Annotated in this window: 51 protein-coding genes, 1 tRNA gene and 1 pseudogene (1 of these 53 cut by a window edge); 25 read left to right on the forward strand and 28 right to left on the reverse strand. The window is 63.5% G+C overall.

What is annotated here, in order from left to right; genetic code table 11:
- Positions 1 to 188: 188 nt before the first annotated feature.
- The 4 genes from JQ641_RS27830 (at position 189) to JQ641_RS27845 (ending at position 3611) form a co-directional block, all read left to right on the forward strand.
- Positions 189 to 1433 (forward strand): MFS transporter, encoded by a 1245-nt coding sequence (locus JQ641_RS27830; RefSeq protein ID WP_211999073.1) that lies wholly within the window; start codon positions 189 to 191, stop codon positions 1431 to 1433.
- 42 nt (positions 1434 to 1475) lie between these two features.
- Positions 1476 to 2462: an acrylyl-CoA reductase (NADPH) gene (acuI, locus tag JQ641_RS27835; protein WP_211999074.1), complete on the forward strand. Its 987-nt coding sequence runs from the start codon at positions 1476 to 1478 to the stop codon at positions 2460 to 2462.
- Between the two features lie 189 nt (positions 2463 to 2651).
- Complete coding sequence (locus JQ641_RS27840; protein ID WP_192735200.1) at positions 2652 to 3239, forward strand: hypothetical protein; 588 nt, start codon at positions 2652 to 2654, stop codon at positions 3237 to 3239.
- 138 nt (positions 3240 to 3377) lie between these two features.
- Positions 3378 to 3611 (forward strand): DUF6894 family protein, encoded by a 234-nt coding sequence (locus JQ641_RS27845; RefSeq protein ID WP_211999075.1) that lies wholly within the window; start codon positions 3378 to 3380, stop codon positions 3609 to 3611.
- Positions 3612 to 3657: 46 nt separating this feature from the next.
- On the opposite strand, the gene JQ641_RS27850 is transcribed toward JQ641_RS27845, so the two are convergent.
- The 5 genes from JQ641_RS27850 to ygfZ form a co-directional block, all read right to left on the reverse strand.
- Entirely contained in the window at positions 3658 to 6375 is a 2718-nt protein-coding gene (locus tag JQ641_RS27850; protein ID WP_211999076.1) for a DUF2339 domain-containing protein, read from the reverse strand.
- A gap of 135 nt (positions 6376 to 6510) precedes the next feature.
- A complete protein-coding gene (locus JQ641_RS27855) occupies positions 6511 to 7017 on the reverse strand; it encodes a tyrosine phosphatase family protein (RefSeq protein WP_211999077.1) in 507 nt (168 codons plus the stop codon).
- Between the two features lie 947 nt (positions 7018 to 7964).
- Positions 7965 to 8588, reverse strand: coding sequence for a YfbR-like 5'-deoxynucleotidase (locus JQ641_RS27860; RefSeq protein WP_211999078.1), 624 nt, complete (start codon positions 8586 to 8588; stop codon positions 7965 to 7967).
- Entirely contained in the window at positions 8585 to 9211 is a 627-nt protein-coding gene (locus JQ641_RS27865) for a DNA-3-methyladenine glycosylase I (RefSeq protein WP_211999079.1), read from the reverse strand. The genes JQ641_RS27860 and JQ641_RS27865 overlap by 4 nt, the downstream gene beginning before the upstream one ends.
- A gap of 10 nt (positions 9212 to 9221) precedes the next feature.
- Positions 9222 to 10103, reverse strand: coding sequence for a CAF17-like 4Fe-4S cluster assembly/insertion protein YgfZ (gene ygfZ, locus JQ641_RS27870; protein ID WP_211999080.1), 882 nt, complete (start codon positions 10101 to 10103; stop codon positions 9222 to 9224).
- Between the two features lie 163 nt (positions 10104 to 10266).
- Between ygfZ and JQ641_RS27875 the strand changes: the two genes are divergently transcribed.
- Positions 10267 to 11601, forward strand: a complete 1335-nt coding sequence (locus tag JQ641_RS27875; protein WP_211999081.1) for a dihydroorotase — start codon at positions 10267 to 10269, stop codon at positions 11599 to 11601.
- Between the two features lie 195 nt (positions 11602 to 11796).
- Here the strand turns inward: JQ641_RS27875 and JQ641_RS27880 are convergent, their stop codons facing one another.
- The 5 genes from JQ641_RS27880 to JQ641_RS27900 all read right to left on the reverse strand — a co-directional run bounded on the left by JQ641_RS27880 (position 11797) and on the right by JQ641_RS27900 (position 14388).
- Positions 11797 to 12063 (reverse strand): hypothetical protein, encoded by a 267-nt coding sequence (locus JQ641_RS27880; RefSeq protein WP_192735255.1) that lies wholly within the window; start codon positions 12061 to 12063, stop codon positions 11797 to 11799.
- A gap of 152 nt (positions 12064 to 12215) precedes the next feature.
- Positions 12216 to 12872 (reverse strand): HAD family hydrolase, encoded by a 657-nt coding sequence (locus tag JQ641_RS27885; RefSeq protein WP_211999082.1) that lies wholly within the window; start codon positions 12870 to 12872, stop codon positions 12216 to 12218.
- Positions 12862 to 13239 (reverse strand): TIGR02301 family protein, encoded by a 378-nt coding sequence (locus JQ641_RS27890; protein WP_211999083.1) that lies wholly within the window; start codon positions 13237 to 13239, stop codon positions 12862 to 12864. Before JQ641_RS27890 ends, JQ641_RS27885 begins: the two co-directional genes overlap by 11 nt.
- 121 nt (positions 13240 to 13360) lie before the next feature.
- Positions 13361 to 13825, reverse strand: coding sequence for an NUDIX hydrolase (locus tag JQ641_RS27895; RefSeq protein ID WP_502755002.1), 465 nt, complete (start codon positions 13823 to 13825; stop codon positions 13361 to 13363).
- Between the two features lie 47 nt (positions 13826 to 13872).
- Complete coding sequence (locus tag JQ641_RS27900) at positions 13873 to 14388, reverse strand: hypothetical protein (protein WP_249119608.1); 516 nt, start codon at positions 14386 to 14388, stop codon at positions 13873 to 13875.
- A 62-nt stretch (positions 14389 to 14450) separates the two neighbouring features.
- On the opposite strand from JQ641_RS27900, the pseudogene JQ641_RS27905 reads away from it, so the two are divergent.
- Positions 14451 to 15208 (forward strand): annotated as a pseudogene (locus tag JQ641_RS27905) (SOS response-associated peptidase).
- A 148-nt stretch (positions 15209 to 15356) separates the two neighbouring features.
- On the opposite strand, the gene JQ641_RS27910 reads toward JQ641_RS27905, so the two are convergent.
- The 4 genes from JQ641_RS27910 to JQ641_RS27925 are packed head-to-tail and all read right to left on the reverse strand — an operon-like array spanning position 15357 to position 18858.
- On the reverse strand, positions 15357 to 15938 hold the full coding sequence (locus tag JQ641_RS27910; RefSeq protein ID WP_211999084.1) for an NUDIX hydrolase: 582 nt from the start codon (positions 15936 to 15938) through the stop codon (positions 15357 to 15359).
- 15 nt (positions 15939 to 15953) lie between these two features.
- Positions 15954 to 16403 carry a GNAT family acetyltransferase gene (locus tag JQ641_RS27915; protein WP_211999085.1) on the reverse strand — a complete coding sequence of 150 codons (450 nt, stop codon included), beginning with the start codon at positions 16401 to 16403 and terminating at the stop codon, positions 15954 to 15956.
- An 8-nt stretch (positions 16404 to 16411) separates the two neighbouring features.
- Positions 16412 to 17839 carry an FAD-binding oxidoreductase gene (locus tag JQ641_RS27920; RefSeq protein ID WP_211999086.1) on the reverse strand — a complete coding sequence of 476 codons (1428 nt, stop codon included), beginning with the start codon at positions 17837 to 17839 and terminating at the stop codon, positions 16412 to 16414.
- A 26-nt stretch (positions 17840 to 17865) separates the two neighbouring features.
- Complete coding sequence (locus JQ641_RS27925) at positions 17866 to 18858, reverse strand: L-threonylcarbamoyladenylate synthase (protein WP_211999087.1); 993 nt, start codon at positions 18856 to 18858, stop codon at positions 17866 to 17868.
- A 68-nt stretch (positions 18859 to 18926) separates the two neighbouring features.
- Between JQ641_RS27925 and JQ641_RS27930 the strand changes: the two genes are divergently transcribed.
- Positions 18927 to 19003, forward strand: a tRNA-Pro gene (locus JQ641_RS27930).
- Between the two features lie 144 nt (positions 19004 to 19147).
- Here the strand turns inward: JQ641_RS27930 and JQ641_RS38535 are convergent.
- Positions 19148 to 19270, reverse strand: a complete 123-nt coding sequence (locus tag JQ641_RS38535; protein ID WP_283815224.1) for a hypothetical protein — start codon at positions 19268 to 19270, stop codon at positions 19148 to 19150.
- Positions 19271 to 19490: 220 nt separating this feature from the next.
- Here JQ641_RS38535 and JQ641_RS27935 point away from each other — a divergent pair, with 220 nt between their 5' ends.
- Complete coding sequence (locus JQ641_RS27935) at positions 19491 to 20183, forward strand: DUF2270 domain-containing protein (RefSeq protein ID WP_211999088.1); 693 nt, start codon at positions 19491 to 19493, stop codon at positions 20181 to 20183.
- Positions 20184 to 20312: 129 nt separating this feature from the next.
- On the opposite strand, the gene JQ641_RS27940 is transcribed toward JQ641_RS27935, so the two are convergent.
- On the reverse strand, positions 20313 to 20984 hold the full coding sequence (locus JQ641_RS27940; RefSeq protein WP_249150764.1) for a PepSY domain-containing protein: 672 nt from the start codon (positions 20982 to 20984) through the stop codon (positions 20313 to 20315).
- Entirely contained in the window at positions 20984 to 22195 is a 1212-nt protein-coding gene (locus tag JQ641_RS27945) for a patatin-like phospholipase family protein (protein ID WP_211999089.1), read from the reverse strand. The genes JQ641_RS27940 and JQ641_RS27945 overlap by 1 nt, the downstream gene beginning before the upstream one ends.
- A 361-nt stretch (positions 22196 to 22556) precedes the next feature.
- Here JQ641_RS27945 and JQ641_RS27950 point away from each other — a divergent pair, with 361 nt between their 5' ends.
- From JQ641_RS27950 to dinB, 4 genes are all read left to right on the forward strand, one after another.
- A complete protein-coding gene (locus tag JQ641_RS27950; RefSeq protein ID WP_349628633.1) occupies positions 22557 to 23840 on the forward strand; it encodes a four-carbon acid sugar kinase family protein in 1284 nt (427 codons plus the stop codon).
- Positions 23837 to 24847: a 4-hydroxythreonine-4-phosphate dehydrogenase PdxA gene (gene pdxA / locus JQ641_RS27955; RefSeq protein WP_211999090.1), complete on the forward strand. Its 1011-nt coding sequence runs from the start codon at positions 23837 to 23839 to the stop codon at positions 24845 to 24847. Before JQ641_RS27950 ends, pdxA begins: the two co-directional genes overlap by 4 nt.
- Positions 24848 to 24972: 125 nt before the next feature.
- Entirely contained in the window at positions 24973 to 26172 is a 1200-nt protein-coding gene (locus tag JQ641_RS27960; RefSeq protein ID WP_211999091.1) for an adenylate/guanylate cyclase domain-containing protein, read from the forward strand.
- A 108-nt stretch (positions 26173 to 26280) separates the two neighbouring features.
- Positions 26281 to 27528, forward strand: coding sequence for a DNA polymerase IV (dinB, locus tag JQ641_RS27965; protein ID WP_211999092.1), 1248 nt, complete (start codon positions 26281 to 26283; stop codon positions 27526 to 27528).
- Positions 27529 to 27593: 65 nt separating this feature from the next.
- Here the strand turns inward: dinB and JQ641_RS27970 are convergent, their stop codons facing one another.
- Entirely contained in the window at positions 27594 to 27968 is a 375-nt protein-coding gene (locus JQ641_RS27970; RefSeq protein ID WP_211999093.1) for a winged helix-turn-helix transcriptional regulator, read from the reverse strand.
- A gap of 150 nt (positions 27969 to 28118) precedes the next feature.
- On the opposite strand from JQ641_RS27970, the gene JQ641_RS27975 reads away from it, so the two are divergent.
- The 4 genes from JQ641_RS27975 to JQ641_RS27990 all read left to right on the forward strand — a co-directional run bounded on the left by JQ641_RS27975 (position 28119) and on the right by JQ641_RS27990 (position 33063).
- A complete protein-coding gene (locus tag JQ641_RS27975; RefSeq protein ID WP_211999094.1) occupies positions 28119 to 29045 on the forward strand; it encodes a DMT family transporter in 927 nt (308 codons plus the stop codon).
- Positions 29046 to 29157: 112 nt separating this feature from the next.
- Positions 29158 to 31491: a xanthine dehydrogenase family protein molybdopterin-binding subunit gene (locus tag JQ641_RS27980; RefSeq protein ID WP_211999095.1), complete on the forward strand. Its 2334-nt coding sequence runs from the start codon at positions 29158 to 29160 to the stop codon at positions 31489 to 31491.
- Complete coding sequence (locus JQ641_RS27985) at positions 31488 to 32411, forward strand: 2-dehydro-3-deoxygalactonokinase (RefSeq protein ID WP_211999096.1); 924 nt, start codon at positions 31488 to 31490, stop codon at positions 32409 to 32411. The genes JQ641_RS27980 and JQ641_RS27985 overlap by 4 nt, the downstream gene beginning before the upstream one ends.
- Positions 32412 to 32424: 13 nt before the next feature.
- Positions 32425 to 33063 (forward strand): 2-dehydro-3-deoxy-6-phosphogalactonate aldolase, encoded by a 639-nt coding sequence (locus JQ641_RS27990; RefSeq protein WP_211999097.1) that lies wholly within the window; start codon positions 32425 to 32427, stop codon positions 33061 to 33063.
- Between the two features lie 32 nt (positions 33064 to 33095).
- Here the strand turns inward: JQ641_RS27990 and JQ641_RS27995 are convergent, their stop codons facing one another.
- Both JQ641_RS27995 and garD read right to left on the reverse strand, forming a co-directional pair.
- Positions 33096 to 35537, reverse strand: a complete 2442-nt coding sequence (locus JQ641_RS27995; protein ID WP_249150765.1) for a polyamine aminopropyltransferase — start codon at positions 35535 to 35537, stop codon at positions 33096 to 33098.
- A 267-nt stretch (positions 35538 to 35804) separates the two neighbouring features.
- The gene (gene garD, locus JQ641_RS28000; protein WP_211999098.1) at positions 35805 to 37349 is read right to left on the reverse strand and encodes a galactarate dehydratase; all 1545 of its coding nucleotides are present in this window, start codon (positions 37347 to 37349) and stop codon (positions 35805 to 35807) included.
- Positions 37350 to 37598: 249 nt separating this feature from the next.
- Between garD and JQ641_RS28005 the strand changes: the two genes are divergently transcribed.
- The 5 genes from JQ641_RS28005 (at position 37599) to JQ641_RS28025 (ending at position 42651) form a co-directional block, all read left to right on the forward strand.
- Positions 37599 to 38528, forward strand: coding sequence for a helix-turn-helix domain-containing protein (locus tag JQ641_RS28005; protein ID WP_211999099.1), 930 nt, complete (start codon positions 37599 to 37601; stop codon positions 38526 to 38528).
- A gap of 114 nt (positions 38529 to 38642) precedes the next feature.
- Positions 38643 to 39902: an acyl-CoA dehydrogenase family protein gene (locus JQ641_RS28010; RefSeq protein ID WP_249150766.1), complete on the forward strand. Its 1260-nt coding sequence runs from the start codon at positions 38643 to 38645 to the stop codon at positions 39900 to 39902.
- Between the two features lie 229 nt (positions 39903 to 40131).
- Positions 40132 to 41193 (forward strand): ketopantoate reductase family protein, encoded by a 1062-nt coding sequence (locus JQ641_RS28015; protein ID WP_211999100.1) that lies wholly within the window; start codon positions 40132 to 40134, stop codon positions 41191 to 41193.
- Between the two features lie 85 nt (positions 41194 to 41278).
- Complete coding sequence (locus JQ641_RS28020; protein ID WP_211999101.1) at positions 41279 to 41719, forward strand: SgcJ/EcaC family oxidoreductase; 441 nt, start codon at positions 41279 to 41281, stop codon at positions 41717 to 41719.
- A gap of 59 nt (positions 41720 to 41778) precedes the next feature.
- On the forward strand, positions 41779 to 42651 hold the full coding sequence (locus tag JQ641_RS28025) for an alpha/beta fold hydrolase (protein ID WP_211999102.1): 873 nt from the start codon (positions 41779 to 41781) through the stop codon (positions 42649 to 42651).
- Here the strand turns inward: JQ641_RS28025 and JQ641_RS28030 are convergent.
- A complete protein-coding gene (locus JQ641_RS28030; RefSeq protein WP_211999103.1) occupies positions 42638 to 44632 on the reverse strand; it encodes an AI-2E family transporter in 1995 nt (664 codons plus the stop codon). The two genes, JQ641_RS28025 and JQ641_RS28030, sit on opposite strands and share 14 nt — an antisense overlap.
- Before the next feature lie 267 nt (positions 44633 to 44899).
- Between JQ641_RS28030 and JQ641_RS28035 the strand changes: the two genes are divergently transcribed.
- On the forward strand, positions 44900 to 45172 hold the full coding sequence (locus JQ641_RS28035; protein ID WP_211999104.1) for a hypothetical protein: 273 nt from the start codon (positions 44900 to 44902) through the stop codon (positions 45170 to 45172).
- Between the two features lie 243 nt (positions 45173 to 45415).
- On the opposite strand, the gene JQ641_RS28040 is transcribed toward JQ641_RS28035, so the two are convergent.
- Positions 45416 to 45568, reverse strand: a complete 153-nt coding sequence (locus tag JQ641_RS28040; protein WP_211999105.1) for a hypothetical protein — start codon at positions 45566 to 45568, stop codon at positions 45416 to 45418.
- A 317-nt stretch (positions 45569 to 45885) separates the two neighbouring features.
- Between JQ641_RS28040 and JQ641_RS28045 the strand changes: the two genes are divergently transcribed.
- Positions 45886 to 46200, forward strand: coding sequence for a PAN domain-containing protein (locus JQ641_RS28045; protein WP_211999106.1), 315 nt, complete (start codon positions 45886 to 45888; stop codon positions 46198 to 46200).
- A 54-nt stretch (positions 46201 to 46254) separates the two neighbouring features.
- On the opposite strand, the gene JQ641_RS28050 is transcribed toward JQ641_RS28045, so the two are convergent.
- The gene (locus JQ641_RS28050; protein ID WP_349628635.1) at positions 46255 to 47505 is read right to left on the reverse strand and encodes a multidrug effflux MFS transporter; all 1251 of its coding nucleotides are present in this window, start codon (positions 47503 to 47505) and stop codon (positions 46255 to 46257) included.
- A 1004-nt stretch (positions 47506 to 48509) separates the two neighbouring features.
- On the opposite strand from JQ641_RS28050, the gene hemC reads away from it, so the two are divergent.
- A complete protein-coding gene (gene hemC / locus JQ641_RS28055) occupies positions 48510 to 49499 on the forward strand; it encodes a hydroxymethylbilane synthase (RefSeq protein WP_349628636.1) in 990 nt (329 codons plus the stop codon).
- Between the two features lie 13 nt (positions 49500 to 49512).
- On the opposite strand, the gene JQ641_RS28060 is transcribed toward hemC, so the two are convergent.
- The 5 genes from JQ641_RS28060 to JQ641_RS28080 form a co-directional block, all read right to left on the reverse strand.
- The gene (locus JQ641_RS28060; protein WP_211999107.1) at positions 49513 to 50472 is read right to left on the reverse strand and encodes a sugar ABC transporter substrate-binding protein; all 960 of its coding nucleotides are present in this window, start codon (positions 50470 to 50472) and stop codon (positions 49513 to 49515) included.
- A gap of 128 nt (positions 50473 to 50600) precedes the next feature.
- Positions 50601 to 53138 (reverse strand): branched-chain amino acid ABC transporter ATP-binding protein/permease, encoded by a 2538-nt coding sequence (locus JQ641_RS28065; RefSeq protein WP_211999108.1) that lies wholly within the window; start codon positions 53136 to 53138, stop codon positions 50601 to 50603.
- Positions 53135 to 54010 carry a branched-chain amino acid ABC transporter permease gene (locus JQ641_RS28070; protein WP_211999109.1) on the reverse strand — a complete coding sequence of 292 codons (876 nt, stop codon included), beginning with the start codon at positions 54008 to 54010 and terminating at the stop codon, positions 53135 to 53137. The genes JQ641_RS28065 and JQ641_RS28070 overlap by 4 nt, the downstream gene beginning before the upstream one ends.
- Positions 54011 to 54196: 186 nt before the next feature.
- Positions 54197 to 55441, reverse strand: coding sequence for an ABC transporter substrate-binding protein (locus tag JQ641_RS28075; RefSeq protein ID WP_211999110.1), 1245 nt, complete (start codon positions 55439 to 55441; stop codon positions 54197 to 54199).
- Positions 55442 to 55606: 165 nt separating this feature from the next.
- Entirely contained in the window at positions 55607 to 56500 is an 894-nt protein-coding gene (locus JQ641_RS28080) for an IclR family transcriptional regulator (protein WP_211999111.1), read from the reverse strand.
- A gap of 226 nt (positions 56501 to 56726) precedes the next feature.
- On the opposite strand from JQ641_RS28080, the gene JQ641_RS28085 reads away from it, so the two are divergent.
- Positions 56727 to 57376: the beginning of a thiamine pyrophosphate-binding protein gene (locus JQ641_RS28085; RefSeq protein ID WP_211999112.1), read on the forward strand. 1150 nt of this gene lie beyond the right edge of the window; the window shows 650 of its 1800 coding nt (coding positions 1-650); it begins with the start codon at positions 56727 to 56729; the stop codon falls past the right edge of the window.

Below are 57376 nucleotides of genomic sequence, written 5' to 3' on the forward strand. Positions count from 1 at the left end.
CGACCTCTCCCCGCAAGCGGGGCGAGGTAAAGCAGACCCCCAAAATTGCACTCGACGATTTTGCAGGGCTGCCCTGCAGCGGAAAAATTTTCTCCGCCGCTCTTGGGATTTTCATGCGAATGCATTAACTCCTCCCGGCGCACCCGGCCGGTCCCCTCCGGCCCGGGCGCCAAGCATCGAGGAAACGCATGGCTGTCACCGCAGACAATCTTCGCCCGGCCAAAGCCAGCTGGCGGACGCCGTTGGTGATCATCATCTGCGGATGCGCGATCGCGCTGCTCAGTTTCGGGCCGCGATCGAGCCTTGGTTTCTTCATCCAGCCCATGAGCAAGGAATTTACCTGGGGCCGCGACGTCTTCGGCCTCGCGCTGGCGCTGCAGAACCTGTTGTGGGGATTGGGCCAGCCGATCGCAGGCGCGATCGCCGACCGCTTCGGCATCCTGCGCGTGATGGTCATCGGCGCGCTGCTCTATGCCGGCGGGCTGCTGGTGATGCGCTACGCATCGACGCCTGGCTCGCTCGATCTTGGCGCGGGTGTTCTGATCGGTTTCGGACTTTCCGGCTGTTCGTTCAATCTGGTTCTGTCTGCCTTCAGCAAGCTGTTGCCGCCGGAGAAGCGCGGCCTGGCGCTCGGCGCCGGTACCGCCGCCGGCTCGTTCGGACAGTTCCTGTTCGCGCCGTTTGGCGTGGCGCTGATCGACAATTTCGGCTGGCAATCTGCGCTCACCGTGTTCGCGCTGCTGATGCTTCTGATCGTGCCGCTGTCGCTGGCGCTCGCAACGCCGCCTGCGACGTCGGAAAATGTGCCGGTCGCGGACCAGCAGTCGTTCAAGACGGCGCTCGCGGAAGCGTTCGGTCATCCCTCTTACGTGCTGCTGGTGCTCGGCTTCTTTACGTGCGGCTTCCAACTCGCCTTCATCACCGTGCATCTGCCGGCCTATCTGGCCGATCGCGGCATATCTGCGCAGACCGGCGGTTGGGTGATCGCCGCGGTCGGCCTGTTCAACATCATCGGCTCGCTCAGCGTCGGCGTGCTGCAGAACAAGTTTCCGAAGCGCTATATTCTTTCGTTTCTGTACTTCATGCGCGCGATGGCGATTGTCGCCTTCATCTCGTTCCCGATCACGCCGCTTTCCGCCATCATGTTCGGCGCCGTCACCGGCCTGGCCTGGCTCTCGACGGTGCCACCGACCTCGGCGCTGGTGGCGCTGATGTTCGGCACCCGCTGGTTCGCCACCCTCTATGGCTTTGCCTTTGTGAGCCATCAGGTCGGCGGCTTTCTCGGCGTCTGGCTCGGCGGCATCGTGTTCGAGCAGTATGGCTCGTACACGCCGATCTGGTGGCTTTCGGTACTGTTCGGCGTGCTGTCGGCATTGATCAACCTGCCGATCGTGGAACAGCCGGTCGCGCGCCCGGTTGCGCAGCCCGCCTGATCCGGTAAAAACCCCGGACATACAAAGTTCGGGGAGCTTGCCGTGGGAACGTTCAAGGCCATCAGGATCGACAAGGCGGATAAAGGTACCACCGCCGCGCTGACGCAGTTCGACGAAGCCGAATTGATGGACGGCGACGTCACCGTCCGCGTCGAATGGTCGACGCTGAACTACAAGGACGGTCTGGCCCTCACCGGCAAGGCCCCCGTGGTGCGGCGCTTCCCGATGATCGCCGGCATCGACTTCGCAGGGATCGTCGAGCAATCCACCCATCCGCAGTGGAAGGCCGGCGACAGGGTGGTCTGCAACGGCTGGGGCATGGGCGAGACCCATCTCGGCAGCTACGCCGAGAAGGCCCGCGTCAAGGGCGACTGGCTGGTGCGGCTGCCCGATAATATCTCGACCCGCGACGCGATGGCGATCGGCACCGCGGGCTATACCGCGATGCTGTCGGTGCTGGCGCTCGAGAAGCACGGCCTGACGCCCAAAAGCGGCCCCGTCGTCGTGACAGGTGCTGCGGGCGGCGTCGGTTCGGTCGCGACCGCCGTGCTGTCGAAACTCGGCTATCAGGTCATCGCTTCCACCGGGCGGGTGTCGGAGGCCGATTATCTGAAAGGTCTCGGCGCCGCCGAGGTGATCGACCGCAGCGAATTGTCAGGCCCCGCAAAGCCGCTGGCCAAGGAGCGCTGGGCCGGGGGCATCGACAGCGTCGGGTCGACCACGCTCGCCAACATCCTTTCGATGACGAAATATGGCGGCGCTATCGCTGCGTGCGGGCTTGCGGCGGGCATGGACCTGCCGTCTTCGGTGGCGCCGTTCATTTTGCGCGGAGTGTGCCTTCTCGGCATCGATTCGGTGATGTGCCCGATCGAGCAGCGCAAGCTTGCCTGGAGCCGCCTCGCCAGCGATTTGGATCGCGGCAAACTAGCTGATATTACTCATGAAATCGGCCTGGACCAGGTCATCGGCGCCGGCGCCAAAATCCTCGCCGGCGAGGTCCGCGGTCGAATCGTGGTAAAAATTCTCTAACGGCGTTCAGACTTTACCAACCATGCTGCTCCAATGTTGCCACGGTTCGTATGGTAAGCAGCGGGTAAAGAGGCCTGCATGATCCGGAAAACGGGATAACGGTTTTCCGTCGCGACAAACGCGTAGCGTTTACGCGGAGGTCATGTCTAGCAAGGCGGGTGCCCGCGCTCAGTAGAGTGGAGTTGCTGCATGCTTGCGCGTTTGGTGTTGGGGGCCGTCACGGCCACGGCGATGGTGGTGCCGGCGCTGGCCGGGATGATGAATGCCGATGAAGCCCGCAAGTTTGTGGCCGGCAAGGTTTTCGCCTTCACCTGTTTCGACGGCTCCCGCGGCGCAGGCCGCGTGCTCGACGATCTCGGGGCGGCCGGCTCCATTCAATTCAGCGGCGCGGGACCCACCCGCCATGTGCGCCTGCCCGGCAACACGCTGCAGATCCGCGGCCAGGCGGTTTGCGCTTCCATCAAGGGTCTTCCGTTCGAGCCGTGCTTCAATCTCGAAAAGCGCGATGACCGCTCCTTCCGGGGATCGGTGTCGGGCATGGGCTTCGCCTATTGCGATTTCCGTCACCAGGGCGCGCAGCAGATGCTGATGGCCCGCTCGGTGGCGCGGCCGCGTTCGCTGCATGCGCCCGCGCAGACACGCTCTGCCGACGCCTCGCGCACGGAGGTCTCGGCTCGCGTCGAGACGCCGGCGGTTGAGGCCGCGAAGCTCGAGCCGGTAAAGGCGGAGCCGGCGAAGGTCGAAAGCGCGCCGGAACTGCGCCGTTCCACCGAGTGATATCAGGCGAAATGAAGCCCAAAGTTGGGAAAGTGTGCCCGTAGTCATACGGGCTGGCGTTTTCACGTCTTGGTAGCGAGTCTGGCCCACCGTGACGGCCAATGACGGCCTGGGGGCGGCTCATACGTGAGATCAACTATGCCGCTGTATTTTTTCCGGATTAGCAACGGTCACTACGCTGGCGCATCCGAACAGGGCTCCGAATTCGAAAGCCGCGAAGCCGCCTGGGCCGAGATGACCAAGGTGTCCGGCAACCTGCTCGGCAGCATTTCGCGCAGCATGAAGCAGAACGCCGAATGGCAGATGGAAATGCTCGACGAGTCCAAGAAGCCGGTGTTCAGGATCCGCCTCGTGGCGGAATCCGTCGCCTAATTTTCGATCGGCAAGTTCCTCCGTTCGGTGCGCGCGCCCTGATCGATCAACTCTCCGTCGGCAGCGCAGGCGCCGCCGCCGCCCGCCTGCGGAACAGGATCCGCTGATACAGCCAGCCGATCGCCACCAGCACCAGGCCCAGGCACATAAAGGACAGCGCGCGGTAGACCCCGGTCAGCGTCGACATGTCGATCAGGAAGGCTTTCAGGATCGTCAGCGCGATCACGACCGCCGATGCCAGCCGCGCGCGTTGCGAGTTGAAGAGGATGCCAACCCCGAGCATGACGACGCCGAACGCCAGATAGGCGATCGAGTAGGTGTATTGCTCGGCGCCAGTGGTCGGGCCGACGGCCATGACCGGACCGTGATAGATCCTGCGGATTTCAAACGTCACATAGGCCAGCGCCAGAATCAGCGCACCTGCCGCGATCGTGTTGGCGTATTCGACCGGACGCCGCCCCGCCACCGCATACGACAACAGCAGCGCCAGCACCGCGGGCAGGGCATAGCCGAGCAGCAGCAGGTTGATGACGGCGCCGCCGACATCGATCGACCATAGCATCGGGTTCTCCAGCACCAGCAGCCCGAACACGGAAGCAAGGCCTGCAAAGGCGGTGAGCAGGATTGCGCCGGCATTGTGAACGACACTTCCGGTGCGGAGGCGCAGGCGCTCGAGCCCGATCGCCATCGCCAGCGCGACACAGACCTGCAGCGCGACTTCGGCCAGGCCGGCGCTCGGGCGATAGACGTCGCCATTATTGACGGCATGGCGGATTTCCATGAACGCCAGCAGCACCGTGAACAGGATGGCAGCGAATTCCACGATGCGCAGCGGCGCATCGTCGCCGCCGCGGCGCAGGAAGATGCTGCCGGCCCAGAACGATAGCGCCGGAATGCCGTAACCCCACAGCAGCCAGTTGAAAATCGGCGTGGTGCCGACGGCGTGGCCTACGATGCGCGGCTCGTAACCGATCCGCAGCACCACGATGGCGGCGAGGATCGCGGCCAGCGAACGCAGGAACGGGATCGGACGCTGCATCGAGATCCAGGCGGTGCCTGCCGACATCAGCGCCAGCGCGATGGTGAGCCAGCCTTTTTCCAGCGCGAACGTCAGCGCCAGCGCCAGCGCTGCGAGCGCGCCGGTCGCAAACAGCGCGATCGAGGCCTGCAGGCCCGGACGGTCCTCGCGCTTGGTCAGGATCTCGGTCGCCGCAGCATAGGCGGCGGCCAGGATCACCGCGAGGATCGCGAACGGGATCGAGCGGTCGAGATTCGCAATTCGGGCATAGAGCGCGACCAGCAGTGCCAGCGGCGTGAACACGGCCGCAGCCGACCACACCACGGGAATGATCGGACTGGCCGAGCGGCCCTGCGCCAGGAATCCCGCGACGCCGAAACCTGCCGCGAAGATCGCAGCCGAGATCAGGTGCAGCGAAACAGAACCATCCGTTGCGCTCGGCCCGATGCCCGCGATCGGCCCGCCGGGCAGCACCAGCATGTCAGGGTTGGCGCGGATCGCCCATTCGGCGAACACGATGAAGACGAGACCGGCGGCGGCGCCGACCGCGCCGACCGCGGCATCGGTGCGCCAGGCCACAAACAAGCTGCCGGCGACCAGCAGGCCGAACGCGACCATCGCGACGTCGGCGTGAGAACTATTCAGCACGATCAGGGTCGCGCCGAACAGATAGGCCGCGAGCGAGCCGGACGAAATCGGTTCGATCTCGCCGTCTTGCGCTGAAGGCCCGAACATGAAGCCGCACACGACAAGCAATGCGGCGAGGATGAAGCCGGCGATCACATGGAACACATGCGGCGCGACCATCGACGGGCCGCATTGCAGGCAGGGAAGCGTCCAGAGCAGTGCGAACACGATGGTGGTGACCGCAAGCCAGCGCCACATCCGCACCCGCGCCAGGCCGAAGGCGGCCGCGGTGACGATCGCGAGATAGACGTAGAGCGCCCAGAAGTCCGGCTTGCCGGAGGAGACCAGGACCGGGGTGACGAAGGCGGCGGCGATGCCGAGCCCGGCCAGCGCCGGCCCGTGCAGCAAAGCCGCGGCCAGCGTGCCCATCGCGACCAGCCCAAGCAGGATGAACGCGGTGGCGGGGACCAGGAAGCCGTACAGCGCATAGGCTGCGTAGACGGTCGCAAAGGCCACGGCCGTGCCGGCGGCGGTCAGGATCGCGGGGATGTTGGCGATCGGCGTCGCTTCGATCGTGGAGATGCTTTCCTTGCGACGGGTCCATTCGCCGGCAGCGAGCAGCGCCAGCGCGAACAGGCCGCCGAGCAGCACACGCACTCCGGGGCCGAGCAGGCCAGCCTCGATCGAATAGCGCACCATGAAGAAGCCGCCGAGCGCCAGCGTCAGGCCGCCGATCCACACCACCCAGCGGGTGCCGAGTGTTTCCTCAAAACCGCGATCGGGTTGCGGTAGGGGCGGCGGCGGCGCGGCGGGCGGGCCGTCGGCCGTTTCGGCTGTCGTCTCGGTCGGCGCTTCGGTTTGCGGCCCGGTGGCGGGAGGGGTCCATTCAGCCTCGGGCGCGATCGGCGGCGGTTCGGCCACGATGCCGGGAGAGGCGGGCGCGGTGCCTTGCTCGAACATCTGGGGCAGCGGTGGCGGGACGGGCCGGGCGAGCGCTGCCGCCGCTTCCATCCTGTCCAGCCGCCTTCGCAACTCCCCGATCTCGTTCATCGCCTTGACGGCAACGATAACGGCGACAATGGCGAACAGGAACGGAAGAATTGCAAACTCGTCGAGCATCAGGCCTCCAGGCGGGCACGCAGAAACGTTAACCGCCTCTATGCGGCCCGTCGCAATGCTGTGAGTGCAGTTCTGCCCGAAAAAAGTTCAAACCGCCCCCGGCTGGCGGCATTTTAGCACGTGATTCGAGGAAGATTATTCGAGATCGACGCGGAAGGGGCGGCCCTCCACGGTCATGCTGCCCGGGCCCATCTCGTCGAGCGCCCGCAGCATCCGCCCCTCGCGCCCCAGCGCCTTGTCGGCGAGGCTGACGATCAGCCGGTTGGGCTGGGCGATCGGCGAGGCGGCGCGGATCTGCCGGGCGATCGAAACCTCGTCGCGGTGCGGATTGAGCATGCAGGCGGCGGCAAAGGCGCTGGCGGTCGAACGGCTGATGCCGGCATAGCAATGCACCACCATCGGCGCGCTGCGGTCCCAGCCGCGCACGAAGTTCAGCACCTTCTCGATATGCGCGTCCGACGGCGCCAGAAAGCCGTCCATCACCTCGGTGATGTCGTCCATCGACACGCGCAAATGGTTGGCCTCGAGCACCGAGGGCGGCCGCTGCACCTGATCGACATTGGCCATCACGGTGAGGATATGGCTGGCGCCGGTGGCCTTGACGGTTTCGGGAAGGGCGGCGAGCGAGCAGACGTGAAGCATGGCGATCCTTTTGGGGAGGCGTCCATTGCGGACCGTCCCTGGGCAGGAGCCATTATAGGCCCGGGCGGGGGCCGGTCAAAGCGCCCTTCGGCCCGGGTGGGCACGAACCACAACATCTAGCCCGACGGCCGCGCCCGGCGTAGCCGGGGTAAATCACTTCTGGTATTCGGAAGTCATGTCAAGCCCCAGAATAAAAAATATTTCTGTTTACCAGAATGAAAATCAGGGGTATCTATTTGGCCATCCCGTCCTACTCAGAAGGGCGTCGGCCGTCGTCACGGACGTTGGGCGGGTTGCGGTGGACGCTGGTTTACGCTGAGACGATGGCGTGGATTAAGCGTACGGCAAAACCGTGTGGTCCTGGCGCCCGTTGCAGGCGTCAAGCTGTCGGGTAGGCGCAAGCTGAACCGGTGGTGACGGAGTCAACCAAGAACTCGTCTCCGGGGAGATCACGGCATAAGCCGTAAAGCCATTGCGCAGGGAAGGCCGGGTGTTCTCCGCTGCCCTGTATGCTCGTGTGCAGCCTACTTAGTGCAAACCGCACACGAGACCGCGGGTGCAGCGCGCACCCGGTCTTCCCTGCGCCCTCTCATTGGAGGGCGGGAAGTTTCTGGCAAAGCTCGGGCGCAATGCGTCGCGAGAACGTCGAGGTGTGTGTCGCACCCACAATCGTCGTCCCCGCCGAGTGCGCAATTGCGCACGGGGGCGGGGACCCAGTATCCCAGAGACCGCAATGATTGAACCGAGAAGCCGCGGCGTACTGGATCCCCCGCCTTCGCGGGGGACGACAGCAATGTGTGGCGCTACACCATCCCCGTCATTGCGAGCGCAGCGAAGCAATCCATCTCGCCGCGTCAAGAAAGAATGGATTGCTTGCTTCGCTTCGCTCGCAATGACGAACTCAGCTGTTTGAAATTCAAATCGGAATATTTGCGACGGCGCAGCGCCTACGTTGCCACCGCCCCAAACCGCGCCAGGAACTGCTTCTCCGCCTTGGCCGCGGTCCATGGCGTCAGATATTCGCGCACGGTTGGTTCGGGCAGGCCGGGATCCTTGCCGAACAGACGCTTAGCTTCGGCCTCCGCAAAGCCTGCCAGATGGGTGGCTTCGAGATAGGCCGCGCCGCGGTCGGCGGCCTTGATCGCCTGCGTGATGGCATCGGCCAGTACCGGCGGCAGGCCGAAGCGGATATGGATCGCCGCCAGCAGGCGTTTCTCCACCACCTTGTAATCGCCGCCGATCACGGCCTTGAACGGCGAGATCATGTCGCCGATGACATATTCCGGCGCGTCGTGCAGCAATGCGGCGAGCCGGAATTTGATATCGACGCGAGGCATCTGCTCGCGCAGCACCGCTTCCACCAGCAGCGTGTGCTGCGCCACCGAAAAAATATGCGCGCCGCTGGTCTGGCCGTTCCAGCGCGCGACGCGCGCCAGGCCATGGGCGATATCGGCGACTTCGATATCGAGCGGCGAGGGGTCGAGCAAATCGAGCCGCCGCCCCGACAGCATCCGCTGCCAGGCCCGTGTCGAGACATCGGAAGATTTGCCAGATGTTCTTCTCGTCGTCATTTGACCTTGAGGCGGGGCTTGCGATGTTGACCGCTGCAGGTCTCGTGGCAGAAGCACGTGACCAGATGGTCGTTGACCATGCCGGTGGCCTGCATGAAGGCGTAGACGATGGTCGGCCCGACGAACTTGAATCCACGCGCGCCGAGCTCCTTGGAAATCGTGATCGAGAGCGGCGTCGAAGCCGGCACGCTCGCAGTCGTCTTGAACTGATTGACCTTCGGCTTGCCGTCGACGAAGTCCCACAGGAATTTCGAGAAGCCCGCGCCTTCTTCCATGATCTTGAGATAGCCCTTGGCGCTGTTGACAGCGCCTTCGATCTTGGAACGGTTGCGGACGATGCCGGCATCGTTCATCAGCGCGTGGACTTTCTTCTCGTTGTAGCGCGCGATCTTCTCCGGGACGAAATCGTCGAACGCTTTGCGAAAGTTCTCGCGCTTGCGCAGGATCGTGATCCAGGAAAGGCCGGCCTGAAAGCCGTCGAGGATCAGCTTTTCATACAGCGCGCGGTCGTCATATTCAGGCACGCCCCATTCGGTGTCGTGATAGGCCATGTAGAACGGATCTTCACCCGGCCACGGGCAGCGGGTCTTGCCATCGGCGTGCAGGCGTGCGGAGCGGCTCATTGGACTTTGCTCATGCGACGGTCTGCTTCGGCGGCGTGCGCACGTCGTTCGGATCGGTGAGGCGGATCGCAAGCCCGCCGGCCGACAGCGATAGCCCAGCGTCGAGCGCGTCGGCGACGCGGTCGGTCCGCAGCAGCGCGATGCCGTGGCCGCCGGCGGTCGACCCCATGGTGCCGACCGGCTTGTCGCCGGCAACGACGGGGATGCCGACTTCGGGCGAGAAATCCTCCAGCGTGACCCGAAGCGCGCGGGTGCGCGCGGTGCCGCGATGCTGCATCCGCGACACCACCTCCTGCCCGACGTAGCAGCCCTTGTCGAAATCGATGCCGTGCAGGCGGTCCATATTGGTTTCGTGCGGAAACGCGTCGCTGTACATGAAATCGAGCCCACCGCGCGGCACGCCAATGGCGATGCGATGCACCTCATAGGCGGCTTCATCGACGAGCTCTGCGCCGATCAAATCGGCGACCTTCTGCTTGAGCTCTTCGGGAACCAGAATGCGCCAGCCGAGCGTTTCGTTGCGCGGGTCGGCGAAGGCAAGATCAGGCTTCACGTCAGGCTCGCCGTCCCACACCGCGAGCACGCCGAGGCTGTCGGAGAGGTTTTCCACCGCGACCTTGGCGCGCAGCTTGTAGAAACCGAGCTTGTCGGCGAGGCCTTTTGCCAAGGGGCGCGGCACGTCGATCAGGAACCCGCCGCCATGGCCGCTGGGAGCCTCCGTGATCAGGAAATCGGCGGTGATCTTGCCCTGTGGCGTCAGCAGCGCGCCGAACCGGCCAAGGCCCGGCCGCAGCAGCGTGAGGTCGGTCGTGACGAGGCCATTGAGGAAGTTGCGGGCGTCCTCGCCCGAAACCTTGACCACGCCCCGGTCGGTAAGAAACGCTGCTTTCATGCGCTGAAAAGGCCTATTTTGGAGGTTCGTGCTCGAACTTCTCGTTGAAGTTCTCGTTCAAGTTCCTGGGGAAACACGGGTGCCGGATATCACATGGGAAGTTAAGGCGCTAAGGTGCCGTCAACAAGCCCGAGAGGCAGCCTAAAACGGGCGTCGAGGACCGATGAATCAGCGATTTGATACCATTCTAAAATCCGGCACCGTGGTCAATCAGGACGGCGAGGCCATCCGCGACATCGGCATTTCCAATGGCCGGATCGCCGCGATCGGCGGACTCGGGCAGGCGTCCGCGGCCGAGACGATCGACTGCAAGGGCCTGCACATCCTGCCCGGCGTGATCGACACCCAGGTGCATTTCCGCGAGCCGGGCCTGACCCAGAAGGAAGACCTCGAAACCGGATCGCGCAGCGCCGTGATGGGCGGGGTCACCGCGGTGTTCGAAATGCCGAACACCGATCCCCTGACCGTCACCGAGGCGACCTTCAGCGACAAGATCAAGCGCGCCCATCATCGCATGCATTGCGACTTTGCGTTTTTCATCGGCGGCACCCGCGACAACGTCACCGATCTGCCGGAACTGGAACGCGCGCCGGGCTGCGCCGGCGTCAAGGTGTTCATCGGCTCGTCGACCGGCGCGCTGCTGGTCGAGGACGACGAAAGCCTGCGGCGGATCTTTGCGGTCATCAAGCGCCGCGCCGCCTTCCATGCCGAGGACGAATACCGCCTCAACGAGCGCAAGTCGCTGCGCATCGAAGGCGATCCGCGTTCGCATCCGGTGTGGCGCGACGAGACCGCGGCGCTGATGGCGACGCAGCGCCTGGTGAATATCGCCCGCGAGAGCGGCAAGCGCATCCACGTGCTGCATATCTCGACCAAGCAGGAGATCGACTATCTGCGCGACCACAAGGACGTCGCCTCCTGCGAGGCGACGCCGCACCATCTCACATTGGTGGCGCCCGAATGCTACGAGCGGCTCGGCACCCATGCCCAGATGAACCCGCCGGTGCGCTCGGCCGATCACCGCGACCGCATCTGGTACGGCATCGAGCAGGGCATCATCGACGTGCTCGGCTCCGACCACGCGCCGCATACGCTGGAAGAGAAGTCAAAAACCTATCCGGCCTCGCCCTCGGGCATGACCGGGGTGCAGACGCTGGTGCCTGTCATGCTCGACCACGTCAACGCCGGGCGCTTGTCGCTGCAGCGTTTCGTCGATCTTTCCAGCGCCGGCCCCGCGCGGCTCTACAACATCGCGACCAAGGGCCGCATCGCCGCCGGCTACGACGCCGACTTCACCGTCGTCGATCTCAAGCGCTCCGAGACCATCACCAACAAATGGGTGGCTTCGAAGGCGGGCTGGACGCCCTATGACGGCATGCGCGTCACCGGCTGGCCGGTCGGCACCTTCGTGCGCGGCAAGCGCGTGATGTGGCAAGGCGAACTGACGACGCCATCGACCGGCGAGCCGGTGCGGTTTTTGGAGACGTTGAGGGCGTAGTGCTCTGAGCGCGGGCGGGACACGCGGCTCCATCACAGGTGTCATCACCCGCGCAGGCGGGTGATCCAGTATTCCAGAGACGGTTGTGATAAGGCCGAGAGGCCGCGGCGTACTGGGTCGCCCGCCGGAGCCTGTCATCGGGCGCGCATTCGCGCGACCCGGTGGCGGGCCACGACAGTGGAGTGTGCAGAAAGATTACTGCCTCGCCAGCGACAACGAAAACTCGCCGTTGCGTACGCGCGCGGGAAGGCCTTCGACGAATTTCGCCACCGCGTCCTCGCCATAGGTCGAGACCAGTTCGGCCAGCGCCGTGAACAGGCTCGCCTGCGCCAGGCAGTCGCCGTCGACGCCATCGTGGCGTGCCTCGGCCCAGGCCTCGTGAAGGTAGCTGAGCGCAGCCTGCTTCTGTTCGTGGTCGGGCAGCGGATCGCGGTGAAGCGAATAGGACGCAGGATGGCTCATGAAACTCGACAGACGTTGCGCGCGTTCCCCAGCGGAGCGCATCTGATCGCCAAGCTGTAGCATGCGGCGCGGGGCTCGCTAGGCCACATCTTTAAGAAAGGTTAACGCCGCTCCCGGCATTTGACGGGCTCGCGGGTTTCGCGAGAAAACTCTTAGGAAATGCAGTCGAGTATGGCCTGCGGCGTGGTGCAGACATGCAGCGCGCCGGCCCCGATCAATTCGTCCTTGCTGCCATAGCCGTAGAGCACGCCGATTGCCTGCATGCCGTTGTTCTTGGCGCCGACGATGTCGTGGCTGCGGTCGCCGATCATCAGCGTTCTGGTCGGATCGACCGAAGCGGTCTTCAGCGCGTATTCTAGGAGATCGGACTTGTCGACACGGGTGCCGTCGAGCTCGGAGCCGAACACATGCTCGAAATGATGGCGCAGCCCGAAATGCTCGACGATGCGTGTCGCGAACACATGCGGCTTGCTGGTGGCGACGAACAACCGGTGGCCGGACTGGCGCAGCTTCGTCAGCACTTCGCTGATCCCGTCATACACGGCATTCTCGTACAGCCCGACGTCGGAAAACCGTTCGCGGTACAGCGACACGGCGCGGTCGGCGGAATCTTCCGCGCCCAGCAGTCTGACAAAACTGGCGCGCAGCGGCGGGCCGATGCACCAGGTCAGTTCGTCCTCGGTCGGGATGCTGTGATGGTCGAGCTTTTGCAGCGCATACTGGATCGAACGGGTGATGCCGGGTTTTGGATCGGTCAGCGTGCCGTCGAGATCGAAATAGATTGCGTCGAGGGGCAGGTCAGTTCGCATAGCGGGCAGTCAAATCGCGCGAGATTTTCGAGCCTTCCTCGATGTAGCGGCGGATCGCGATCGAGGCGGCGGGCGTACAGGTGCGGTAAGTCTGCTGGAAGCCGTTATAGCCGCGGTTGAAGGCGGCGATCATGCGCGCGCGGCGTTCGCCCGAAGGCGTTTCGGCATCGACCAGCGCCTGCATTTCGTTGCGCCATTTCGCACCTTCATTGTTGCCGCAGATGCCACGCAAATAGTGCAGCGTGCCGAGGATTTCGGCCAGCCGCTGCAAATCGCGGTCGAACGGGGCAGCACCATCCTGGGCCCGCGCGGGCGTCAGATGGCAGGCCGAGATGAGGATGAGGACGGCGAAAAAGTGCTTGCGCATATGGGGGTCCAGAACCCGCCCGATATGCCCCCTCAATGCGCCGGAGGCAAGACATAGCGTTTTCAAGCGAATTGGACACCGGTTCGCGTCAAGAAAACGCGTCAAAACAAAGGACTCGCGCCTAAACCAGCTTCCGTGCTGCCGAGATGACCTCCAGGAGGCCGCCGGTGACCTTGAGATCGCCGAGCGCATCGGGGTCGAACCAGCCAAAGTCGTCGTGCTCGTCGTTCAGGACCGGCTCCCGGGCGGTCCAGCGCGCCGCGAACGACATGATCAGATAATGCCCGCCGCCGCCGGTTCCCGGTAGCACCTCGCGCCAGCCGGCCAGCGCCAGAATCTCGATACGCAAGCCCGTTTCCTCGTCGACCTCGCGATGCAGCGCCGTATGCAGCGATTCGCCGAATTCGACCCGGCCGCCGGGGAACGAATAAAAGCCCTTGCCCGGCGAGCGCGAGCGGCGGACCAGCAACACCTTGCCGTCGCGAAAGATCGCGCCGCTGACGGCGAGTTGGGGACGGGTGGGCGGGGCTAGCGAATCCAAGGGCTTGATCCAGCAAAAGTGGCAGACGGTTTCGGGCCGGATCATGCCCGATCGATGCGCAGAGGTCTAATGCACTGCCGTCAGGTCAGGCCTTAGTTCGACATGATGGTTTCGACGTCGGCCTCGGTGGCGCCGTTGATGATGCCGCCGGCCTGCGCCACCAGCGGCTTGACCCAGCCGGTAGCCTGCTCGGCGAGCGTGGCGCGGGTCTTGTCCTGGCGGGCTTCGCGCATCGCCGAGCCTACCGCGGTCAGGATCGAGGTCATGGTGTTGGCGACCTTGTCGAACTCGGTGCGAATCTTGGGGTCGGCCAATTCGTAGGCCTCGATCGCGAGATCGCGGGCCTTGAAATTGGAAGCCCAGAAATGCTCGGCGTAGGACAGCGGACTCCAGGTCAGAAAATCCTCGGCGCATTCCGGCATATCCGGAACCATCTCGAGCAGCATGATGGCTTCGTTGAAATGATTCAGGTAGTCGGTGGCAAGCCCGGTGCGGGGGTTGATGTTGGCGGCGCGCAGCAGCGCGGCGCGGGCCTCATCGATGGGGCCCGTGCGTGGCGGCGGTGTCGGGCGATCGGGTCGCGCTTCTGTGGCGGCCGGTAAGCTCATCTGTTCCAGTGTTAACAACTGGGGTTAAAAGGGATTAAACGGACCCCCATTCGGGTTAGATTATGTGCGGACGTTTCGTAATTACCTCGCCGCCGGCGGCACTTAGGCAGATTTTCGGCTACGTTGAGCAGCCCAATTCCCGCCGCGGTACAATGTTGCTCCGACGCAGCCGATCCCGGTGGTGATGCTGGAGAATGGCGGCCGGCATTTCCGGTTGATGCGCTGGGGCTTGGTGCCGGCTTGGGTCAAGGACCCGCGCAAGTTCTCGCTGCTGATCAATGCCCGCTCCGAGACGGTGCGGGAAAAGCCCGCCTTCAAGAACGCGATCAAGCGGCGGCGTTGCCTGATTCCCGCCGACGGCTATTACGAATGGCAGGATTCGAGCGGTCGCAAACGGCCGTTCTTCATCCACCGCCGCGAAGGCAAGCCGGTCGGCTTTGCCGCATTGGCCGAGACCTGGATGGGGCCGAACGGCGAGGAGGTCGACAGCGTTGCGATCGTCACCGCGCCGGCCAGCCGAGATCTGGCGGCGCTGCATCACCGCGTCCCCGTGACGATCGCGCCCGAGGAGTTCGAGCGCTGGCTGGATGCCCGAGCCTTTGATGCCGACGACGTCATGGCGTTGTTGACCGGCCCCGCGGAAGGCGAATTCGCCTGGCACGAGATTTCGACGCGGGTCAATCGCGTCGCCAATGACGACGCACAATTGCTGCTGCCGATTACCGAAGAAGAGCGCGAAGCCGAAGCGCCGAAGCCGAAGAAGGCCGTGCGCAAGGTGGTGTCGGCGTCGGAGGATGAAGGGCAGGGGAGCTTGTTTTAACTCCGCGTCGTCCCGGCCTTGAGCCGGGACCCATACGCCGTGTCCTATCGGTAAGAACCGTGACGTTGGAGACCTTCAAACACAACGAACGCCGCGGAGTATGGGTCCCGGCGCAAGGCCGGGACGACAGCTACCTCGGAACGACAGCTCACCTGAAAATATTCAGCGCCGCATATTGCAGCAGCATGATCGTCTTGGCATCCGCGATGCGGCCGTCGGCGATCATCGCGAGCGCGGCATCGATCGGCAATTCCAGCACCTCGATGTCCTCGCCTTCGTCGGCCAGGCCGCCGCCGCTGCCGATCCGCATCGAGGCTTCATACTCGGCGACAAAGAAGTGCAGTTTCTCCGTCACCGCGCCCGGGCTCATGAAGGCCTCGAACACCTTCTTGACGTCGTGGAGGCGATAGCCGGTTTCCTCTTCGGCCTCGGCGCGGATTCGTTCCTCCGGCGATGCATCGTCGAGCATGCCGGCGGCGGCTTCGATCAGGAGATCGTCATGGCCGTTGACGTAGGCCGGCAAGCGGAACTGCCGCACCAGCACCACGGTGCGCAAGGCAACATTATACGGCAGCAAGGCCGCGGCGTTGCCGCGGTCATAGACCTCGCGAACTTGCGTCTGCCATTCGCCGTTGCCGCGGCGGTAATCGAGCGTGATGCTCTTCAACAGGTAACGGGCGTGCGAGAGGACACGCTCTTCTTTGATGCGGACGCGGTCGGAGATGGTCATGGCATTCCTTCTGCATCAAGGCGTCGGTTCGCGGCCGTCGAGCCATCTGGCGAAAACGATCGTCTGCGCTTCGGCATAGCCGATCGACTGGTAGAATGCGCCGGCGCGGGCGTTCTCGCGCCGGACCATCAATTGCACCTTGGCCATGCCGGCCGCGCGCAGCCAATCCTCGGACGCGTTCATGATGACGCGGCCATAGCCGCGGCCACGGCGCTCCGGATCGGTCGCGACGTAATAGACCCAGCCGCGATGGCCGTCATGGCCGGTCATGGCGGTCGCCACGATGGCGCCGCCGTCGCGGCCGATCAGCACGGTCGAATTCGGCCCGCGCCGCGCCAGTGCGATGTCGGACGCCGGATCGTTCCACGGCCGCGTCAGTCCGCAGGCCTGCCACAGCGCGACGACGGCGGGGATGTCGGCGTCCGCGATCGGCGCGATGGCGAGTGGCGGAAGCGGCTTTGGCACTGATGTGTTCACAGCACCTTGCCGGGGTTCATGATCCCTGCGGGATCGAGCATCGCCTTGATGCTCCGCATCAGTTCGATCGCGACCTTGTCTTTCACGTCAGGCAGTTCGTCGCGCTTGAGCACACCGATGCCGTGCTCGGCCGAAATCGATCCGCCCATCCGCAGCACGATCGCGAACACGACCTCGTTGACCTCGTGCCAGCGCGCCAGGAAGTCCGCAGTGTTGCCGCCGACCGGCTGGCTGACATTGTAATGGATGTTGCCGTCCCCGAGATGGCCGAACGGCACCGGCCGCGAGCCTGGGATCAATTTCACCACGGCCGCGTTGGCCTCTGCGATGAAATCGGGCACGGCGGCGACCGGCACGGAGATGTCGTGCTTGATCGAGCCGCCTTCCGGCTTCTGCGCCGCCGACATCTCGTCGCGCAGCTTCCAGAACGCCGAGCGCTGGCTGAGGTTCGCCGCGATCACGGCGTCATCGACGATGCCTTCTTCCATGCCCTTGGCCAGGATCGATTCCAGCGCGTCGCGGGCATCATCGCGTGAGGACGACAATTCCATCAGCACGTACCAGGGGTGCTTGCTTTCCAGGGGATCGCGGATGTCGATGCCGTGACGGATGCTGAAATCCACCGCGATGTCGGCCAGCAGTTCGAAGCTGGTCAGGCTGCCGGCGGCCTCATTCTGCGAGATCGACAGCAGCTTCAGCGCCTGCGCCGGCGATTGCAGGCCGACATAGGCGGTCTCGATCGCACGCGGGTTTGGGAACAGTTTTAGCGTCGCCGCGGTGATGATGCCGAGCGTGCCTTCCGCGCCGATGAAGAGATTGCGCAGATCGTAGCCGGTGTTGTCCTTTTTCAGCTTCGACAGCGAGTTCAGGATCCGCCCGTCGGCCAGCACCACTTCGAGCCCGAGCGCCATCTCGCGCGCCACGCCGTAGGCGAGCGCGGCCGTGCCGCCCGCGTTGGTCGAGAGATTGCCGCCGATGGTGCAGCTTCCTTCGGCGCCGAGCGACAGCGGAAACAGCCGGTCGACGTCGCGGGCGCGCTGCTGCGCGACCTGCAGCACCACCCCTGCCTCGCAGGTCATGGTATTGGAGGCGGCATCGACCTCGCGGATTTTATCGAGCCGCCGCAGCGAGACGACGACTTCGCCATTATGCGGCGTCTGGCCGCCGACCAGCCCGGTATTGCCGCCCTGCGGCACCAGCGCGATTTTATGCGCGGTGGCGAGCTTGCAGATTTCGGAGACTTCCGCTGTCGATCCCGGCCGCAACACCAGCGGAGATTTTCCGTGAAACAGATCGCGCTCTTCGGTGACATAGGGCGCGATATCGGCAGCATCCGTCACCGCATATTTGTCGCCGACGATCGCGCGGAATTTCGCGATCAGTTCGGGCGGAATCTGTGGCGCGGCAGGCTGGACGATATTCATGGTCTTCTCTTTCACTCCCGTCCGATTCACTCACGCCCAACTGCGGCGCGGCGCAGCCGGTCGTTGATGGCTTCACCCAGTCCGTCGTTGGGAATGGGCATCACGGCGATGGTTTGCGCAGCCTTGCTGTCGAGCGCACGAAGATAGCCGAACAGATTGGCGGCGGCCTCGCTGAGATCGCCGCGTACGGACAGATTCATCACCGCGGCGGCGGCGTCAATTCCCGAAACTGCATCGCTGCCGAACGCCAGCAGCGCTTCGCCGGGCTCGATCCGAATTGCACCGAGCCGCACACGCGTTCTCGGAGCATAGTGCGACGCCAGCATGCCCGGCGCCAGCGGCTGGGCGCTGTCGCTCTCGGCGTCCGCAGGCGGTTGCTTGAGCGCACGGCCCAGCACGCGCTCGATGTCGGCGCGGGGCAGGCCACCCGGCCGCAGCAGCATCGGTTCGTCGAAAATCCCAACGATGGTCGATTCGACGCCGACGGCGACCGCGCCGCCATCGACGATCAGGTCGATCCGCCCCTCCAGATCGCTTTGCACATGGGCGGCCGTCGTCGGCGAGACGTGCCCGGACAGATTGGCCGACGGCGCCACCACCGGCCGGCCGAAGACGCGCAGGATGTCGCGCGCCACAGGGTGCGCTGGTATCCGAATCGCGACGGTCTCGAGCCCCGCGGTGGCGAGCTCGGCGACCGCGCAATGTGCGGTTTTCGGCAGCACCAGCGTCAGTGGCCCCGGCCAGAACGCCTCAGCCAGCCGCAAGGCGGCCGTGTCAAAACGGCCGATTTCGCGCGCCGCGGCGAGATCGCCGACATGGGCGATCAGCGGATTGAAGGCCGGCCGGCCCTTGGCCTGGTAAAGCCGGGCAATCGCTGTCGCATTGGTGGCATCGGCGCCCAGCCCATAAACGGTCTCGGTCGGGAACGCGACCAGCCCACCTTCACGCAAACAATGTGCGGCAGAGGCCACCGCGGCCTCATTGGTGGGCAAAACCGACGTTTTCAGGCTTGTATTCACAGGGATTAATTCCTCAAATCGGTGCCTTGCGGTGACCGAAACCGGCAGCTATAAGCCGCGTTCTTAGTCGGAGTGTGGCTCAGCCCGGTAGAGCACTGCGTTCGGGACGCAGGGGTCGCAGGTTCGAATCCTGCCACTCCGACCATTAAATCAATGGCTTGCGCGACCTTCTCGCGGCCTCTTATTGACCAAAAATCCCGGTTTTGCACGCAAAATGCACGCAGCATTTTCGGTGCGCACGAGACGGTCTTCATCCCGCGCCCGATGGTGCAGGAAGGTCGTCAGGAGTTCATTGAGCCCGGATACCCGCGCGACGTTCTCCGAGCGCATGGCGAATCAACGTTGCGTCGATGCGGTCCTCGATACCGGCCTCTTCACCAGATGCGTTCATCGTCAATGATGAAGCCGTCATCGAATCTCCCACCCGGTGTTACTTCCTTGACGGCCGCTGCCCAGCGCTCCGCCTGGGCATTCACAAACGCCGAAACCGAACTCCGGGATTTTGGCCTGCACGTCCGGCAAGCGAAGCGTACGATGCAGCGAGCTTATCGATGATGCATCGGTGCCTGACACGCTGATGGCCGTTGTTGCCGGCCGATCGCCGTGACGAATTCGAAACAGGGGAGGAGAAAATGCAGGAACCGGAACGACGCGAAATCGGCCGCATCTATTTTCCTTCATCTCCCAGCGAGTTCATAACTGCATTCGCGCATTTCCATCGGGCCGAGATTGCCCGCATGGCCGGATGGCGAGATCGCATCGACCGGACCACCAATTGGGCCATTACGCTGGTCGCCGCGATGCTCTCGGTCTCGCTTTCGACGTCGAATGCGCACCACAGCGTGCTGATGTTTGCGATGGTGCTGGCATTCTTCCTGCTGATGATTGAGTCGCGGCGCTATCGCTTCTTCGACGTCTATCGGTCTCGCGTGCGCCGGCTGGAGCGCAATTACTACGCCAAACTGTTTGATCCCGGCGTGAAAGCGGAGGAGGACTGGCAGCGCATCATGGCTGCCGATCTTCTGGCGCCGACATTCGTGATGTCGATGGCAGAGGCCGTGTCGCGAAGGTTGCGACGCAACTACATCTGGATATTCCTGATCCTGCTGGGCGCATGGGCGCTCAAGGTGACCTTTCCCTCCTTCAGCGGCGAGGTCCCGTCGGCTCTCACCTTCGACGATTGGGTCAGGAATGCCGGCGTGGGTCCGGTTTCCGGCTGGATCATATCGGCGGTCATGCTGGCTTTTTACGGCTGGATCGTCATCGCTGCACTGAGGACTGGCGGCCGTCAGGGCGAACTCGCACATGGCGATGCTCATGTGTGAGGCGTGCAGGCATGTCTTTCGATCCTGGAGGTGGGACTGCAAGCAACCAATCGATGTCCGCGAATTTTTTCTACACGACCTTCACGCAGCGGGCGGAATCGAATTGGTGTTCGCCGCGGTGTGATTGAATCATCGCGATCCGTGGCGGGCGTTCGATCCCCGGCCTCTTGTCTGCGGTGGTTCGAGAACGACCTGCTTCAGATCGCCGCCGCCGTTCACCACGACGACGACGAAATTGAGTTTGCCATTGTCGTCCATCAGGCTTCCGCCAATGGCGCGTCCCGATGCAACTTGTTCCGCGACGACGGCGTCCGACAGCTCTTGCCGGACGGTCCGCAGCGCCATGACGTTGTTCCGGTCGTCCGGATTGAGGTCCTTCAGGTGCGACACTGTTTCCGCGCCGATCGTGTCGCCGGTTTTTGCATCGATCGCATGTTCCCAGAGACGGTTATCCTGGACGGTCTTCACGCGATAAACCGGTGAACCCGACGCGCCATCGAAGCTGATATCCGCGGTTCTCGAACCGGCGTGCCGCTTTTCAGCGATCCCCATCGCCTGGCGCAGTGAGAGCTGTGCCGCACGGAAGGCCTCGAGCTCGCGGTTGACCGCCTCCTGGTGGATGCGCTCGTTCTCTGCGCCTTCCTGCTGCGTGGCAGCCTCCTGCATCGCCGACAATTGGGGTATCGCAAATGGCGGAGCAAGCGCGAGGAGGGAGAGAAGGATGACCGCAAATCGTTGCTTGTTTGACATCGGCTGCTTTCGTTGTTTGCACGTGCCGGATTGAAAGTCGGGGGCTGGCATCAATTGCCGCTGGCGAGATGCCGCGTGGTTGAGACGCCGGACATCGGCGCAGGTTCCAATTCGTCCGGCGGCGGGGATGCCGACCAGACACGGTTGCCGCGCGCCCTGTCGTAACCGTACTGGAACAGCGCGCGCATATAGGCGGTGTCGAAGCCGGAGGTCGGCGAAGCCGGCTGATCGCCCTCGATGTAAGTCAGGTTGAATCCGAACTTGTTGCGGCGGGCGAAGATATAGGTGCTGTACAGAATCGAGCGGGTCTGAATTTTCGTCATCGTCGATGACGACCGCGCCGCGATTTCAACAGTGGCATTCCGAACCAGCTTGAATTCACGCTCGACCTTGTTGTTGATCAGGATGTAGAGCTGCAGATTGCCCATCTGGCCCGGCTTGGCATCGTGCAGCAGGTAGGCCTCCGGCAGCGTCAGGACAGGCGCGGTCACGCCGCCATCGACGTGCATCTCTTCGAAACGCTTGCCGTTGGCTTCGGCGGTCACCAGCATCGGCGGAAACACCACGGGCAGGCTGGCCGATGCGGCGACGACGTCCCGGAACAGGTTCAGCGCCGCAGGCGTGCGGAGCGAGGCGATGCCTCCCATGTCCCAGATCGCGGTGCGCTGCGAATCGAGATTGGTCGTGACGACGAGCAGCCGCCGGCCCTTGGCGTGTTCGGCTGCGACCGCCGCGACGAAGTCGGCATCGATATATTTGGCCACCAGTTCGCGCAGCCGGGCGTTGCCGAACAGGCCCGCCCCGAAGATCGCATTGAACGGGTTCGGTGCGTCGAGAAGGCTCTCGGCGATGCCGCTGGTGTAGAGCTCACGCAAGGTCGCGTCATAGCCGGGACCGAGGAACGCGAATGGTGCGATGAGCGCGCCGGTGCTGACACCCGACACGATCGAGAACGAGGGACGCTTGCCGGTCTCGGTCCAGCCGATCAGCACGCCGGCGCCATAGGCGCCGTCAGCCCCGCCACCGGATAATGCAAGATAGGTGCGCGGTCCGCGCAGCGCGGCTGGTGCGGGATATTGCCGGAATGTGGCGGCGGGCTCGTCGGCGTAGCGGCGCAGATCCGAAAGATCGAGGACGCGCGCGGAGGATGCATCCGCAACGCTGTGCGGCGTCCTCGGCAGCGACGAACATCCGGCGGTGAGAAGGCTGAGCGCTGAAACCATGGCCAAGGCGACGGATGTCCGAAGACCGATGCAGTTCATGACATTTCCGGATTGGAAGGGAGCGCTCAGGGGCGACCCGCGGGGCATCGCGAGTCGCTTCGCCATTCGGCCCATCGGGATGCGGCGAACATGCGCTCCGTCAGGCGCCCGCGATTGCTGGACGGCCGCGGCTCCCGCCTGGACCTGATTCCGTCGCACGCATCCGGACGCACCGCCGGAAACAGGGCCACTTTGACGCCATAAGACACATCCAAACCAATCAAGTGAGTAATCACTTACTAAAATCGACTGACTCGAAAGTCAACCGTGGATCACGTTTAGGTATTAAAATACCCTTGTTGATGGTGAAAGGATCCAGCCTGCGCACGGCAGCAGGCGGCAAATAGGGTAGGGTCTGGGAGTGACGAAACATATCACCGACCGCGCAAGGATGGCCCGTCACTGGCTGATCCTTGCAGACGATCTCACCGGAGCCGCCGACTGCGCCATTGCCTTCGGCAGGATAGGGCGTGAGGCGGTCGTGACGTGGGGTGACGCCACAAAGCCGTCGCATCGCCAGGCGGCTGTTTGGGCCCATGACGTCGCAAGTCGCGGCCTTTCGCCCGAGGCCGCGGCGGCGCGCCATCTCGGCGTGCTGGCACGCTTGCCCATGTCCGAACGTGCGCTGTTCAAGAAGATCGATTCAACGTTGCGGGGACAGCCCGCGGCGGAACTGGCCGCGACGCTTGCCCATCTGAAGTCAGGAGCCGAGCGGATATTTGGCGTGCTGGCACCAGCCTTTCCGGCGACCGGCCGCACCACCGTCGACGGCCGAGTCCTCGTTCACGGCGCGGCGCTGGAAGAAACCGAGCTATGGCGGCGCGATCACACCTATCCGAATGCCGATCTCGACGACGTTCTCGCTGCCGCCGGAATTTGCGGCGAGAAGGTCGCGCTTGCTGCTGTGCGTGGGGGCGATCTGCGAGCCAGGTTCGCAACGATGGCGGATCGGTCGGCCACAATGGTCGCCATCTGTGACGCCGAGACCGAGAATGATCTGGCCCTGATCGCGGAGGCGGGGCTGCATGCATCGCCTGCGAGCGTCTTCATCGGCAGCGCTGGTCTTGCGCATGCGCTGGCGAATCTGGAGGGGCGTGGCGGCAGCGAAGCGCTGCGTATTCCCGCCAGCAAGTTCGGAACGCTCACCGTCGTCGGTTCGCTCGCCGGTGCCTCCCGTGTCGCGGCACGCCGCTTGAGAGAGACGGGAACGGCCGCCTATTTTCCGGTCGAACCGAAAGCCCTGGCTGGAAATGATCTCGATCGCGGGGACCTTGCTTCCGGAGTGATGGCGCGTCTCGCTAATGGTGGCGATGCTCTCGTCGAGATATCGCTGAACGATTCTCCAAACATGTCGGCAGGGCCGCTTCTGGCGCACAATCTCGCGACAGCGCTGCAAGTCGCCGCGCCCGTGATCGGTGCGATTGCGGCAACGGGCGGCGAAACCGCGGCAGCGCTCTTGTCGGGCCTTGGCGTCAACGCTATCCGTCTTGCCGACGAGATCGAACCCGGCGTGTCGCTCGGCCTCACGCTGGGCGCGCTGTCCGTTCCTGTCGTCACCAAGGCGGGCGCATTCGGCGACGCGGATAGTCTTGTACGCATCAACGCGCGCCTTCACGCCGTTCGAACCAGAGGAAATTTTGCATGAGCCGCCCGACGATTGCGATCACGATGGGCGATCCCGCCGGCATCGGCCCCGAAGTGATCATGAAGGCGCTGGCGCAGGAAGCGGCGCGGGCAATCTGCAATCCGCTCGTGATCGGCGACGCCAACCGGCTGCGCAAGGCAGGCCGGCTGGTCGGCGCGTCGGTTGCGGTCGATGCACTCGGCGATGCCAAACAGGCGGATTTTGCCGCAAGCGCCGTGCAATGCCTGGACCTGAAACTGGTGCCGGACGATTTGCCGTTCGGCCAGGTGTCGGCAGCAGCAGGCGAGGTCGCCTATCGCTGCATCGAAAAGGCCGTCGAGGTGGTGCAGGCAGGCGGCGCGCAGGCGATCTGCACTGCGCCGCTGTCGAAGGAAGCTCTTCACGCAGCCGGCCACAAATTTCCGGGCCACACCGAATTGCTGGCGCATCTCACCGGAACACCCGAAGTCTCGATGATGCTGGTGTCATCGAAGCTCCGCGTCATCCACGTCACCACGCATATCGGCCTTCTCGATGCGATCGAGAAGATCGAGCCCGGCCTCGTCGAACGCGTGATCTCGCGCGGACACGGCGTACTGGTACGCGCCGGCATCGCCAATCCAAGAATTGGTGTTTGTGCGATCAATCCCCATGCCGGCGAAAACGGGTTGTTCGGCCGTGGCGAGGAAGCGGCGAAGATCGCGCCCGCGATTGACGCCTGCCAGCGCCGTGGCTGGGATGTACGCGGCCCGCTGCCGGCGGACACGCTGTTCTTCCTGGCTGGCCGCGGCGATTACGACATGGTGGTTGCGATGTACCACGATCAGGGTCACGGCCCCATCAAGGTCCTCGGGCTGGAAGCGGGTGTTAACATCACCGTCGGCCTGCCCGTGATCCGGACCTCCGTCGATCACGGCACGGCTTTCGATATTGCGGGCAAGGGTATCGCGGATGAGCGCAGCCTGATCGAGGCGCTGCGGCAGGCGGCCGATCTGGCGCCGGACGCGGATCTCCGCGATTGTGTGTGATCAAGTATGTGTGTTTAAGCCGGCGTTCCCGATCGCGCAGGCAAATTGCGGCGGCCTCCATTGACGTCGCCGCGCGGGAACACATATCCCGCAGCATCGATCTACGTTACCGCTCAGGAGCAAGTATGGACGCGCCGCTGAATATCGATCCCGTCACAGCGCAATCCGGCGGCGACGTCGTGCACTGGCTGACCAACGGCACGCGCGATGAGCGCTTCATCGACAATATCTTTGCCGAAATGTGCGTCCGGCTTCAGCAAGCGGACATTCCCGTCAAGCGGGCGTCGCTTCATATCCTGATCCACCATCCGCAATGGCTCGGCGCCCGGATCATGTGGGAAGACGGGATGCGCGAGGCCGAGATTGCGCGCGTTGACTACGATGTCCAGGAGCGATCCGAATATATCGGCAGTCCCGCCAACGAAATCCATGACGGTGTCACCGAGGTGCGCGAGAATCTCGAGCGCGATCCCCTGCTGGGCCGCAAGCATGCCGTCTATGACGAGATGCGGGCGAAAGGCCTGACCGATTATGTGGCGTGGCCGCTGTATCATACGCTCGGCAAGCGCCACATCGTGACCTTTGCAACCGACCGGCCAGGCGGTTTCGACGCCGCGCATATCGCCGCCCTGCAGAGATTGCTGCCGGTGCTGGCGCTGGTCAGTGAAATCCGGGTCAAGAACCGGCTGGCGCGTACGCTACTGGAGACTTATGTCGGCTCGCATGCCGGCGAGCTCATTCTGGCGGGCGCCACCAGGCGCGGAACCGGAACGACGGTTCGCGCCGCCATCATGATCTGCGACTTGCGTGATTTCACCCGGATCTCCGACAACTGGCCGCGCGATGACGTCATTGATCTCCTGAACGGCTATTTCGACGCGATGTCGGAGCCGATCGCGCGGCATGGCGGCGAAATACTGAAGTTCATCGGCGACGGCCTGCTCGCCATTTTTCCGCTCAGCCAGCCCTCGGCCTGTGCAAATCTGCTGCATGCCGTGACTGAGGCGCGTCAGGCCATGACGGCGCTGAACGAAAAGAACAGCGAAACCGGCCGTGCGCCGCTGAACTACGGTATCGGCGTCCACGTCGGCGACGTCATGTACGGCAATATCGGCTCGCGCAGCCGGCTCGACTTCACGGTCATCGGTCCGGCCGTCAACATGGCGTCGCGCCTCGAAGCCCTCACCAAACAATTGGGGAAACCGGTGCTGCTGTCCCGCGCGTTCGCCGACTCCGTTGAAGGCGATTTCGATCTCGAACGCGTCGGTGAACATCCGGTGCGCGGCTTCAATGACCCGATCGAGCTGTTTGCGTATCACGGCTGAATGCCGGACTACGCCCGCGCGTCACCGATCGCTTGACACAAGGCGTCCTTGTTCTCATTATGTTCTCTCTGCGAGAACATCGTCAAAACGTCATGGGCGAACGGTCGGATGGCAACGACAGCCACCATCCTCCATGCGGACCTGGATGCTTTCTATGCCTCGGTAGAGCAGCTGCTTGATCCATCGCTGCGCGGCAAACCCATTGCCGTCGGTGGCGGGGTTGTGCTTGCCGCGTCCTACGAAGCTAAGGCCTTCGGTGTCCGCGGCGGCATGCCGGGACGGCAAGCGTGCGAACTCTGTCCGCACCTCATTTTTGTCGGCGGGCATTTCAGCGAATACCAACGGCTGGGCGATGCCGCCATCAAGGTGATCGGCGATTTCACGCCCCTCGTCGAGCGGATCTCCATCGACGAGGCCTTTGCCGACGTCGCGGGCTGCACCCATCTGTTCGGACCGCCTGCCGAAATCGCGATGGCTATCCGCCAACGCGTGCGCGCGGAGCTTGGCCTTCCGATCTCGGTCGGTGTCGCGCGCACCAAGCATCTGGCGAAAATTGCTTCGCAAGTGGCCAAACCCGACGGGCTCGTCGTTGTCGATCCCGATACGGAGCTCGGATTCCTTCACCACCTGCCGGTCGAGCTGATGTGGGGCGTGGGTCCGGCGACGCGGACACGGCTGGCCGAAATCGGCGTGCTCACGATCGGGCAACTGGCAGCGACACCGGGATGTTCGCTCAAGCGGGTGCTTGGTTCCGCGGCAGGGACGAAACTTTCGGCGCTGGCGTGGAATCGTGATCCCCGGGAAATCAAGACTCACCGCCGGGCTCGATCGGCAGGGGCGCAATCGGCGCTTGGCAGGAAGCCTGCCGAAGAGCGGGTTGTTCGATCCACACTGCTTCACCTTGCTGACCGTATCGGCAGCCGGCTCCGCGCCAAGTCCAGGCCGGGGCGGACGGTGACGGTCCGTGTTCGCTTCGCCAACCTGAACTCAGTCACGCGCTCGGTCACGCTCGACGCGCCAGTGTCCGCGACCCTGATTCTGGCCGAGGTCGCCGAGGAGCTGGTGCGCGCAGCCCTTGCCGATCATCCTCACGAGAAAACAATCTCGCTGCTGGCGATTTCCGTGTCGCATCTTGGAGAGCAACGGGATGTGGAACTCGAACTGCCGCTAGGACTTGGCGATGAAGCACGCCGCCCCGGTACCAAAAGAGGCATGGCACGTGGGGCGGCCGATCATGCCGTCGATAAAATTCGCGATCGCTTCGGCTGGGATGCGATCGGTTACGGATCGGTGGCGCTGGGCGTCTCTTCTTCCGTCCCCGACGCGTTTCGCGAACTCGCCGAAAAGGACCTGTGAACTTCACCCTCAAGACGAAAGCGTTGCCGGGAGCAATGCAACGACGGATCGAACTTGCCGCGCGGTTAAAGCCCGGTTCGCGCTTTCCAGCTCTTGCCTGATTTCGGATCGTAGCGCCCGCCACCGAGATGCTCGTGGCCCCAATTCATCATCTGCAGCAGGACGGGCTCCAGGCGCTTTCCTTCGTCGGTCAGCTGATAGGCGTATCGGACAGGATTTTGCTGGTAGGGCTCGCGTTTCACCAGGCCCCATTCCGCGAGTCGTTTGAGCCGTTCGGACAGGATGTTCGACGGGACGCGTTCAGCACTGTCCTGCAGCGCCTGAAAGGTCTGCTTTCTGTGCCACATCAGGTCGCGAACGATAAGAAGCGTCCACTTGTCGCCCACGACTTCCAGCGCGCGCGCGATGGAGCATGTCGATCGGAAATCATGTTTTGCCATGGCGAACTTGCCCGCGTTTCCGGCACCGGGCCTGCCCGGAACGGTGTCCCTCGATAATCTACCAGACCGACTTGCATTTTTAAAGTGTCATGGCTAGTGTAACTTTCGATTTTAAAGTGACTGGCTGGCGCCGGGCTGATCGAGGTGGTCATGAACAGGATTGTACTCGCCCATGCGGCCGCGGCGGCAGCGGCCTTGATCGCGGGGGCTGCCGTCGTTGCAACGCGCTCCGTCATTGGAGAGATCGACCCGATCTCGCTGGTCTTCTATCGCTACCTGATCTCGATCGCCTGCTTTGCGCCGTTTCTGCTGGCGATGTGGCCGCGCGGCGGCCTTGCGCTATCCGAATGCGCAAAGATCGCCGGGTTCGGGATTCTGTTCTTCGTGCTTTTTCCCTGGGCCTTCAATGCATCGCTCCAATACGTGCCGGCCGCGCGTGGCGCGGTGGGTCTGGCGACGATACCGATCCAGACCCTGATCGTCGCAGCTGCCTTTGGACGAGAGAAGCTGACCACCGCGAAGGTGGCAGGCGTCGTGCTGGCGTTTTCCGGCATCGCCGTGGCGTTTGGCACCGCTGCATTCGGGCGGGGAAATGCCGACTACATGGTCGGAGATGGGCTGATGCTTCTTAGCGTTCTCTGCGCCGCCATCTACTCCGTGTTCAGCCGTGCAACCCTGATGCGCCACGGGCCGATTTTCGTGACGGCATTGGCGATGGCATTCGCCGTCGCTGTCTTGTTGCCGGTTGTCGGTCTCCAGCAAGGCAGCGTTGCTCTGCCTGCGCTCACTACAAAAGCATGGATCGCGGTGGCGTTCCTTGGAACAGTCGCCGGTGTTCTGCAGTTTTCGCTTTTCATGTGGGCGTTGCGCTGGCTGCCCCCGACGACGACCGTGTTGTACCTGACGCTCAATCCAATCACGGCGATGGCGCTGGGCATTGCGATGCTTGGCGAATCGCTGACGGTGGAGCTCGTCGCCGGTATGGCACTCGTTCTCGTCGGTATCCTGGTTGGCACCGGTATCGTTTCGGTCAACAGGAATTGGGCCCGGCAGCCGTCGTCGGGTCCGGCCCGCTAGAGCGCGCGAAGTGGTCGACAGGTCCGCAACGCAAATTCGACAGGGCGAGAAGGGTGGCGGTCCCCGCAATGGCCCAATATAACCCTTGGTTCTACGCCAAGGAGGTGAGCGGTTGCGCGATCGTTATCAAGGTCAGTCCCTGAACCGGCTGGAAGATCATCGCTTCCTCACCGGGCGCGGGACCTACGTCGCCAATGATCATGTGGCTGATGTGTTGCACGCCCATGTGGTCCGCTCGCCGCACGCCTTCGCACGAATTACCAGGCTCGATCTGGACGCGGCACGTGCGCTCCCCGGCGTTGTGGCGGTGCTTTGCGAAGCCGACCTCGCGGCCGACGGGATCGGCGAGTTGCCCTGCGTCACGGTGATCGACGCGGCCGAGCCGATCATCGCGCCGCCGCGACCCGCGCTGGCCCGTGATTTCGTACGGCATGTCGGTGATCCCGTCGTCCTGATTGTCGCAGAGACGCTGGAAGCGGCAGTGGCGGGCGGCGAAGCGGTCGACATCGCCTATGAGTCGCAACCTTGCGTCACCGTGGCGACCGCGGCGCTGAGGCCGGATGCCCCGCTGTTATGGAAAGAGGCGCCGGGCAATTCCGCCTTCCTGTTCCGGAAGGGCGACGCGGCGGCTGTCGCCGCGGCGATGGCAGAGGCCGCTTATGTCGTCGAATGCGACCTGTTCAACAACCGCGTCGCGGCAGCTCCCTTGGAGACGCGCGCGGCGATCGGCTTTCATGATCGCAAGACGGATCAGTTTCTGCTGTCGGTGACCGGCCAGGCCGTTCACGACACCCGAAAGGTGCTCGCCGGCACCGTCTTCAAGATTCCGCTCGAACGGCTTCGCGTGGTCGTGCCTGACGTCGGCGGCGGTTTTGGGATGAAGAACTACGTCTATCCCGAATATGTGCTGGTGCTGTGGGCGGCAAGGAAACTCGGCCGCCCGGTGCGCTGGGTTTGCGAACGATCGGAAGATTTCGTCAGCTCGGCGCATGGCCGCGATTTCTTTTCCCGCGCGCGGCTCGCACTCGACACCGATGGCCGGTTTCTCGCGCTCGAAGTGAAGGCGGTCGCCAATATGGGCGCGTACCTGTCGACCAGCGGCCCGATCAGCTCCACTAATGCTGCCGGCAGCGCGATCGGCGGCGTCTATGATATCCCGTCAGTGTTTTACGAGGTGCGCGGCGCCTTCACCAACACGCCGCCGATCGACGCCTATCGCGGCGCCGGCAAGCCCGAAGCCAATTATCTGATCGAGCGGCTGGTGAATCTTGCATCGGTCAAAACCGGCATCGATGCGGTCAAGTTGCGCCGCCGCAACATCGTCAGCAGGTTTCCGCATCGTACCGCGATGGGCATGAAGATCGACGGCGGCCGCTTCAAGGCCAATCTGGACGAGGCGATCGCGCTCGCCGATCGCGACGGTTTTCGCAAGCGGCGCAAGCAATCTGACAAAGCCGGCCTGCTGCGCGGCCTCGGGATTGCGTGCTTCCTCGAAACCTCCCGCGGTGTGCCGTTGGAAATGGCGCGGGCCGCGTTCGAAGCCGACGGTACGGTGTCGCTGGCGGTCGGTACGCAGTCCAACGGGCAGGGGCACGAGACCGCCTATCCGCAGGTCGCGGCCGACCTGCTGGGATTGCCGATCGATGCATTCCGCTTCCAGCAGGGCGACACGGATTTTCTGTCCGGCGGCAACGGCCACGGCGGCGCGCGTTCGATGCATATGGGCGGCACCGCTTTGGTGATGGCGATTGAAAAGCTGATCGAGAAGGGAAAGCTGATTTCCGCGCATCTGCTGCAGGCGCCGGCCGACCAGGTGGTGTTTGCCGATGGCCGCTTTGTCGTGAAATCCACCGAGCGCGCCATCGAGATCGGCAAGGTAGCCGATGCCGCACGGGATGCCGCCAACCTGCCGGAAGGATTGACGCCGGGGCTCGAGGGAAGCGCGACCAACAGTTCCGAACTCTACAATTTTCCGAACGGCTGCCATGTCGCGGAAGTCGAGATCGATCCCGACACCGGCGTGGTGCGGCTCGATCGCTACACCATCGTCGATGATTTCGGCCGCCTGATCAATCCGCGCGTGGCGCTCAGCCAGGTGCATGGCGGGGTGGCGCAAGGCATCGGACAGTCGCTGCTGGAGCACATCGTGTTCGATCCCGAGGGGCAGCTGCTCAGCGGCTCCTTCATGGACTACACGCTGCCGCGCGCGCAGGATTTGCCGAATTTTGCCGGCGGTCTGAATGAATCGTCGCCGACAAAGTCTAATCCGCTAGGCGTGAAGGGAACCGGGCAGGCCGGCAGCATCGCCGCGCCGCAAACCATCATGAACGCCGTGCTCGACGCCTTGTCGCCGCTCGGTATCAATGAGCTGGACATGCCGGCGACGCCGTATCTGGTGTGGAGCGCGATACAGAAAGCACGAACATCAGGACGGATTTCGAAATGAGCCAGGCCGCTTATGTCGCCGTCGATTGGGGCACCAGCAGCTTCCGGCTGTGGCTGATGAATCAAGCCGGCGACGTGCTGTCGGAACGACGCAGCGATGAAGGCATGATGGCGGCCGCCAAGATCGGCTTCGCCGCCGTGCTGCAATCGCATCTTGATGCCGTCGGTGCCGCCGCTCACCTGCCTGTCATCATCTGCGGCATGGCGGGCGCCCGGCAGGGCTGGGTTGAAGCGGGATATATCGACACGCCGGCAAGCCTCGCATCTATCCTGCAGCGTGCCGTGCTGGTTCCCGGTCAATCCCGTGATATCCGGATCCTTCCAGGCATCGCACAGCGCGACACCAAGGCGCCGGACGTGATGCGCGGCGAAGAAACCCAACTTCTCGGTGCTCTCGGCGCAGATGGTGAAGCGCTGGTCTGCATGCCCGGCACCCATTCGAAATGGGCCAGCGTGCGCGGTGGGACCGTCGAACGCTTCACCACATTCATGACCGGAGAACTCTTCAGCGCCGTATCGCAAGGGACGATCCTCTCGCTGGCCGTGGCGAACGCGGACGAAGCCGTGGATACCAAAGCCTTCAGATCGGCTGTCGTTGCCGCCTTTGAGGCCCCTGCCTTCGCGGCCAATTTGTTGTTCCAGGTGCGCTCGGGTCAGCTTCTGTTCGGTGGCAGTGCCGCCTCGGCCCGCGAAAAAATATCGGGAACCCTGATCGGCCTCGAACTGGCGGCGGGACTGGCCGGCGATCGGTCGAGGCGCGATATTACACTGGTTGCGTCAGGCAGGCTCGAGGCGCTGTATCGATTGGCGTTTGACAGCCTTTCCGTTGCGGTCCAATCCATCGATTCCGATGATGCGGTCCGTCGCGGTCTTGCCTTGGCTGCCAAGTCCTTGGCCGCCACGTCCATCTGGACTTTATAGAAGGATCAAGCGCGTGAACCCTGTTGCATTCCCGCCGATGAAGCGTCCGCTGGTTGCGATCCTGCGCGGCGTGAAACCCGAAGAGGCCGAGGGCATCGTCGGCGTGCTGATCGAACACGGCATGACGGCGATCGAGATTCCGCTCAACTCTCCGGATCCGTTCCGCTCCATCGAGATCGCCGTGAAGAAAGCCTCTGCCGATATCCTGATCGGTGCGGGCACCGTGCTGACGCCTGACGATGTCGAGCGGCTCCATGACGTCGGCGGACGGTTGATGGTTTCTCCCAACGTCGACCCCGAAGTGATTGCCAGCGCCCGGGACCACGGCATGATCACGATGCCCGGTGTGTTTACGGCGACGGAGGCGTTGCTGGCGGCGAAGACTGGGGCTTCCGCGCTGAAATTCTTTCCGGCGGGCGTCCTTGGCGCGGCGGGAATAACAGCGATCCGCGCCGTACTTCCCGCAGGTCTCATGATCGCCGCCGTCGGCGGAATCTCCGACAAGAATTTTGCGGAGTACACCAAGGCCGGCATTCACGCCTTCGGTCTCGGTACCAGCCTTTACAAGCCGGGCATGACCGCGGCCGAAGTCGCCGAACGCGCCAAGGCGACGATCCGCGCGTACGACACGGCGATGCAGGAACCGAAATAGTTAAGCGGACGGCTCTGCCCGCCGGATCGCCGTTAGCCGGCGACCTCGCCGGTGCGCGCTGCTATCGCCGGCGTTTCGGCCTGCCTCGGCTGGATCGACGGCGCGTCAGCAACCATCGCAGGGTTGATCGCCGGCCGTGCCGCAAACAGCGTCATGCGGCTCATCTGGCGGCCGGCGACGACGATCATCAACGCGCAGACGACATAGAGACCGACGCCGAGCGCGTAGGTGTTGGCGATACCGAACTCGATCGACAGCGCCATGCCCAGCACCGAGGCCAGCATCGACATGATGCCGTTGGCGCTCCAGAAATACGGATGCAATTCGCTTTGGCGGCGCCAGATGCTCAGCCCCAGCGGGAACATCATGCCCATGCAGAACGCGGGCGGCGCCAGCAGCAGTATCGACAGCACGATGCGCATGCCTGTCGTCTCCGAGCGCGCCCATGTCGTCAATGCGGGTGTCAGCAGCCCGGCAATCGCGAGCGTCGCGAGCAGCGCGGTGAGCCGGGTGATGACTTCGCGAGTCCGGGGAGAACGCGCGCCGACCGTGGTGCTGCCCAATCCGCCGAACAGCAGGATGGTGAACAGCACGACGCTGAGCCCATAGACCGGATGGCCCAGAAACACCATCAGCCGCTGCATCTGCGATATCTCGATCAGCATGAAGCCGATGCCGATCCCGCAGAAGAACGTCACTGGCGGCGTCAGCGTCGCCAGCGGTGTCATGCGCGCGAGGCGAATGAACGGCCCGACGACGTAGAAAAGGCAAGCCACCAGCGCCACCGCGATTAGCGCCAGCGTCATGGTGATCGCGGTGTTGTTGTGGGTGCGCGCCGACATCGGTGCGGCGACGAAATCGCCAAAGCGCGCGGTGTAGAAGAAGAACGGATTATCGTCGGTGGACGGCGTGACGTTCTCCGGCAGCGAGGCGAAGTAGGCAGCATCGGCCGTGCCGGAGATCAACTTCGTCGTCACCGCGTCGAAGGCGACATCCGGCCCCATCAGGATCTTGAAACCCTGGGCCTCAAGTCGCGTGCGCGCGGCTTGCCAATCGGCCGACGTGAACGCATCGGGCCGCGTGATCACGTTGACGATGTTGCCGACGTTGAGCGCGATCAGGTGATCCTTCAGTCCGGCGGCAGGCACGCCGTTGCGTTGCAGGGCTTCGGCCGCGATCGAGACCAGTCGATAGAATTCGCCGCGATGGGTGTCCGGGTCGTACCAGCGCGAGACCGACAGCATGCCGCGCGGCTTCAGCGCGCGGTAGAAATCGCCCCATGCTTCCACGGTATAGAGCCGGTTCTCGGTGAGTGTCAGTCCGCCCGCGGCGGTCGCCGCCCAGGTGTCAATCAGGGAGATCTGCACCAGATCGTAGCGGTCGGAAGAATGGTTGATGTAGCTGCGGGCCTCGGCGTTGATCAGGGACACGCCGGGCTGCTTGTCGAGATGGCCGGAGAAGTCGGCGAACTTGTCGGTCAGCACTTCGAAGATCGCCGGATTGATCTCGATGCCGCTGATCTTTTTGGCGCCGAACAGCAGCGCGGACAGGACGTCGCGGCCGCCGCCGACGCCGACGACGGCAACGTCTGATGTCGGTTGCACCAGATAGGCGCCGTTGATGACGTCGTCCTTCAGATAGCCGAATTTGCCGAGGTCGCCGTCGAAGCGGGTGATGACGGTGGCGGCATCGGCGTCGATGTCGAGATACTTCTGATCGATCTTGGTCGTCGGCGTGCGCGAAAAGCCCCAGCCGAACGGCACGGATTCGCCCATCGCCGTGACGCGAACGCGCGAATAGGTGTTCCAGCGCTCGAACAGCGTTCCGGTTTGTTGCGCGCCCTTGGCCCAGAACACGCCGAGATGGCTCTTGCCGGAGACATCCAGCGCCGCATGCACCATCGCGGCGGCGCCCAGCGACAGCGCGACGGCGCCGCTGAGGCGCAGCGTGCGGGTATCGCCGCTGCCGCGCACCACCATCCAGCCGGCGCCTGCAGCCATCGCGCCGATGCCGAGCGTGGCGCTGACGGGATCGATCACCAGCAACACGAAGATGATGCCGAGGCATCCGAGCGCTGCGCCGGCGAGGTCAGCAGCATAGAGCCAGCCGCCGCTGTAGGGCATGCGCGTGAGCAGCAGCGTGATGCAGACGCCGCTTGCGGTCAGCGGGATCACGAAGGCGATGGTCGAGGCCAGCAGCGCCAGCCACAGATACTCAACAGGCACCAGCACCGGTGCGCACAAGAAGCAGATCATGGCGCCGACGCCGGTGACGGCAAACCAGGAGGCGTGGCGCGCGAATTCGGTTCCGACGCGTTCGGGCGCATAGCGGGTGGGGTTGTTGTAAACCTCCATCGCGCCACGGGTCAGCCCGAGCATCGCCAGCGAAATCGCTGCAAACGCGAAATGGTAATACAGCATCACGCTGAAGAACCGCGTGATCAGGATCTGGTAGGACAGCGTGACCGAAGCCAATACGAAAATCGCAAAATAGTGGCGGCCAGTAATTTTTGGGAAGGGCTGCAAAACAGGGCTCCTCAATAACGCCGGCCAATGCGCGGTGCTGCCCCTTTTGCCTATGCTAGATTCCGTAATGTTCGCTTAAATAAATCGCATGATTTGAAGCGCCGGGCGCAACGGTCCGGTGGCTTGCGCGCGCGGCGCGGGCCTGCCGGCAGGAACGAGTTCGCCGGGCCAATGGTTAAGACATCTTAAATCGCACCTGAGCCGGCCTTCTGCAGGTCAGGTCACCGGCCCTGGCGTGAACAGCGTGAGGTCGTTGTGAATGCCCCAGCGGTCGGACCACACTTTGGTGCGGCCGCTCGCGACGTCGAGGATCAGGCGGAACAAGTCCCAGCCGGTTTCCTCGATGGTCGCCTCGCCGGTGGCGATGCGGCCGGCGTCGAAGTCGATGAGGTCCTTCCAGCGCCGCGCCAGTTCGGTGCGGGTCGATACCTTGATGACGGGCGCGGCGGCGAGGCCATAGGGCGTGCCGCGGCCGGTGGTGAACACCTGCAATGTCATTCCCGACGCAAGCTGCAGGGTGCCGCAGATGAAGTCGCTCGCGGGCGTAGCCGCGAAGATCATGCCTTTCTTGCGCACGCGCTCGCCCGGCGCGAGCACGTCGACGATCGCGCTGGTGCCGGATTTGACGATCGAGCCGAGTGATTTCTCCACGATGTTGGCGAGCCCGCCCTTCTTGTTGCCGGGCGTGGTGTTGGCGCTGCGGTCGGCATCGCCCTTGGCGAGATAGCCGTCATACCAGTCCATTTCGCGGATCAGCGCGCGGCCGACCTCCTCATTGGCGGCGCGGCGCGTCAACAGATGAATGGCGTCGCGCACTTCGGTGACTTCGGAAAACATCACGGCCGCGCCGGCGCGCACCAGCAGATCGGCGGCGAAGCCGAGCGCGGGATTGGCGGTCACGCCGGAAAAGGCGTCCGAGCCGCCGCATTGCAGGCCGATCACGAGGTCGGAAGCCGGACAGGTTTCGCGGCGGCGCGCATTGAGCACGGCAAGCCGCGCGTCCGCCATTTCCATGACCGCGTCGACGATGGCGCCAAAGCCGTCGAACGCCTCGTCCTGCATCCGCACCACGCTGCTGTCTATCCCTTCCGGCAGCAGCCGCTCGGGCACCAGCTTTTCACAGCCGAGGCCGACGACCATGACTTCGCCGCCGAAATTCGGGTTCAGCGCCAGGTTCTGCAGGGTGCGTATCGGCACGATCGCCAGCGGCGCATTGATCGCGACGCCGCAGCCGTAATTATGCGTCAGCCCGACGACGTCGTCGACATTGGGATATTTCGGCAGCAGTTCGGCCTTGATGCGCTTGATCGCAAATTGCAGCGTGCCGGCGACGCATTGCACGCTGGTCGAGATCGCCAGCACGTTCTTGGTGCCAACCGAACCATCGGGATTGCGAAAGCCCTCGAACGTGTATCCCTCAAGCGGCGCTTGCGGGGCAGGGACGGCGGTGGCGAGTTCGAGCCTGTCGAGCTCGGGCGGCGTCGGCATGTCGATGCGCGCTTCGTCGACCCATTCGCCGGCCAGGATCGGTTTTGCCGCGGTGCCGATCACCTCGTTGTAGCGGCGGATCGGCGCGCCCGGCGCAATGTCCGACAGCGCCACCTTGTGGCCCTGCGGCACGAAGGTGCGCAGTTCGAGACCGCAGGCAAAACGGCTCTTCGCCGGCAGCCCGAGATCGTTGACCACGATCGCAACATTGTCGTTGGGGTCGAGCCGGATGTAGCGCGGCTCAAAGGCCTGCGCCGTCGCAGTTCCCGTCACAAAATTCTCCTCAATCCTGGCTCCGGCCGTATCCTGGACCGCGCCGGGACAGGTATACGCCGTTTTGGCGTTGATGTGGAACGACGGTGATCGTGCGGCGCAATGGCGGATTCCGCCTTCATAGCTTCCGGTTTATGCACGATTGACCGCAATGGAGGCTTGATTTGGCAGCGCCTTCAGACCTAGCCTGACGTCTCCGATTTCCATCAAGCGAGCCACCTCTCACGGTCTGACGCGCCCATGGAGTGGTTGACCAAATCTACCCGGGCTGACCGGCCCTTTGGAAGCTGGGCCGACGACCTCGCGGACGCTTTCGTGCAGCTTGAACCCTGCAAGGTTTCGGACGCGCCGTTCTACGGCGCCATTTCAAAGGCCGATCTGGCGCCCATCCATATTTCACGGGTCACGGCGGCGCCTCATAGCGTCCTGCGGCAACGGGCGCACATCGCCAGGGGCGCGGGCAATTTCTATTTTCTCAATCTGCAACTCGGCGGCCTGTCCCGCTCGGTGCAGCGTGGCCATGAGCAGATCTGCGGACCCGGGGATCTTGCGGTCATCGACACCACCGAGCCGTTTGAAATCATGAACCTGCGGGACTTCGAGCTGCTGTGCTTTGCCGTGCCCCGTGATCTGCTCGCAAACCGTTTTGCCGACCACCCGCGACTGAACTTATCGGCAACCGAAACCGGGCGCGCGCTGGCGCGGACGTTGGCGGGATATGCCGATCTGTGCATTCGCGAGGAAGCGGACCTGCCGGTCCCCGCTTTGGGCGGGCATCTCCTGGATCTGTTATCCCATGCCGACAAGTTTGTGGCCGACAAACCGTCGGCGCATGCGCGCGCGTCCGTGCAATTATCGGTCATGCTCGATCACGTCGATCGGCATTTCACCGATCCGCGTTTCAACGCCTCGAATTTGGCGCGGAAGTTCGGTTGTTCGCTTCGTTATGTCCACAAACTGTTCAGCAGCACCGGTCGTTCGGTCGGCGAGCACGTCAACGACCGCCGCATCCTTGCCAGCGCGCGATATCTTCTCGATCCGGATTTTCGCAGGATGACGATTGCCGAGATTGCTTACGCGGTCGGCTTTAGCGACATTTCGTATTTCAACCGGCTGTTCAAACGCTGCAACGGCCTGTCGCCGCGCGATTTCCGCAACCGGCAGTCGTCTCGAACCTGACCGGTGCGCCACAGGCCAGGAATTCGGTTCACCCCGGTCCAAGACGCGCGCACAAGCCGCCGCTAGCCTTTCCCCGACGTGCCGCAACGGCATCGAGCAAGCGGGAGACGCATGATGGCGATCGATTTCACCCTCACTCCGGAGCAACGTGCGCTGCAGTCGGGGGCCCGCCAGTTTGCAAGGGAAGTCCTCTCCGGCGTCAGGGCCGCCACCGACATGCTGCCGACGGCGGAGCAACGCTTCCTGGCGACGAGGCCGGCCTATGAGGCGATGGTCGCCGCCGGATACTTGCGGAAATGCATTCCGGCGCCGGCAGGCGGCGATGGAAACGGCTTGGTCGACATGGCCATCATGGCCGAGGAATTTTACAGCGTGAACGCCAGCGTGACGCTGACGATGCTCGGCACGGTGCTCGGCCTGTTGCCGGTTCTGATCGGCGGCACCCCCGAACAATGCGGCCGCTTTCTCGGGCCGTTCCTGCAAAAGCGCGGCGCGCCGCTCGCCGGCTTCTGTTCGAGCGAGCCGGGCGGCAGCGCCAACGCCGGTTCGCCACCGCCGGGTGAAGGCGTGCGCACCACCGCGCGGGCCGACGGTGAGGAGTGGGTGATCAACGGGCGCAAGAAGTGGGTGTCGTCGGCGACCGGATGGGACCGCAAGGGCGCCGACCTGCTCTGCGTGGTTTGCCGGACGGGTTCTTCCGGATCGCCCGGCAAGGACATTTCGGTGATCGCGGTCGAGCGGCCGGAACGTGGAATCGTGTTCGAGCGCGCGATCGAATCGATGGGGCATCGGGCTCATCTGGTGACGGAGTTCGCGTTCGAGGAGTTGCGGGTCCCGCGCAGCCATGTGCTGGGAGAGCAGGGCGCCGGCCTCGCGCTGAGCGAAGCCAGTTTTACCGGGACCGCCGCCCTCGTCGGAATCTTCGGTGTTGCGCTGATGCGGGCTGCGTTCGATTTCGCGCTGCATTTCGCCCGGACCGAGCGGCGCGGCGGCATCCATCCGATCATCGAACATCAGGCGGTCGGCTATGCGCTGGCCGATGCCAAGACCGCGATCGAGGCGGCGCGGTATCTGAGCTGGCGGGCCTGCCATGCGCTCGACCGGCAGTCGCCTGCGGCCGCGGAACTTTCGGTTCAGGCCAAAGTGTTCGGCTCCGAGACCGCCGTTCGTGTCATCACCGACCTGATGCGCGTCGTCGGAATCGACAGCTATGACCGGGCGCTTCCGCTGGCGAGCCTGCTTCAGGACGCGCTGGCGCTGCCGATCTTCGATGGCGGCAACATGGGGATCCGGCGCAGGCAGTTACACAACATGATCATGCAGCCGGGGTACGACCCGCTATCGGCAAGCGGGGCGGCCGAAGGCCATCCTTAGAGCCTTTTCCGTTCCGATGGAATCGGAACGGGGCTCTAGATTCTTGTTTTGACGCGTTTTCTTGACGCGAACCGGTGTCCACTTCGCTGGAAAACGCTCTAGCGGGTTCGTCGACATCTCACGACCACGACAACCTGCCCGCCCGATACGTGTCAACCGTTGTGGTGAGGCCTCGAGGTGCGCTAGCTTCCCCTCCAAGAAACGCCAAACAGAAACCGAAGGGGCAAGCATGGGCAAGAAGATAGCGATCGTCGGAGCCGGCGCCGTTGGCGGATATGCCGGCGCCCACATGGTGCAGGCGGGCGAGGACGTGACGTTCATCGATCCCTGGCCCGAGCATGTCGAGCACATGCGCAAGCACGGCCTGCGCGTCACCCACGCGATGGATGTTCCGGAATTCTCGGTTCCGGTACGCGCGCTGCACGTCACGGACGCGCAGCAGCTCGCGAAGGAAGCGCCGGTCGACATCGCCTTCGTCTGCATGAAATCCTACGACACCGCCTGGTCCACGATGCTGATCCGGCAATATCTGGCGCCGGACGGCTATGTCGTGTCGCTGCAGAACTGCATGAACGAAGAAACCATTGCCGGCATCGTCGGTTGGGGCAAGACGCTCGGCTGCATCGCCAGCAGCATCACGGTCAATTTGCCGGAGCCCGGCCACATCCATCGCGGCGCCGGCAAGCACGGGGCGGCGCACACGGTGTTTCGCGCCGGCGAAGTGCACGGCCGCATCACGCCACGGGCGGAGGAAATCTGCCGCCTGGTCGGTTACACCGACAGCGCCAAGGTCACCAGCAACCTGTGGGGCGAACGCTGGTCCAAACTGGTCGCCAACGTCATGGGCAACGGGCTCTCCGCTTGCACCGGCATGACCGGCGGCCAGATGCTGGAGAGCGAGCCGATCCGCCGCTTCTCGACCCGGCTCGGCAGCGAAGCCATTCGCGTCGGTCAGGCGCATGGCTATCAGCTCGAAGAGATCCTGCATCTGCCGCCCGAGACCATCGCGCGGGCCGGCGAGGGCGACGAGGCGGCGATGCGCGCCTGCGACGAGCAGCGCTTTGCGGACGGCAAGCACACGGCATCAGGGCAACGTCCCTCGATGGGCCAGGACATGCAGAAGGGCCGGCGCACCGAGATTGAATTCATCAACGGCTTTGTGGTCGGCGAGGGTGAGAAGATCGGCATCGCTTGCCGCGCCAATGCGGCGCTGACCGATATCGTGATGCGCGTCGAACGGGGCGAGCTGAAGCCGGATCCGCGACACATCACTGAGCTGCGGTTGAACTGAGCCCGCGTGATGACGGTCGACAGGGGGCTATGATTTTCCCTGAGTTGTCGTAACCTCCATCGCCTGAGATATTTGGAGGTGTGCCATGCGTCTCTTTCTCTATGGGTTTATTTTGATGGCTTCGATTTCGACGGCGGCTGCGGATTCAAAAACAGATGCGCTTCAGATCATCGATAGATGGGCCAAGGCATTCACAGCGTCGGAAGTTGACGCGATCGTCAAACTTTATGCGCCGGACGCGTTGTTCATGGGGACCGGAAGCAAGGCAGTCGTGACCAAGCCCGAGGATATCAGAACCTATTTTGAAGCCGCGCTTCTCAACAACCGGCCGAGAGGGGCGACCCTCAACAGCTATGAATCGATGGTGCTCTCTGACAACGCCGTGCTGGTGACCGGTCTCGATACGACGACCCGTGTCAAAGACGGAACCCCGATCAGTGCATCGGGACGGGTCACTTTCGTGGTGGCAAAGCGCGGCGCCGATTGGCAGATCGTCCATTTCCATCGGTCGGCCATGCCGCAATAAGCGGCTGGATGTGTTGGCGGGCGCTGGACCAATCCTGCGCCAGCCCTTAAGTAATCCCGATGGACATTGCATCGGACGCGCCGCAGTCGCGCTATTTTCAGTCGCAGGGGCTCAAGCTTCATTTCACGGATTGGGGTAACGCGCAGGCGCCGCCATTGCTGCTGGTGCATGGCGGCCTCGACCACTCCCGCAGCTGGGATTATCTGGCGCGGGCGCTGGCTGCCGATTATCACGTCGTGGCGCCCGATCTGCGCGGCCACGGCGATTCCGGCTGGGCGTTCGGGTCCAGCTACAGCCTTGCCGACCACGTCTACGATCTGACTGGCCTCGTGAAAGCGGAAGGTTTTGAGAAGGTCGCCATCGTCGGCCATTCGATGGGCGGCATGGTCAGCCTGACCTATGCCGGCGCTTTTCCGGAGCGCGTTTCAAAGCTGGTCGTGCTCGACGGCGTCACCAATTTTCCGGCGCGGCGTCCCAAACCGGCCGACGTCAGGATCACGGATTGGGCTGGCGACCTCGACAAACTGGCGCAGCGCAAAACCCATCGCTATCCGGCCGTAGCCGACGGCGCCGATCGCATCGTCGGCCGCAACCCGCGGCTGACGCGCGAGCAGGCGATGCATCTGGCCACCCACGGCATGAAGCGCAACGACGACGGCAGTTTCAGCTGGAAATACGATCCCTATTTGCGGGCGCGGGCGCCGTACCGCTTGTCGCTCGAAGACAATATCGGGCTGTGGTCACGCATCGCGTGCCCGACGTTGCTGGTCGCGGCCAGCGAAAGTTTTCTGCCCGATCCCGAGAAGGCCGGCGTGATGTCGCATTTCAAGCACGCCGAACTCGCCAAGATCGCCGGCGCCGGCCACTGGCTGCAGCACGACAAACCGGACGAGGTGCTGGGGCTGATTCAGCGGTTTCTTACGCAATCTTGAGGGTTGGCGTAACGAGGCCCGGCGGTTCATCGATTTCCTCCACGCCGGCAGCCGTCCGGCACATCATCATCGCTTCACGCAAGGTCCCCGCGGCAATGTCGGCCTTGGCCGCCTCCCGCAGTTCTTCCAGCGATTCCTTGTCGAGGTTCTCGACCCAGCAACCGAGCATGATGATCGTGGCCTTAGGCATTTGGCGACGCAGCCGCCTAACCGAGTAGCGCATATGGGCGGGACTGCTGGCGTCGAGATAGGACAGGCAGACGATCGCGACACCGCTGAAATCCAGCTGCACGATCCTGGTAGACGAAAGTGCGTCCGCAGGCTCGACACGTGCACCGAGGCCATGCGCGTTGGAAAGCTGCGCAAACAGCACCGCTGCGGCTTCATCGAGCGGGGTACGTCCGGCCAGGCAGAGCACCGGCGCCTCTCCCTGCCAATGAAGCGGAAGATCGGCTTTTTGCACGACCGGCAAATTGCTTGATATCGCGGCATCCGGGACGGTTTCGACCGCGGCCGCCGCCTCCGCATCCATGGTCGGCGAGGTCACCTCGGGGATCGAATCATCCTGGGTGGAAAGGTCGCTGGCAAACTCGGTAACGGCGTCGCGAATCTTGATCATGCGCGCCTGGTCCAGGGCATCGCGCTTGGCGTCTGTCTGTGCCAGTTGAAGGCCCCTCAGGGCGACCTCGTCGAAATACGAAGACAGCGATTTCTCCTTCAGGAATTCTTCGGCCTTTCCTGCCGCCTCGATCGGATCGCCGGCAAGCATTCGCTGGTAGAACATTTCCGGCGGTGACAATGCAGGCCTGTCGCCAAAAATAACGTCGAGAAATTCGAGCCGCTCGACATGACGTCCGAGGACGACGAGGCAAACCGTCAAGGGTGTTGCAAGCACGAGCCCGATGGGCCCCCACAATGCGGTCCAGAACGTCGCTGAAGCGACGATGGCTACAGGAGAAAGGCCGGTGCTCTGGCCGTAGGCGAGAGGCTCCACGACCTGGCTGATGATCGGTCCGACGCCGAGAAAAAGCACGATCGTCCATGCCAGCATCGACCAGCCGGGATCGACGGCTGCCGCCAACGCCAGCGGAAAAGCCGCCGAGATGGCTGTGCCGATGTAGGGGACGAACCGCAGCACAGCCGCCAGAATGCCCCAGAGGACCGCGCTGGGAATACCTATGAACGATAGTCCCGCCCCGATGAGCACGCCCAAAGTGGCGTTGATCATCAACTGAGCCAGAAACAGCCGGCTGAGGCGCGTCGCCGCATCGTCCAGCGCCGCTGTCGTGCGTTGCAGATCGTGCGAGCCCGCCAATCGAATCAGGCGGTTTCGAAGATCCTCACGCTGGATCAGGATGAAGATAACGAAAATGATGATGATGCCGGTAGTCGCCAACGGATTGAGCAATGGCGCAATCAGGGTTCGCAGATTCTCCAGGGCTCCCGGGTCGGGTTGACGCACTTCAACGGGAATAGGCAGGGTCGTTCCGGCAGCATTCGGCGCGCCGAGACGCGGGATCGCTCCCCGAACCGACTTGTCCTCCTTTGGCCTGTCGAGTTCCCGGCTCAACTCCTGGAGCATGTCCGCCGCACGTTCGAGGGTGCCGCTGCTCGCCGTGACGCCGCGCACCGACTTGATCTTTTCACGCATCGTCGATTGATAAACCGGCAGGTCTCCGGCCAGTTGGGTCAATTGATTGGCGATCAGCGTGCCAAGGCCGAAGATCACGGAGAATGCCAGAAAGACGATGCCTACGACCGCCAGGCTGCGGGGAACGCGGGCGCGCTGCAGCAGTCCGACCGGCGGTCCAAGCACAAAGCTGAGAAGAATAGCGAGCGCGATGGGTACGAATATTTCTCGGCCGAAGTACAGCGCCGCAATGAACAATGCGGCGAGGATCGAGCAGGCGACGGCACTCAGCAAAGCCAGCAACTCGTCCATCGTGCGTCCGGCGCTGACTTTTCGGGTGATCAAACTCATTGAATCTTTCTAAGGCGGTGCGGGAAGTAGATGCCGGCAGAACGAAAAATGGTCTGGATATCCAGCAGTGAACCAAGGCGCGACCGGCGCATAGGTTGCACCCGTTAGCGCGGCGTATTCACCGGCGACCATGGAACCATTTTGCGAACTACGAACCAGCCTTGGTCGAAGGCCCTCTGGCGAGCAGATTGCCAGCCCGGCGCGGTCCGCCACGTCGAACAAATCCGACAGCAACGCGTTATTCCTGATGCAAAAAGGCAAACCACGATGCGCCGGCCCAATGGACATGCAGCCCGTCGATCACAGTTCGACGAGGCCGGCACCATTGCTGCCTGCAATGCCTGGCTCGGACGACGCGGATCGTTTGAGAGCATCACTGCCGAAAACCAAACTGACCAGAGCCGACGCCGTCCGCACTGCGAAGGCCAGGATCATGCGCCGCAATTCATTGCGAAAGCAGCGGCTGGCGCAAAAGAGATGAACACCGGAAAAACTTCAGTTCCTGGAATCGTTCTCCCGATCCAGCTTTTGAAGGTATGACAGCCCATGCACGGTCAAGCGGTGCTCGTTCGTTTCACCGTCAATGTATAATTTCATCAGATGCCTTGAAAGACGCTCGCGGGCGCCCTTCGTCTCGGAACGGTCCGCAAGGGCGCCGTATATGCTCAGCGCGCGGTCAACAGGAAGGGTTTGCATGGGCCAGCTCATCGGTGAGTTCGATCTGAAGAGGTAAAGTCCGGCGCCCCGTATCGTTCCGGCATTGTGCTGATGCAATTGTAGGCGTCAGGTGCGGAAAAACACGAAATAGACAATTGCCAACGTGACCACGGCAATGCTCAGGCTGATGAGGAGCAAAAACAGTATCGACGGTCCAGGCTCGGCCTGGCGAGCTTCCATTGGCGTTTCGATAATGACGCCGTGTTTTTTGATGGCCATACGGTTGCGTTCCTTCGCTCGTTCCAGCGTTTCATGGGCATTGGTAGATAGCCTCAGAGCCCCTGGATCGAGTCCGGTTCGGTCGAGTACCGGTGTTGGCTATCCCTTGCTGGAGACCAAGCCGCCCGGGCAATGATGGTTCCGGACGATCATTAGCGCGAATCTCGCAAGCAACACGGGGTATTGGACGTGACTTGGTGTGGCGACACGCTCTGACTGCTCCTTCCTCTTGATGCAACCTCTATGTGAACCAGTTCATATGCGCTTCCGATCGGAAAGGGCTTGAATGGATAAGGGAGCGAATCCAGGAGGTTGCTATGTCTCTCCGTGGCCTGATCGTCGCATCCGCACTCGTCGTCACCTTCTCCGGAATCGCCGGCACCGCTTCCGCGCAGGGAGAAAACTTCTCCCGGAACACGGACCGGCCGGGCAATGATATTCGCAGCATCCCCTTTCGCGGCGACGCGGAGGCCTGCCTGAAACTCTGCTTCCGGGAACGCGAATGCCGCGCCTGGACGTTCGTCAAGGCTGGCTTCCAGGGGGCGTCACCGGTTTGCTGGATCAAGCACACGATCCCGCGCGCCATCCCCAACCGTTGCTGCACGTCCGGCGTCATCAGAAGAAACCTCTGAGCCGCCTGCGGAGTTTATTATCGGGCGTGTATTCGCGCGGGTCCGTTGGCTCGTCTAATACCCCGCCACCTGATGCGGCCTGAACAGCCGGCCCTTTTCTACCACCAGCACGACGCCGAGTGACGCCAGCGTGCACAGGAAGAAGCCGGTCGCGAACGGCAGCAGCGTGCCGTCGTAATCCTGGCCGATCGTGGTGCCGATACCGATGCCGAGCAGGGTGGTGATCGATCCGTACAGCGACGAGGCGGTGCCGGCGATGTGGCCCTGCGGCTCCATCGCCAGCGCGGTGAAGTTGGCGATCATCAGCCCGAACGAAAACATCATCAGCGCCGACAGCGCCATGAACAGCGGCAACGGCAGCATCTGCAGTTTCACCGCCACCAGCATGATGCCGGATATGGCGACGTAGCCGAGCAACGCGGCGTGTGAAATCACGCGCATGCCGAGACGGTTGACGAAGCGGGAGTTGACGAAGCCGGCAATCGCCGTGCCGATCGCGATGCAGGCAAAAGCAATCGGAAAATAGTGGCCGAGCTTGTAGATCTCGGTGAACACCTGCTGCGACGAGAACACGAAGGCGAACAGCGATCCGAGCACGCCGCCGGAGACCAGCGCGTAGCCCAGCGTCTGGCGGTTGGTCACGGTCTGGCGGAAGGCGTCGAGAATGTCGCGGACGGCAAGCGACCGCCGCATCGGAACCGGCAGTGTCTCCGGCATGCGCCACGCGCTCCAGATCAGCGTCACCACGCCATAGACCATCAGCACGATGAAGATGCCGCGCCATTGCGTCAGCAGCAGCACCGCTTGGCCGAACGACGGCGCAATCACGGGCACCGCGATGAACACCATCATCGCCAGCGACATCACGCTCGCCATGCGGCGGCCGGCGTAGCAGTCGCGCACGATCGAGGTGGCGATGACGCGGGTGGCCGAGGTGCCGAGGCCTTGCAGCGCGCGAGCCAGCAGTAACGTCTCGAACGAGGGGGCGGCGATCGCCAGCAGGCTCGCGATGAAATAGACGGTCATGCCGCCGAGCAGCACCGGCCGGCGGCCGAAACGGTCGGACAACGGCCCCATCACGAACTGGCCGACGCCGAACCCGAGGATGAAGACCGACAGCACCATTTGCGGGCGGTTGGCGTCGGCGAGCTGGAACGCGGAGCGGATGTTCGGCAGCGCCGGCAGCATCATGTCCATCGCCAGCGGATTCAGCGCCATAATCGAGGCGATGATGACGACGAATTCGGGGAAGCCTATCGGGCGGTGGCCTGAGGAAACCCAGGCATTGGCATTGATTTCAGACACTTACGACCTCATTTCAGGCCGGGATTCTACTGGTAATGCTGCGTTGCACAATGCCTATTCCGGGATGGCAGCCCGTCTGGGAGAGATGAGGTTGCGGGGTATGGCTGGGGCCGTCGTTCCCCTGCACTGGGCCGCCTCGTCATTTCGGGGCTCGCGAAGCGCGAGCCCCGAGTCTATCAGGCCGCATGCGCTGCCGCTCGATAGATTCCGGGCTCTCGCTGCGCGAGCCCGGAATGACGACAGGGCGGATTTCTGCCGCCTGCGACAAACTAACCCGACGGGCAAAGCACTTCTGTTTTGCGGAAATCATGTCAAGTCTCAAAATAAAATATATTTCTGTTTACCAGAATACAAATCAGGTGCATATGTTTGTCCATCCCGTCCCACTCAGAGGGCGTCGGCCGTCGTCACGGACGTTGGACGGGTTGCGGTGGACGCCGATGTTGCGGAGACGTAACGCGACAGAGGCGTACGGCGAAGACGCGTGGTCCTGGCGCCCGTTGCTGGCGTCAAGTTCCTGAGGCCAAAAGCTGATCAGGGGCGACGGAGTCAACCAAGAACTCGTCTCCGGGGAGAGCGCGTTATAAGCCGTAAAGCCATTGCGCAGGGAATGTCGGATGTTCTCCGCTGCCCTGTATGCTCGTGTGCACTTTGTTTTGTGCAAACCGCACGCGAGACCGCGGGTGCAGCGCGCATCCGGCATTCCCTGCGCCCTCTCTTTTTGAGAGGGCGGGACGAATTTGCAAACCTCGGGCGCAATGCGTCGCGGGAATGCGAAGGTGTATCTTCTCCCTCGCCCCGCTCTTGCGGGGAGAGGGTCGGGGTGAGGGGCCTCTCTCCGAGCAAAGATTGCCGAGGCACCGGTACCCCCTCACCCGGCGCTGCGCGCCGACCTCTCCCCGCAAGCGGGGCGAGGTAAGCAAGAAAGCCGTCGCCTCGTGATTGTTTTACCCGCCCCTTTGCTTTAATCCCCCACCCATTGACCGCCCCGAAACGGAGACCCTGTGTCAGACCAACCCTTACGCATAGGCACGCGCAAGAGCGTGATGGCGCTGGCGCAGACGGATGAGGTCGCGCGGCTGCTGCGCGCGGCCAATCCGGGGCTGAACGTCGAGATCATAAAATTTGAAACCCGCGGCGATCAGGACCAAACCAGCAAGCTGCTGCGCCATGGCGGCAAGGGCGGCGCGTTCGTCGCCGAAATCCGCCAGGCCATGCGCGCCGGCGAATTGCAGGCCGCGATGCATTCGCTAAAGGACGTGCCCGGCAATGAGGAGACGCCGGGCCTTGTCATCGCGGCGACGCTGCCGCGCGATGCCGCCAACGATTCACTGGTGCTGCGTCCGGGCCTGTCGCTGGAAACCTTCAGGGCCTCGCGCGGCAAGGGCTTCAAGATCGGCACCAACGCGGTGCGCCGCGCCGCCTATCTGCGTCGGTTGTTTCCTGAAGCCGCCGTGATCCATTACCGCGGTGCCGCCGACACGCGGATTGCAAAACTCGATCGCGGCGACATGCAGCGGCTTCCCGATGGCGGCGAGGTCGGGCCGGCGGATGCGCTTGTGATGGCGCGCTCGGGCCTTGAGCGCATCGGCATGACGTCCCGCATTGCCTATGATTTCTCCGTAAACGAAATGCTGCCGTCGGTCGGGCAGGGCATCGTCGCGGTCGAATGCGTCGAGAAAGACTGGGTCACGCGCGGGTATCTTTCTGGCATCGAGGACCTGTCCTCGCGGCTCTGCGCCGAGGCCGAGCGCGAGGTGCTGTGGGTGCTGAACGGCCATTGCAACTCGCCGATCGCGGGTCACGCGACCATTTCCGGCAGCGACATGACGCTCACGGCCGCGGTGCTGGACGAGACCGGTTCGCGCTTCATCGAAGCGTCGCGAACGGCGGCGGCGGATCGCCCCCGCGAACTTGGCCGCGACATTGGTCTGGAATTGCTCGACAAGGGTGCCGCCGATATCATCGCGCGCAACCGGCCGGACGAGCATTAGACACGATCGGCTGTTAGCGCGCGACCTCGCTCCATTCCGGACAGGTGCGCTGGTCGACCGGCACCAGCCAGGCCTTGTAATTGGTCTTGTCGATCACCTCGGCCGGCAGCATCACCTTCTCCGGCAGCGGTTCGCGCTTGAGATGGCGCACCGCCGCCCGCGTCGCGGTGCAGCCGATCTTGAACATGTTGAAGTCGACGGTCGCGAGCATCCCGCCGGATTCGATCTGCTTCACCGCCGGGAGGATGCCGTTGATGCCGATCACGACAGCGCTGCGGTTGGCGCTCTTGAGCGCGTCGAGCACGCCGAGCGCCATGCTGTCATTGGCCGACAGCACCGCGTCGATCTGCTTGTGTTCGGCCAGCAGCTTCTCCATTCCGCGCCTGGCGTCGGGCGTCTGGTAATTGCCGACCGCCGAGCCCAGCACCTCGATGCCGGGGAATTCGCCGAAGGCGCGCTGGTAACCGCGCAGCCGCTCGCGATTGGTGGGGGCGGCGGGCGTGCCCTCGATGACAACGATCTTGCCCTTAGCCCCAAGATGCTCGAACAGATAGCGCGCCTCGCGATATCCGATCTCGAAATCGTCGGCGCCGACATAGGTCACAAAACTGCCCGGCAGCGGATTGGAAACCAATATCACCGGAATCCTGGCCTCGTTGAGCAGCTTCACCGAGGGGACCATCGCGACGTCGTCAACGGGAATGAAGATGATCGCGTCAGGCTTGTCCTTGATGACCTGCTCCACCATCGCCTTCTGTTCGTCGACATTGTCAGGCTGCTTCGGCACGAAGTGCACGACCTTTGCGCCGGCTGTTCGCGCAATCTGGTCGGCGGCAATGCGGAAGGCCTCATAGGCCGGGTTGGTCGAATTCTTGGTGAACACGGCGATGGTCATCTGGTTGTCGGCCGCGGTGGCGCCCGTTGCGAGCAAGGCCGCTGCAGCAGCTATCGCGGTCGTCATCAAACGTCGCATCATCGTCTCCTCAATGTGACCCGAAATATCAACCCCGTCATTGCGAGCGCAGCGAAGCAATCCATCTCACCGGACAAAGAAAGAATGGATTGCCTCGTCGCTTCGCTTCGCTCGCAATGACGAACTACTCAAAGCCAAAGAATCTTCTTCCGATACTCAAGATCAGTCAGCAGCGGTGCCGCCGGGCCCTGATGGAACACCGCGCCGCGTTCCAGCGCGAAGACGCGGTCGGCCAGTGCCAGCACCAGATCGAGATTATGCTCGACGATCACAATGGACGTGTGCCTGCGCAATTGGTCGAACACCCTGAACAGTTCGAGGATCACGGTCGGCGCCAGTCCTTCGAAGGGCTCATCGAGCAGCAGGAGCTTGACATTGCCCGACATCGCGCGCGCCACCGCGACCATCTGCTGCTCGCCGCCGGAGAGATAATCCGCCGCGACGTCCATGCGCTCGGCCAGCCGCGGGAAGTATTGCAGGATCTGCGCTTCGTCCCACACCACGCCGTTGCTGCCGTCGGTCTTGCGCGCGAGGCGTCCGAGCGAGAGATTTTCCCGCACCGTCATGCCGGCGAACAGGCCGCGGCCCTGCGGGACATAACCGATGCCCTTGCGCGCGATATCGGGCGCGGGCAGGCGGGCGATGTCTGTGCCGGCATATTCGATTCTGCCCGACGACAGCGGCACCAATCCGGCGAGCGTCTTGAGCAGCGTCGACTTGCCGGCGCCGTTGCGGCCGAGCAAAGCGACGATCTCGCCTTCGCGCACGTCGAGCGAGGCGTCGTGCAGGATATGGCTCTTGCCATAGAAGGTGTTGACGCCTTCGAAGCGCAGGACCTGCGCGGCGCTCTCCCTGGCTTCGTCGGTGCGGCTGTGCTCCACCTCGGGAACGCCGGTGCCGGTGTAGATTTCCTGCACCCGGCGGTCGGCACGGACAGCACTGGGCGGGCCGGTCATCAGCACTTCGCCCTGGTTCATCACGGTGACGGAGTGCGAGAAGCCGAGCACGCGGTCGATATCGTGCTCGACGATCAGCACGGGGATATTGGCGGCGACGTTCTTGACGAGATTCGAGACGCGCTCGCGTTCGGCAGCGGCAAGGCCGGCCAGCGGCTCGTCGAGCAGCAGCACCTGCGGCTTGGAGCCGAGCGCGATGCCGAGATCGACCAGCCGCTGCCCGCCATAGGACAGTTCGCCGCCCTCGATTGTCTCGATGCCCTCAAGCCCGAGGAACTTGATCAGCTCGGCGGTCTCGGCGTGGATGCTCTCGTAGCTGTCGATGTCGCGCCAGAAGTTGGAGCGCATGTCACTCTGCGCCTGCAGCGACAGCCGCAAATTCTCGTAGATCGACAGTCCCTTGAACAAATTGGTGATCTGGAACGAGCGCGCCAGGCCCTGATGGCAGATCAGGTCGGATGGCACGCCCTGAATCTCGCGGCCGTTGAGCTTGATGGTGCCCTTGTCGGTCGGAAACAGACCCGAGACCAGATTGAACAGCGTGGTCTTGCCGGCGCCGTTCGGGCCGATCAGCGCGTGGATTTCACCGGCACCGACGGTGAGGCTCGCTTCGTTGACGGCTCGGATGCCGCCAAAACTCCGGGAGACGCTGTTCACCTCAAGCACGTTGCCGGAAAACCCCTTCGGCATCAGGAAGGCCGGCAGCGGCAGGCCCTCGTAGATCTTGCGCCGGCTCATTGCTGCGGATTCCTCCGGCGCGGGCCACCAGCGTTTGCTGAGGCGCGCCCAGATGCCGACCAGTCCGTCCGGCGAGAACAGCACGAAGGCCACGAAGATCAGTCCGAACCACAGCAGCCAGTCCGAGGTCCAGATCGAAAACAATTCGCGGAACAGAATGAAGAACAGCGCGCCGAGCGCCGGCCCCAGCATGCTGCGCATGCCGCCGATCACGACGATCGCGAGCAGTTCGCCGGAGAACGGCACCGACACCGCCTCGGCGGACACCAGGTAATTCTGAAATCCGATCAGCCCGCCGGCAAAGCCTGTGACCACTGCGGAGATCACGAAGACGCCGAGCTTGTAGCGCTCGACCGGATAACCCTGGAAGGTGGCGCGCAACTGGTTCTCGCGGATCGCCACCAGCACATGGCCGAACGGCGAGCGCACCAGCCGCAGCAGCAAATAGAGCACGCCGAGGCTGAGCACGGCGACGACGATGTAGTAGTTGAGTGCGTTGTCGAGGTCGAAGGCGCCGATGCTGCCGCGCTTCAGGCCGCCAAGGCCGTCTTCGCCGCCGGTGACCTTGGTCCAGCGGAAGGCGGTGGTGTAGGCGAGCGCCGCCAGCGCCAGCGTCAGCAGCGAAAAATAGACGCCGCGGCGCCGCAGGATGACGATACCGACGGCCGCGGAGGCGACCGCCACCACGACCAGCGACAGCAGCAGTGGCAGCCAGATCGAGCCGGGGAACCAGTTGAGCTGGATCAGGCCCGCCGCATAGGCGCCGATACCGAACCAGGTGCCGTGGCCGAACGAGACGAGACCGGTGTAGCCGACGCACAGGTTAAGCCCCATGGTCGCGATCGCCAGTGCCACCACCATGGTCCCGGTGTTGTGCGAGAGGCCAAGCGCCTGCATGCCGAACGGCAGCGCGATCAGTGCAAGGCCTGCCAGCAGCAGCGGCCGGTATTTTTGGGCGGACGACAGCTTCATTCGAATTTCTCGATACGCTCGCCCAACAGCCCGCGCGGTCGCACCAGCAGCACCACGAACATCAGGACATACATCGATGCCTCGCCGGCGGCGGGCTCGAAATGGATGGTGATGCCGCGCACCACGCCGACCAGAAGGGCCGCGATCACCACGCCCCAGAAGCTGCCGAGGCCGCCGATCACGACGACGACGAAGGCGACCGTGATGATGTCGGCGCCCATCGCCGGCTGCACGATGGTGATCGGCGCGAAGAAAGCGCCGGCAAGCGCCGCCATGCCGACGCCGAGCATCACGATCGCGGTCATGTATGGCTGCAGCCGGATGCCCAGCGCGGCGACCATGTCGGGCCGCTGGATGCCGGCGCGCACCACGCGGCCGAAGGAGGTTTTGTGCAGCAGCAGCCACACTCCGACCAGGACGCCGATCACGACGGCGAGAATGAGCAGGCGGTATCGGGAAAACAGGAAGTCGCCTGCCAACACCGAGCCGCGCAGCGCGGGCGGGATAGCCGCCGAAATAGGCGGCGCGCCCCAGATGATGCGGATCGCCTGTTCGGCAACCATCGCAAGCCCGAACGTCACCAGCAGGCTCAGGATCGGGTCAGCGGTGTAAAAACGACGGAGGATGTAGCGCTCGAACAGGATGCCCAGCATCGCCACCGCGATCGGCGACAGCACGACGGCGGAGCCGAAGCCGAGATATTTGGTGATCTCGACGGAGACGTACGCTCCAAGTGCGAAGAAGGCGCCATGCGCCAGATTGACGACGCCGCCGACGCTGAAGATCAGCGACAGCCCGAGCGCGATCAGGAGATAATAGCCCCCGAGCACGAGGCCATTCACCACCTGTTCCAGCAAGAACGCGAATTGCATGTGGTTGCCCTAGAGCGTTTTCCAGCGAAGTGGACACCGGTTCGCGTCAAGAAAACGCGTCAAACTAAGAAACTAGAGCCCCGTTCCGATTCAATCGGAACGGAAAAGGCTCTAGACAAGAGCGGCGCCGGCTGGTCGATGCCGGCGCCGCTCACGCCAAACGGGGCTAGCGCGCCAGGTGGCGCGTCAGGCCTTCATCTCGCAGGGGTTCTGCGTCTTGGTCGGATAGATTTTCTCCAGCGGCTCTGCCGCCACCGGCACGGCGTCACCGAGCAGCAGCATGTCCCACTTGTCCTTCATCTCGGCTTTCGGCTTCACCGTGAACGGGTAGGCCTCCTGCACCAGCTGATGGTCCCAGGAACGGAAATAGCCCTTGCGTGCCTTCATGATGTCGAACTCGGTCTGCTTTTCGAAATGCGCGATCAGCGCGTCGCTCTCGGTCGATTTGATCTCGTTGATCGCCTGCGCCAGCAGCTTGAGCGTGATGTATTCAATCCAGGCGTGGTTCTCCGGCGGCTTGCCGTATTTCTGGGTAAAAGCCGCGACAAAGGCCTTGGAGGCCGGGTTGTCGAGCGTGTGATACCAGACGGTCGGCCAGGTGCCGCTGAGATTGCCTTCGCCGGCGGCCCAGGCATCGCCGGTGTTGAGGTTGAAGCCGACCAACGGGTAGGGGAAGCCGAACTCGGCATATTGCTTCACCAGGTTGGTGACCTGGTTGCCCGCGAGGTTGCAGCAGACCACGTCCGGCTTGGCCTGCCGCACCTTCAGCAAATAGGGGCTGAAATCGGTGACGTCGGTCGCGATCAGTTCGTCGCCGGCCAGCGTGGCGCCGTTGGCGTCGAAGAAGGTTTTTGCGGCTTTCAGCAGATCGTGGCCGAAAATGTAGTCCGCGGTCAGCGTGAAGAATTTCTTGCCCTTCACCATGCCCTTTTGATTGAGCGCGGTGCCGACGGCATTGACCATCACCGTGTTCGGAATGTCGCAGTGGAACGAGTAGCGGTTGCAGTTCTTGCCGCGCAACGCGTCGGAGCGCGCGCCGGTCGAGAAGAACACCTTCTTGTTGCGCTCGGCGACCTGCATGATGGTCAGCGAGGAGGCCGAGGAGATTTCGCCGAGCAGCACCACGGCGCCGTCCTGCTCGATCATGCGCTGGGCCTTGGTCGAGGCGGTCGCGGGATTGACCGAGTCTTCCGAAATCAGGTCGATCTGTTTGGCCATGATGCCGCCGGACTGATTGATCTCTTCCGCGGCGAGCTTGACGCCGAGCTGGGCGTAGCTGCCGATGGCGCCGAGAAAACCGGTCAGCGGCACGAGATGTCCGATCTTGATCCGGGTTGCCTGGGCGCGGACGATCGCCGGAAATCCCAGAGCGGAAGCGCCGGCAAACGCGGCGCCCGTCTTCAACAAAGTACGTCGGCTGTAGCTGAACATGGCGGGTCTCCTCCCTGGGGGCGCGTCACGACGTCCTGCCTCCGATTCTCGCTATGCGAGGATGTGAGAGACGTTCTTTTATTATTGGAGGATAATTCCGGACACAGCCGCGCCTGTCAACGCCAAATGCGTCGCAGATTCGCTTCAGCCGATTGGGAAGGGGACTTAAAAGGACTTCGTGGTGTCGCGGGCGCCGAACTCGGCGGACAGCCGGGCGGCAGCGGTTTGCACCAGTTTGGCGCGGCTTTTCAGCACCTGGTCGGACATCCGCCAGATCGGGCCGGAAATGCCGAGCGCCCCGATCACGTCGCCGGTAAAATTATAGACCGGCACCGCGATGCAGCGCACTTCCGCGTTGTACTCGCCGTCGTCGATCGCGATCGCGCTGCGCCGGATTTCGGCAATCTCGCGCAGCAGCACGGCAGGATCGGTGATCGACTTGCCGGTCGAAGGCTTCAGCTCGACGCGTTCGAGGAATCGCTTCAGCTGGTCGGGGCGCAGCGAGGCCAGGATGATCTTGCCGAGCGCGGTGCAATGCGCCGGCCGCACCACGCCGACCCGGTCGGTGAGCTGGAACGCGCCGGAGCCGCTGGTGCGGGCAATAACCACGACGGAATCGCCCATGCGGACCGCAAAATGCCCGCTCTCGCCGGTTTCCCGCGAGAGATCTTCCAGCACCGGTGTTGCGAGATTGACCATCTCGATTTCATCGAGCGCGCTGGCGGCGAGCGCGAACAACGGCCGGCCAACGCGGTACCGCTTGGAATCCCGCTCCTGCCGCATGTAGCCCAGCGTGACGAGGGTCTTGGCAAGATGGAACGTGGTGGAATTATGCAGGCCGACGAGCTTGCTGAGTTCAGCGAGGCTGATGCCTTCGCGATGGCGCGCGACTTCCTCGAGGATCGAAAACGCGCGCCCGAGTGATTGCACGCCGCCGCGCTGACGCTCCTCGGCGTCGTCGTCGATGTTGGGCGCGTTCGATTGCACCAGTCGGGCGACCGCCGTCTTGCGTGGCGTGGCGGGTTTCTCGCTCGTCTTCGGCTTGGTTTGCGATTTCACGGATGGGTCTCCAGGAAGGCAGGGCCGAATTCTATCAGGCTGTCCTCGTCAATGAATAGCATGATGCTCCGCTGCGGGCCTGTCCATCTCTATACCACAATAGCAATTGACGTACAGTATTATGAGAAATAGGTTCGGCCCCGCCGGCCGCGCAATCCAAGACGCGGCGATCAAGCGTGTTGAGCAGGGCAAGCCCGCTGAGCAGCAGGGAGAGAAGAGTAATCCGATGTCGCGAAACATGCTCAACGGGGCCCAGGTCATCGTCGATTACCTGATCCAGGAGAAGGTGCCGCAGGTGTTCGGCCTGTGCGGCCACGGCAATATCCAGTTCATCGACGCGCTGTACGAGCGTTCCGACGACATCAAGACCATCTCGGTCCACCATGAGAGCGTCGCCGGGTTCATGGCCGACGTTTACTACCGCGTATCGGGGCGGCCGACCGCAACCTTCACCTCCTGCGGGCCGGGCTCGGCCAATCTGCCGATCTCGCTCGGCAATGCGTTCCTCGATTCGGTGCCGTTCATGGCGGTGACCGGCAATGTGCCGACCAGCCAGTTCAATCGCGGCGCGTTTCAGGAATTGTATCGGCACTATCAGGCCGACTTTCCCTCCACGGTGCGCTCCTATTGCAAGAAGGTGTTCCAGCCGACGCGGGGCGAGATGGTGCCGCTCGCGGTTCGGCAAGCCTGGAAGACGATGATGTCGGGACGTCCGGGTCCTGTGGTGCTGGATGTTCCCTTTGATGTGTTCATGGAGTCGGCCGCCGAGGAAGCGCCGAACGCGCAGGCCTGGAACGCCAACATCTCCAGCCGCTGCGGCGCCGATCCCGAGGGTGTGGTCAAGGCGGTCGATATGCTGCTCGGCGCCGAGCGGCC

It is taken from the genome of Bradyrhizobium sp. JYMT SZCCT0180 (assembly GCF_018130165.1).
GTDB lineage: Bacteria > Pseudomonadota > Alphaproteobacteria > Rhizobiales > Xanthobacteraceae > Bradyrhizobium.

What these genes read in the sequence shown, in the direction of transcription:
- JQ641_RS27875 (WP_211999081.1), top strand. Translation starts at nt 10,267, where the DNA reads ATGAATCAGCGATTTGATACCATTCTAAAATCCGGCACCGTGGTCAAT.
- JQ641_RS27840 (WP_192735200.1), top strand. Translation starts at nt 2,652, where the DNA reads ATGCTTGCGCGTTTGGTGTTGGGGGCCGTCACGGCCACGGCGATGGTG.
- JQ641_RS28060 (WP_211999107.1), bottom strand. Translation starts at nt 50,472, where the DNA reads ATGCGACGTTTGATGACGACCGCGATAGCTGCTGCAGCGGCCTTGCTC.
- JQ641_RS28040 (WP_211999105.1), bottom strand. Translation starts at nt 45,568, where the DNA reads ATGGCCATCAAAAAACACGGCGTCATTATCGAAACGCCAATGGAAGCT.
- JQ641_RS27895 (WP_502755002.1), bottom strand. Translation starts at nt 13,825, where the DNA reads ATGATCCGGCCCGAAACCGTCTGCCACTTTTGCTGGATCAAGCCCTTG.
- JQ641_RS28025 (WP_211999102.1), top strand. Translation starts at nt 41,779, where the DNA reads ATGGACATTGCATCGGACGCGCCGCAGTCGCGCTATTTTCAGTCGCAG.
- JQ641_RS38535 (WP_283815224.1), bottom strand. Translation starts at nt 19,270, where the DNA reads ATGACGGCTTCATCATTGACGATGAACGCATCTGGTGAAGAGGCCGGT.
- JQ641_RS27910 (WP_211999084.1), bottom strand. Translation starts at nt 15,938, where the DNA reads ATGACCATCTCCGACCGCGTCCGCATCAAAGAAGAGCGTGTCCTCTCG.
- JQ641_RS27970 (WP_211999093.1), bottom strand. Translation starts at nt 27,968, where the DNA reads ATGGCAAAACATGATTTCCGATCGACATGCTCCATCGCGCGCGCGCTG.
- JQ641_RS27845 (WP_211999075.1), top strand. Translation starts at nt 3,378, where the DNA reads ATGCCGCTGTATTTTTTCCGGATTAGCAACGGTCACTACGCTGGCGCA.
- JQ641_RS28030 (WP_211999103.1), bottom strand. Translation starts at nt 44,632, where the DNA reads ATGAGTTTGATCACCCGAAAAGTCAGCGCCGGACGCACGATGGACGAG.
- JQ641_RS28010 (WP_249150766.1), top strand. Translation starts at nt 38,643, where the DNA reads ATGGCGATCGATTTCACCCTCACTCCGGAGCAACGTGCGCTGCAGTCG.
- JQ641_RS28070 (WP_211999109.1), bottom strand. Translation starts at nt 54,010, where the DNA reads ATGCAATTCGCGTTCTTGCTGGAACAGGTGGTGAATGGCCTCGTGCTC.
- JQ641_RS27960 (WP_211999091.1), top strand. Translation starts at nt 24,973, where the DNA reads ATGGACGCGCCGCTGAATATCGATCCCGTCACAGCGCAATCCGGCGGC.
- JQ641_RS27850 (WP_211999076.1), bottom strand. Translation starts at nt 6,375, where the DNA reads ATGCTCGACGAGTTTGCAATTCTTCCGTTCCTGTTCGCCATTGTCGCC.
- JQ641_RS27985 (WP_211999096.1), top strand. Translation starts at nt 31,488, where the DNA reads ATGAGCCAGGCCGCTTATGTCGCCGTCGATTGGGGCACCAGCAGCTTC.
- JQ641_RS27935 (WP_211999088.1), top strand. Translation starts at nt 19,491, where the DNA reads ATGCAGGAACCGGAACGACGCGAAATCGGCCGCATCTATTTTCCTTCA.
- JQ641_RS27865 (WP_211999079.1), bottom strand. Translation starts at nt 9,211, where the DNA reads ATGAGCCGCTCCGCACGCCTGCACGCCGATGGCAAGACCCGCTGCCCG.
- pdxA (WP_211999090.1), top strand. Translation starts at nt 23,837, where the DNA reads ATGAGCCGCCCGACGATTGCGATCACGATGGGCGATCCCGCCGGCATC.
- JQ641_RS27945 (WP_211999089.1), bottom strand. Translation starts at nt 22,195, where the DNA reads ATGAACTGCATCGGTCTTCGGACATCCGTCGCCTTGGCCATGGTTTCA.
- ygfZ (WP_211999080.1), bottom strand. Translation starts at nt 10,103, where the DNA reads ATGAAAGCAGCGTTTCTTACCGACCGGGGCGTGGTCAAGGTTTCGGGC.
- JQ641_RS27885 (WP_211999082.1), bottom strand. Translation starts at nt 12,872, where the DNA reads ATGCGAACTGACCTGCCCCTCGACGCAATCTATTTCGATCTCGACGGC.
- JQ641_RS27830 (WP_211999073.1), top strand. Translation starts at nt 189, where the DNA reads ATGGCTGTCACCGCAGACAATCTTCGCCCGGCCAAAGCCAGCTGGCGG.
- JQ641_RS27860 (WP_211999078.1), bottom strand. Translation starts at nt 8,588, where the DNA reads ATGACGACGAGAAGAACATCTGGCAAATCTTCCGATGTCTCGACACGG.
- JQ641_RS27975 (WP_211999094.1), top strand. Translation starts at nt 28,119, where the DNA reads ATGAACAGGATTGTACTCGCCCATGCGGCCGCGGCGGCAGCGGCCTTG.
- JQ641_RS27890 (WP_211999083.1), bottom strand. Translation starts at nt 13,239, where the DNA reads ATGCGCAAGCACTTTTTCGCCGTCCTCATCCTCATCTCGGCCTGCCAT.
- JQ641_RS27880 (WP_192735255.1), bottom strand. Translation starts at nt 12,063, where the DNA reads ATGAGCCATCCTGCGTCCTATTCGCTTCACCGCGATCCGCTGCCCGAC.
- JQ641_RS28035 (WP_211999104.1), top strand. Translation starts at nt 44,900, where the DNA reads ATGCGCCGGCCCAATGGACATGCAGCCCGTCGATCACAGTTCGACGAG.
- JQ641_RS27940 (WP_249150764.1), bottom strand. Translation starts at nt 20,984, where the DNA reads ATGCCAGCCCCCGACTTTCAATCCGGCACGTGCAAACAACGAAAGCAG.
- JQ641_RS27855 (WP_211999077.1), bottom strand. Translation starts at nt 7,017, where the DNA reads ATGCTTCACGTCTGCTCGCTCGCCGCCCTTCCCGAAACCGTCAAGGCC.
- JQ641_RS28045 (WP_211999106.1), top strand. Translation starts at nt 45,886, where the DNA reads ATGTCTCTCCGTGGCCTGATCGTCGCATCCGCACTCGTCGTCACCTTC.
- dinB (WP_211999092.1), top strand. Translation starts at nt 26,281, where the DNA reads ATGGCAACGACAGCCACCATCCTCCATGCGGACCTGGATGCTTTCTAT.
- JQ641_RS27920 (WP_211999086.1), bottom strand. Translation starts at nt 17,839, where the DNA reads ATGAATATCGTCCAGCCTGCCGCGCCACAGATTCCGCCCGAACTGATC.
- JQ641_RS28065 (WP_211999108.1), bottom strand. Translation starts at nt 53,138, where the DNA reads ATGAAGCTGTCGTCCGCCCAAAAATACCGGCCGCTGCTGCTGGCAGGC.
- JQ641_RS28075 (WP_211999110.1), bottom strand. Translation starts at nt 55,441, where the DNA reads ATGTTCAGCTACAGCCGACGTACTTTGTTGAAGACGGGCGCCGCGTTT.
- JQ641_RS27900 (WP_249119608.1), bottom strand. Translation starts at nt 14,388, where the DNA reads ATGAGCTTACCGGCCGCCACAGAAGCGCGACCCGATCGCCCGACACCG.
- JQ641_RS28015 (WP_211999100.1), top strand. Translation starts at nt 40,132, where the DNA reads ATGGGCAAGAAGATAGCGATCGTCGGAGCCGGCGCCGTTGGCGGATAT.
- JQ641_RS28020 (WP_211999101.1), top strand. Translation starts at nt 41,279, where the DNA reads ATGCGTCTCTTTCTCTATGGGTTTATTTTGATGGCTTCGATTTCGACG.